The sequence below is a fragment of the Winogradskyella sp. A2 genome (assembly GCF_046762865.1).
In the GTDB taxonomy this organism is placed as follows: domain Bacteria; phylum Bacteroidota; class Bacteroidia; order Flavobacteriales; family Flavobacteriaceae; genus Winogradskyella.
Genome location: NZ_JBKQXM010000003.1, coordinates 374,851 through 432,521, shown reverse-complemented (window position 1 = coordinate 432,521; position 57,671 = coordinate 374,851). Strand labels below are relative to the sequence as shown.

The window sequence follows — 57,671 nt, the reverse complement described above, 5'->3', positions numbered from 1 at the left end:
GGTATCACTGGAACAGGTGGTGCAGGTAAATCTTCTTTAGTTGATGAATTGGTTAGACGTTTTTTAATAGATTTTCCTGAGAAAACGGTAGGATTGATTTCTGTTGATCCTTCAAAACGTAAAACTGGAGGTGCCTTGTTGGGTGATAGAATACGAATGAATGCTATAAATTCCCCAAGAGTTTATATGCGTAGTCTGGCAACACGTCAATCTAACTTAGCATTATCAAAATATGTAAATGAAGCTGTTGAGGTTTTAAAAGCAGCTGAGTATGATTTAATCATTTTAGAAACCTCTGGTATAGGACAATCGGATACAGAAATTCTAGAACACAGTGACGTATCCTTATATGTGATGACACCTGAGTTTGGTGCGGCAACACAGCTTGAGAAAATCGATATGTTAGATTTCGCGGATTTAGTGGCGATAAATAAATTCGATAAAAGAGGAGCACTAGATGCTATAAGGGATGTAAAAAAGCAATACATGCGTAACCAGAATTTATGGCATGCAGACCCAGATACAATGCCTGTATTTGGTACAATTGCATCTCAATTTAATGATCCTGGTATGAATACACTGTACAAAGCGATCATGGATAAGATTGTTGAAAAGACTGATGCAGATTTGAATTCGACTTTTGAGATTTCAAAAGAGATGAGCGAGAAGATCTTTGTGATACCACCAGCACGTGTGAGATACTTGTCTGAAATAGCTGAGAATAATCGTGCTTACGATACTATAGCAAATAAACAAGTAGAGGTAGTACAGAAACTATATGGTATTTATAAAACCATAGAGTCTGTAACAGGAAATGAACCTAATTTGAATAAATCAGGAATTGATGTTGCTTCAGCCAATGATGACAATAAAGATTTCTTAAAATTATTATTGGGAGAATTCGATCGTGTTAAGATGGATTTAGATCCTTACAACTGGGAAATAATTACTAGTTGGGACGAAAAAGTTAACACTTATAAAGCACCAATCTATTCATTTAAGGTGAGAGATAAAGAGATAAAGATAGAGACACATACAAAGTCTTTATCTCATACTGATATTCCAAAAGTTGCATTACCAAAATATTCGGCTTGGGGTGATATTTTAAAATGGAGTTTACAAGAGAATGTACCTGGTGAGTTTCCTTATACTTCAGGTTTATATCCATTTAAAAGAACAGGCGAGGATCCAACGCGGATGTTCGCAGGTGAAGGAGGGCCAGAACGTACCAATAGACGTTTCCATTATGTGAGTCTTGGTATGCCAGCTAAAAGACTGTCTACTGCATTTGATAGTGTTACACTATATGGAAATGATCCGGATTATAGACCAGATATTTATGGTAAAATCGGTAATGCAGGTGTAAGTATTTGCTGTTTAGACGATGCTAAAAAATTATACTCTGGGTTTAATTTGGCAGATGCAATGACCTCTGTTAGTATGACTATTAATGGTCCTGCACCAATGCTATTAGGTTTCTTTATGAATGCTGCCATAGACCAGCAATGTGAGCTGTATATAAAAGAAAACGGCTTAGAAAAAGAAGTTGAAAAGAAAATTGAAACTATATATAAGGGTAAAGTAAGACCAAAGTATAATGGTGATTTACCAGAAGGGAATGATGGCCTTGGATTGATGCTTTTAGGTGTTACTGGTGACCAAGTTTTACCTAAAGATACCTATGAAGATATAAAAGTGAAGACAATAGCTCAAGTTAGAGGTACTGTACAAGCAGATATTTTAAAGGAAGATCAGGCGCAAAATACATGTATATTTTCAACTGAATTTGCCCTTAGATTAATGGGTGATGTGCAAGAGTACTTTATAGAAAATAATATCAGAAATTTCTATTCGGTTTCAATATCAGGATATCATATTGCTGAAGCAGGCGCCAACCCAATTACGCAATTAGCTTTAACGTTATCCAATGGGTTTACTTACGTGGAATATTACTTAAGTAGAGGCATGGATATCAATAAATTTGGTCCTAATTTATCGTTCTTTTTCTCAAACGGTATTGACCCGGAATATGCAGTTATAGGTAGAGTTGCAAGACGTATTTGGGCAAAAGCATTGAAGCATAAATATGGCGCTAATTCTAGAGCGCAAATGTTGAAGTATCATATACAAACCTCCGGTAGAAGTTTGCATGCTCAAGAGATTGATTTTAATGATATAAGAACCACGCTTCAAGCATTATATGCTATTTACGACAATTGTAATTCACTGCATACAAATGCTTATGACGAAGCCATTACCACACCAACGGAAGAGTCAGTAAGACGTGCAATGGCTATTCAGCTAATAATCAATAAAGAACTTGGTTTAGCTAAGAATGAAAACCCAATTCAAGGTTCTTTTATTATTGAAGAATTAACTGATTTAGTTGAGGAGGCCGTCTTGACTGAATTTGACAGAATCACAGAACGTGGAGGTGTATTAGGGGCTATGGAAACTATGTACCAACGATCAAAAATTCAAGAGGAGAGTTTGTACTATGAAACCTTGAAGCATAATGGTGAATTTCCAATAATTGGTGTAAATACATTTTTAAGTAGTAAAGGCTCACCAACGGTTCAGCCCGCTGAGGTTATAAGGGCAACAGAAGCCGAAAAGGAATTCCAAATTCAAACTTTGAAGAATCTTCATGGCGTTAATGAAACTGAAGAACTTTTAAAGGATTTACAGCATAAAGCTATTAATAACAAAAATATTTTTGAAGCTTTAATGGATGTTTGTAAAGTATGTTCACTAGGACAAATTACATCTGCTTTATTTGAGGTAGGAGGTCAGTATAGACGTAACATGTAAGCAGGATTCCAATTTTTGAAAAGCTTACGCATTCAAAATTGTGAATATCGCTTATCCCAAACTAGATTTGGGATCTTATTATATTAAATTTACTTAATGTCTTTCAAGAAATTACATCCTTTATTAAAAGAATCCTTGTCAAATTTAGGTTTCGAAACTTCTAATGCATTTCAGAAAGAAGCCCTTCCAATACTAAAAGGAGGAGCAGACGCCTATATTATTGCTCCAAAGGGTAGTGGTAAGACTACTGCCCTTATTATTGCTATTATTCATAAGTTAAAAGCTACAGCTTTTGAAGACTCACCAAGAGCAATTGTGGTTGTTAAAGACAAACAAGATGCCTTGGCTTTAAAGGATGAATTCGAAAGATTTACAACACATACAGATTTACGAGTTTATGCCCTTTATGATGAGTACGATATTGAAAAACAAAAGGAAGAAGTTTACTATGGACAGGATATCGTTATTGCTACCGCATCCAGATTAAGTAAATTATATTTTTTAAATGGGATACATCTAGGCGAAATTCAATTATTTGCTATTGAAGATACCGATTATTTAGGACAAAACAATGCCTACAATCATATATTACGATTATCCGAAAGTCTCAAAAAATGTCAGTATGTGATTATTGCGGACGAGTTTAATTCTAAAATTAAGAATTATCAGAATGCGTTTATGAGAAATGCACAATTGATTAAAAAATTATAATCAAAGCGTCATCATCCAATTGCGCTGTAGTCTCCTAAACTTCTTAAGTTCACCACGTAAAATTGGTAAATAATCTTTACCATTGCTTTTTGAGTGTTCAAGTCTTCTACAGTTACTATATAATTTTGAGGTAAGACGATCTAAACTTTCAAAATGTTTATGCTTTTTATCAGAATGACGTTCGAGTTCAGCATTTATAATTTCTGGTGCTAGACTGGTAGATTGCTGTACAATATCACCAGAAAAATAAATATCAGAATCTTCGGTACCATCAGAATTTAAATAAGATAGATCATGGTTAAGATATGTGGATATGCTCCTGGATAACATAATGATATCCATAGCCTTTCTGTAAACAGGAAGTTCTGATAAGTGAGATGGTAGGTTGTAATTCATTTTTATAGCAATTGTTACGAAATTACGGACTAATCGCGTTAGAATAATTTAAAATTTAAATTAAAAATGTATATTTACTTTAAATTATATGTTAATATTTCCTAAAAATTTAAATTATTATGGATTCTGTTAATTCAATGATATTAAAGTGTCTCCAAAAAAATGCAAGAATGTCTAATTCTGAAATTGGAAGAAGAGTCGGTATGTCCTCTCCTGCTGTTGGTGAACGCATTAAAAAGATGGAAGATGCAGAAATTATTGAAGGCTATACAACCTTTGTGTCGCCATTTAAAACGGGCTATCAATTAAAAGCATTGATAACACTAAGAGCATTTATGGGAATGTTGAAGCCATTTTTAGAAAAGGTCAAAACTTATGATGAGGTTGTAAATTGTTACAGAATAACTGGTAATGAAAATATTGTGATGGAAGTTGTTTTAAAAAACCAACAACATCTAGAGTCTTTTATAGACCAATTAATTTCTTATGGTGAAACCAAAACTCAAATTGTTTTATCGCAAGTCGTAAAGCATAGTGAAATAAAACCACTATTGCCAAAAAGTTAGTTTTTTATACCAGGTTGTTTTAATTTCCAATCAGTTTTCGCTTTTTCTGTATCAACTATTTCCTTAACCTCGGCAAGAAGTTTCTTCGCGTCATATATAATTCCATCCTTGATGGTATATTTTACACCGCCTACACGGACAACTTTATTATCTTTTGTGAGTTTAATAGCTCCAGTACCATAGAGCGATTTTAAGTTAACTAAAGGGTTTTCTTCAATAATAACAAAATCAGCAAGTTTACCTATTTGTACACTACCAATTTTGTCATCCCAGCCCAATGCTTCAGCACCATTTAGTGTAGCTGATCTGATAACTTCTAAGGGATGGAATCCGGCTTCGCGTAATAATTCTAGTTCTCTGATATATGCAAATCCATAAAGCTGATAAATAAAACCAGAATCGGATCCAGTTGTAACTCTACCACCTCTATTTTTATATTCGTTTACAAAGGTCATCCAAAGTTGATAGTTGTTTTTCCATTCTATTTCTTGTTCTGTTCCCCAATAGTGCCAATAACTTCCATGACTTACCTTACTTGGTTCGTAGAATTTCCAAAGCGACGGTAAGGTATAATCTTCATGCCATTCGGCGCGTCTTGCCCTATGTAAATCTCTACTTGCCTCATAAATATTGAACGTAGGGTCTAAGGTAAAATCTAAATCAATGAGTTCATTCATCACATTATTCCAATGTTCCGAATAAGGTTTTGCAGCTTGCTTCCATAATTTTCCAGCTTCTTCAAATCGATGTTGCTCATTCTGATAGTTGTAATCTAAAGGATAGTTTTGTGTGGTTCGATCATCAAAAAGAGCTTCAGGTAAGCCGTACCAATGTTCCATAGACGTTAAGCCTGCTCTAGCCGAATGAAGCACGTTCCATCGTGCAACACTTAACTGCGCGTGATGACATGCTGATCTAAGACCTAATTTCTTATTCTCATCTAGTGCTGCGGCCATTATTTCTGGTTCTGCACCAAAAAACTTAATACCATCTGCACCGTTTTTAGCATTTGCTCTAACCCATTGTCTAGCTTCATCAGGTGTGGTAATAGGCACATCATTTAATGGATTAAAATCTTTGGTTGTTTGACCAAATCCTGTATAAGCAAAAATGCGTGGAGCTACTATTTCATTCTTTTCACTTTTCCGCTTTAAGTCTAAGGTCCAATCTATACTTCTCCCGCTGGGTTCTCTTATGGTAGTGATACCATGTGCCATCCAAAGTTTAAAAACATAATCCCAATCTGCACCTTGGGAAACACCTCCAATATGTCCGTGCATGTCAATGAATCCTGGCAAGAGATACATACCATTAGCATCTAATTCTTTTCCGCTCGGTTTTAGTTTTGGACGACTACTTTCTTTGATTTCAATACCAGGATAACCGACTACTTTTATATTGGTGATCTTGTTGCCTTCAACAACAATATCGACTGGTCCTCTAGGAGGCGCACCATCACCATTAATCAATGTTACGCCTCGAATAATGAGTTGATTAAATGGGCCTTCTGAATTGTTTTGTGAAAAAACTGATGAACAGTAAAAGAGAATTAAAAAAACAGTTTTGAATAAACGGATTTTCATTTTTGGTAATATAAGGTTGGTTAGTCCTTTAAAAATACGCAATTAAATTTACTCAATAACCAAGTGAGGAACATCTTCGAGATTCCAGTCAATTACTAGTCCACCAGCTAAGGATTGTGCTATGTCTTTTCCATATAAGTATTCGCTAAGATAGAGTGCAGCCTCAAATGATTTCGCACCGCCAGCTGATGTAATATACTTTCCATCATGCACAAAAAGAACGTCCTTTCTTATGTCTAAATGAGGAAACATTGCTCTCATTTTATTAATATCACTCGGAAATGTGGTAGAGACTTTATTTTCTAGAAGACCAGCTTTAGCCAATACAAAGGCACCATCGCAATGTGACGTGATGAATTGAGCTTCTTTATCAACTTGCTTAACAAAATCTATCATCGCTTTATCTTCTAAATCTGAGTCAATATGATGTTCTGCACTTGGCACAACTAGAATGTCAATTTTAGGCAATGAATCCTTGGTGTAATTAAAATCTGGCAATAAACGTATGCCTTCAAACGTGGTAATTACATTGTCGGTATTAGCTAAAGTAAAGACATTCATTGCTTTAATATTATCTCTAAAGACAGTATGCTGAAAAATATCATATGGTGCAGTAAGTTCCGTATTATAAACACCATCCATTATCAAAAATGCTACATTATAACGGTCAGGTTCTAGTATTGGATAACTCTTACTAGCTTCAGACGGTTTTGTTTTAGTCTTCTTTGTATCTGAGTTTTCAGTACAACTAAATACAAGTAATATTGAAAAGCAAAAAAGTAATATTTTTTTCATTTCACTAAGTTAATATTAAAGATTGAAACGTTAGCTATTGATTAGTTTTTACCCTATTTATAAGCCAAAAGGATAATAATATTGCCACTAATCCATAAGAGCCAGTTACAAGCCAATTCACCTGATAACCATATTTATCCACGATGCTTAGACCTATTTTAGAACTGAAAATATGGGATAAAGAAAACGCCATGGCATAAAGTGCTAGATAACTTCCTTCAACACCTTTCTTCGCTCTATTAAGTGCAAACTTGTTTGTAAAAGGAAACCCTAACATTTCACCGAATGTTATTATTATCATGTTTATGATTAATATGCCTATCCAAAAATTCTGGTAAAGAATGAAAAAACTGAAACACATAAGAAAGCATGCCATAAGTATATGCTTGGTAACATGTATAAATTTTTTCTCTAAGAAATTAAGTAAAGGCATTTCTAGAACTATTATTATACCAACATTTATTATCCACATTAGGCCAATTTTAAATTCATTGAGATTGAATATTTCCTCATAATAAAGTGGCATAGTCACAATGAGTTGAAAAAAGGCCATACCCATAAAAAAGCAAATTGCAATAAATATCCAATAGGTAAAATCTTTGTAAACAATATTCTTATTTAGTTTTGGTTCATCACTTTTCTCTTCAGTGATCTCTTTATGAGGAGGCGTAACCAAATACTTGAATATTATAATGGCAACAATACAGGTAATGCCGTCAATCCAAAACAGTAACCCATAGCCTTGTGTTACAATAATTAAACCTGCCACAGTAGGTCCTATGGCCATACCTGCATTTATGGCTAACCTTATCAGTCCAATTGCTCTAGTTTGATTTTCTGGAGTGCTATATGCTTTAATTGAGACATAAATGGCTGGTCTAAAACAGTCGGCAATACTCATAATAATAAGAATCGCAATACATAATCCCCAAAATGATGTGATGTACTGCAAGCAAATGAAGCTTAGTCCAGTTATAAGTAAACTAAATATCATTACTTTATAAAATCCAAATATATCTGTAAGTTTTCCTCCTAACCAACCACCAATTACAGAGCCTATACCAAAAAATGCTAAAATCCAGCCAGCATCATCCTTACTAAAGTCTAAGTTTTTGGTGAGGTATAACGATAGAAATGGAATTACCATTGTACCAGCTCTATTTACTAAAGAAATTAAGGAGATATACCAGATTTCTTTAGAAAGTCCTTTGAAGGAATCGATATAATTTATGTAGAGTTTTTTCATTTTGGTTGATATTAAAAAAATAAAAAGTCCGACGGTATCGTCGGACTTTTAAATATTGTTTGATAGTATGTGTATATAGCTACAATAGATAATGCATCCGAATGTCTTCCGAAGAAATGACTGTGGTTTGCTTTGTATATCTAATTGCTTGTCGCATTTTATTTTTTAATGTTTGAATCAAAACTACAATAAAAATTGATAAGTTGTATTTTTGGTAAAGAAATATAATCCTTCAATGAAATATATACTTCTTCCAATGCTTATATTTTTGGTCTTTGGTTGTTCCCAAAAGAAACATAGTCTTAAGGGTCAAACTGAGTGGCAAAGACAGACGAATTCCAACTTTAAGGATGCATCTAAATCTCCTTTAAAGGCAAAGGATTTAAAGAATTTTACCGGTTTAGATTTTTTTGATTTTGACTCCACATTTGTGGTCAAAGCTATTTTAGAAAGAACACCTAATTCAGAGTGGTTTAATATGAAAACAACTGATGATAGATTATCAAAAGAACGTATATATGGAATTTTAAAGTTTCAAATAAAAGGTAATCCTTACCAATTAAATGTTTATCAGGGTGAAGAAAATATGCAAACTGAAGGTTATGAAGATTATTTATTCCTTCCATTTCTAGATGATACAAATGGAAATATTTCCTATGGTGGTGGACGCTATATAGATCTTAGGATCCCAAATAATGATAGTATAATTATAGATTTTAATAAGGCATATAATCCACTTTGCGTTTACAATGAAAAATATTCTTGTCCAATCGTACCAAGGGTAAATTATTTAGACATTGAAATTAAAGCAGGGATGAAAAAATTTAAAAAGCTTTAGTTTATTTGACAAGGAAAATTCCTAGGAAGACTGCTAAAAATCCTATGACAAAACTACCTATGGTATATAAAGCAAAACTTGTAAAATCACCCGATTTTAAAAATACATGATTCTCATACGCAAAGGTTGAAAAAGTTGTAAACCCACCACAAAAACCTGTAGCTAATAGTAATGTCTGACTTTGGGTCAGGCTATCATTTTTACTAGCAAGTCCAAGGATGATTCCAATAAGTAAACTACCTAAAATATTGGCCAAAAAAGTGCCATAAGGTATGCCATCGCCAGTGCTATTGAGCCATTTGCCAATTAAATATCTTAATACGCTACCGATACCACCACCAAAAAAAACGAGTAAAATTTGTTTCATTTATTCTTTTAGTGGGATATAGATTTCGGTTCTCCAATCTGCAGGATTAGGAAAATTACCTGGATCATTTGTGTAAATCTCAAATGGTTTTAAATCGGATTGTACCAATCCATTTTCTGATATATGATTCATAGTGGCTTCCCATGCCTTAGAAAGATTTGTATAATTACCTAACAAAATAGTTTTTAGAACTTTAGTCTTCGGTATATAACCGATCGAAACATCTGATCCTTCAGGTATAGTATAGCGTTCATTCACAGGTATACCGTTACTCATAATAACATTGTCTTCGCCCATATCATTATATACTGTCAATGGCATTCCAAAAGGGACTATACCTTTACTACCCATAAATTGCATAACTGCACCAAAATTTTCACCCATTTTGGCACTCATATTCGTTGAATTAGCATTTGTGGTCTTATATAAATAAAATCCTCCACCATATTCTGTAATACCATTAATATTTATATCATATCGCGCCATGTCCTCAGTAACTAAGCTGTCAAGTTTAAAAAGTCCACGTTCAAAATCAGGACCTGTTTCCGATTCAATAGAACCCATTAAAGTTGTAAATAGCTTAGAGACAAAATCTTGATTACCATCCATAGCCCATGTCACCTTGGTGCCTTCATCGGTTGGTTCAAAAGTCCAGTTTACATTAGATTTTGCTTCATAGGGTGCAGTAAACTCAATTAATTGAGTAATAGACTTATTTTCTTCAATAGTATTGGTTGTCATTTGACCTTCACCTAGAATTTCACCTTTCCAAGAAAAATTTGCATTTTCTCCGCTTGTTTTATCACCATATGTTATTGTGGCGTCAGGCTCTTGTTCAATCCATGGTGAGAATGATGGCCATTCCTTAAAATCATTTACTTTTTGATAGAGTAATGAAGCAGGTGCATTGATAGTTCTACTTCTATTAAAACTGAATTCATTGGGTTGAACCGCTACATATATCGAAAATCCGATAATGAAAATTAACAGTAACAATAAAATGTACTTAAACGCTTTCATTGATTGATAAAGTTTAGTTGTTATTCAAAGATAGTAATTTTATGATATGTCATATAAGTATTACCTTTGTGGAAATACTAAAATCAACTAACATATGAAATTTAAATCAATATTAAAATTTTGTCTAATAGCACTAATGATAGTGGCTTGTAAGGACGATTCAAAAGAGGGTGCATTTAAGGAAGTAGACACAAAATTTGATTATAATGTAGAGCAATTTGCTGATGTTAAGATTCTACGTTATAAAATCCCAGGATGGGATAATCTTACCTTAAAAGAACAAAAATTAGTGTATTATTTAACTGAAGCTGGTCTTGCCGGTAGAGATATTATGTGGGATCAAAACTACAGACATAATTTAAAGATTAGACGTGCTCTTGAAAATGTATTTAAGGAATATTCTGGTGATAAGACTACAGATGACTGGAAGAATTTTGAAATATATCTTAAACGTGTTTGGTTTAGCAATGGTATTCATCATCATTACTCAAATGATAAGCTGAAACCAGATTTTACAAAAGACTATTTAAACGAATTGTTTTTAGCTACAAACACCAAGCTAGATGGTGAAGCATTTGATGTTATTTTTAATGATAAAGATTCTAAAAAAGTAAATCAGGCCAAAGGAGTAGATAATGTTGCGCTTTCAGCAGTTAATTTTTATGGTCCAGATGTTACAAGCGATGATGTTGTTAATTTTTACAAGGCTAAAAATTCACCAGACCCAAATAGACCATTGTCTTATGGATTAAATTCTCAGTTGATAAAAGAGGATGGTGTTTTAAAAGAACGAGTCTATAAATCTGAAGGATTATACGGCCAGGCAATTGATGAAATTATAGAATGGTTAAGTAAGGCTAGAGAAGTTGCAGAAAATGAAGCTCAAGGTAAAGCGTTAGACTTACTCATTAAATATTATATGACAGGAGATCTACAAACTTGGGACGATTATAATGTAGCTTGGACAGCTGCAACTGACGGGAATGTAGATTACATTAATAGCTTCATAGAGGTATACAACGACCCTATAGGATATAGAGGCTCATATGAAACAATTGTACAGATCAATGACTTTGACATGTCTAAAAAAATGGCCGTTCTATCGGAAAACGCCCAATGGTTTGAAGATAATTCTCCATTAATGGATGAGCATAAAAAGAAGAATGTAGTTGGTGTAACCTATAAAGTAGTTACAGTAGCTGGAGAGGCAGGTGATGCATCACCGAGTACACCTATTGGAGTTAATCTACCAAATGCCAATTGGATAAGAAAAGAAGTAGGTAGTAAATCTGTTTCGTTAGGAAACATAATTGAGGCCTACAATAATGCCGGTAGCTCAGGTCGTTTAAAAGAATTTGTTCATGATGAGGAAGAATTAGCACTTGAAGAAGAGTATGGACAACTAGCAGATAAACTTCACACAGCGTTGCATGAAGTTATAGGTCATGCATCAGGTCAAATTAATCCAGGTGTAGGAGAGACCAAAGAAACGTTGAAGAACTATGCTTCTACTTTAGAAGAAGGAAGAGCAGATCTTGTTGGTCTTTATTATTTATATGATTCTAAATTACAAGAATTAGGTTTAGTTGAAGATTGGAAAGCAGTAGGTATGGCAGCCTTTGATGGTTATATTAGAAACGGCTTAATTACACAATTAATTAGATTGAATCTTGGCGATGATGTAGAAGAAGCTCATATGAGAAACAGACAATGGGTTTCTGCTTGGGCATATGAGAAAGGTAAAGTAGACAATGTTATTGAAAAGGTAAGTAGAGATGGTAAAACGTATTATAATATAAATGATTATGATAAATTACATGAGTTATTTGGTCAGTTGTTGAGAGAAACACAACGTATTAAATCTGAAGGTGATTATGATGCAGTTGAAGCATTAGTTGAGGGATATGGTGTAAAAGTTGACCAAGAGGTGCATGCGGAAGTGTTAGAACGCAACAAGCAATTTACGTCTGCTCCGTACAGTGGATTCGTTAATCCAGTTCTAGTACCTGAAATGAATGATTCTGGTGAAATTACAGCAATTAAGGTAACACAACCTAAGGGATTCCCAGAACAAATGTTAGTATACAGTAAAATTTACAATCACTTACCTGATGTAAATTAATCTTAAAAAGATATATAAAGAAAAAAGCAGTTGCGATTCACAACTGCTTTTTTTATTTAGTGTTTAATAAACCGTTTGGTTAATTTTATTCCGTCTACATCAAATAATACAAAATAAACACCTTCTTGAAGTTTCTCAACAAATACATTGTCTCCAGGATTAGCTCTTTCTAGAACCATTTTTCCTGTTAGATCGACAATTTGAACACGAGAAATAATCAATTCAGTATCAAAATATAATCTGTCTGAAGCCGGATTTGGATATAGCCTAATATCATTTGGTGAATACTCTTCATCATCAATGCTTAAACTATCCGTTACAGTAACATTAACTGTTACTGAATCTGTATTTCCTGAAGCATCTGTTACTGTTAAAACAACAGGAAATACACCTTCCATTGTAAACGTATCAACGTCAATACTGAGAGTTGCAGTACCACAATTATCACCAGAACCATCGTCAACATCAGCTGCTACAATTGTAATTGATCCCATTCCTAGTAAATCAACAGTTATATCCATACCACTAGCTATTGGATCCAAATTGTCTTCAATAGTTACAGTTGCGGTGGCACTATCATTTAAACCACCAGAATCCGTGACTGTTAAGGTTACTGTGTTTGGTCCAATGTTAGAACAGTCAAAGCTCGAAATGTCTAAAGTGCTCATATCAATAGAACAATTGTCGTTTGAACCGTTATCGATATCTGCAGGTACAATTGTTGCATTACCACTTGCGTCCAAGGCCACAGTAATGTCCTGTGTAATTGCCACTGGATCTGCTATGTCTTCGATAGTAACTGTAATTGTTGCAGTATCTGTATTACCACTTTGATCTGTAACTGTAAGAGTTACTGAATTTGCACCAATGTCACTGCAATCAAATGAAGAAACATCTAGACTACTTGATGTTATAGAACAGTTATCACTAGAGCCATTTTCAACATCAGCAGGCACTATTGAAGCATTTCCACTTCCATCTAACTGAAGAGTTATATTCTGTGCTACAGCAACTGGATCAATACTATCTTCAACTGTAACGGTTGCAGGTGTATTTGTAACATTTCCATTATTATCAGTTACAGTTAATGTTACTGTATTATCGCCTAGGTCTGTACAGTCAAAAGATGTAATATCCAAAACACTAGTTGCGATACCACAATTATCTGATAATACATTTTCAATATCTGCTTCAACAATGGTAACGCTACCACTTGCATCTAATTGAACCGTTATGTTTTGAGTGGTTACACTTGGAAAAATATTATCTTCTACCGTAACAGTGGCTGTGGTATTGTTACTATTACCACTAGGATCAGTAACAGTCAATGTAACTGTATTTACACCAACATCATCACAATCAAAACTTGTAATATCTAAACTTCTTGTATCAATACTACAGTTGTCGTTAGAGCCATTGTCTACATCTGTAGGACTAATTGTGGCATTTCCACTAGCATCTAACTGAACTGTAATGTTCTGACCAATCGCTGTTGGGTTGGCAACATCTTCAACTGTCACTGTTGCTGTTGCAGTATCAGAATTGCCACTCTGATCTGTAACGGTCAATGTTACTGTATTATCTCCAAGATTACTACAGTCAAAAGATGATACATCTAAACTTCTGGTCGAAATAGTACAATTATCACTTGATAAATTGTCAATTTGTGTTGCTAAAATAGTAGCACTGCCAGTAGCGTCTAATTGCACTGTGATATTTTGTGTAATAGCAGTAGGATCAATAGAATCTTCAACAGTTATTGTTGCTGTTGCAGTATTACTATTACCGCTTTGATCTGTCACGGTTAAAGTCACTGTATTAGCACCTAAATCTGTACAATCAAAATCCGTAATATCTAAACTCTTTGTAACTATTGTACAATTATCAGTTGACAAATCAACATCATCAGGTACAATTGAAACTGCTCCAGTACCGTCTAACTGAACAGTAATGTTCTGCGTTTGAGCATCTGGTATTGTATTATCTTCTATTGTAACAGTAGCGCTAACTGTATTGGTATTGCCATCAGGATCCGTAACCGTAAAGTTCACGGTATTAGCTCCAAGATTCGTACAATCAAAATCCATAACATCCACACTATTAGATACAATACTACAATTGTCCGTAGAGCCATTTTCAAGATCATTAGCTGTTATGCTTGCCATACCATTTGCGTCGAGCGAAATGGTAAGATCTTGAGCTACTGCAATAGGATCTATATTGTCTACAACTGTAATTGTAACATTTTGAGTGCTTACCTTCATTTCAGCATCCGTTGCTGTTACCATAACAGTATTGGTACCTAAATCGGCACAGGTGTAATCGAACTGAGGTTGATCTAAAACTACCGAGACTAATTCACAATCATCAAACGTACCATTATCTACATCAGCGATAGTAATACTGCCTTGTCCACTAGCATCCAATTCTACTGTAATATCTGGAAATACAACAATGGTCGGATCTTGGTTGTCAAATACATCAACATCGTCTAAAATTTTATACATTGAATAATTACCATCGGTGTTTTTCATACTAATCCAAACATCATGGATATCACAGGTTACCATATCTGTTGGAATTTCAACCAAATACTCATCAGGATTTCCTGTTGGTGTAAATGCCAATGGTGTACCTGTCCCAAAACCTAACTCTGCATCATATAGGAACTCAATCTCATCTAATGCTGCTACAGGTGGTGTTGCAAAATCAGCGGCATCTATTATAAAGAATCGTTTTCTTTCGTACAAACTCCAGGTACCATCCAAATTTTGCGCTCTGATACCCAGTTCGTGAAATCCTCCATCTAAAGAACCAAGAGGTATTACCAAAGGATCAGTAGATTCACTTGGGCTACCTGGTATTGCTATTGCCGTTCCATTGCCAAATCCAGGATCAGTGTCGAACCAGTATTCTAATTGCTGTAAATTAGAAATGGGATTACTACCAGCAATATCACTAACATAGAATGTCTTATTATCAAACAAACTCCAGTCGCCATTAAGATTTTGAGCTCTGATGCTAATAGTTTCAAATCCTTCATCTAATCCCGTTAAAGGGATGACATAAGATTGTGTTAGTTCACTAGGATTGCCTGTAAAAGATAATGGATTACCATTTCCAAATCCTGGATCAATACCAAACCAATATTCCATGGCAGCCAAGTTAGATGGTGGTACAGCACCTGTATTTTCAAAAATGTAGAAGCTATTTTTTGTGAATAAACTCCAAGTACCATCTAAATTTATGGCACGCATTCCTAAAGTATGAAATCCAGCATCTAAACTCCCTAATGGTATAACAAAACTTTCTGTAGTCTCATTAATCGGACTACCAGTAATTGATAAGGTAGTACCTAAACCAAATCCAGGGTCCGTGTCAAACCAATATTCTATCTCATCTAGGTTAGAAATTGGTGCGCCACCTGTTGTAAAATCGAAAATATAGAAATCAGAAGCATCAAATAAACTCCAATTACCTCCATTATCAAGAGCTCTAATGGAAAGTTTGTGAAAACCTTCATTCAATCCAGTAACTGGTATGACAAGGTTTTGTGTGAGTTCACCAGTATTTGCATTTGCGCTAATTGCCGTTCCGTTACCAAAGCCTGGATCAGTGCCAAAATAATATTCATAACTTGTTATCGTTTGTCCTTGCAACTGATAGATACCTATCAAAATTAGCAAGGGTAATATTTTTTTGATTACACTGAAAAAATAATTGGTAACTGATAGCGAGCGCATTTTTTTTTGCGCTCTCATATTAATTAGCTTTAGCCGTAACGGTCACATTAATATTACCATTTTTAGGTACAGCACCATCATAAGAAATAACATCTAATGTTGGTAAGCCTCTTGGTACACCTAATTTGCTATAGTTGAAGCCATTATTAAACAACCCCATTTCAGAACCACCGCCACCACCAGTTAGCGCAGGAGAACCTGCTTGTAAAGTGAGGTCATCTTCTGGTCTTATTGCTGAATCATATGATGAGGACGTTCCAGCGAAACTTTGTGACACTGTATTATCTACATTAGTAAATAAAGGATCGGTATTGTTTAATGATCCTGTCTCAGTGAATGATCCTGAAGCATTTGCAACATAATCTAAATTTCCAAAACCATAATTATACGTAAGATTATTCGATAAATTAAATGGTCCATTATTTAAATTAACAAATCTATTTGAGCCACTATTTAGTATAAACATATTGTTGAATAAAATTAAAGTACCATTTGCAACATCGTTGTTATTAATTGTAATTGACGATGTTCCTCTAAATACATTATTTGCAACAACCAAAGTAAGAGTCTGTTCAGTAGATAATGTAGAAAGTATGATATTATTTGATACTAATACATTACTAGCATTATCGTCAACAAATAATCCAGCCCTAAGAATACAGCCGCGTATTTCTGAGTCATCTGTTGGTACATTAAATGTTCCAAGATTAAACGTGCTACTAACTTCACACTCATAGAGCCTGAACCCAGTATATGGTGGAGGTGATGGAGCTCCTGTTAAGGACCAAGTGATACTAGAAATAAATAAACCTTTAAATTCTACATTACTACTTCTAACACTTACAGCACCTATAGTTGATATTTTACCAGGTTCACTGTGGGATCTTCCCACTATGGTTAAAGGTTTGGTAATATTTAAATTACCATAAGAAGTTCCAGAAGGTTGCACATAGATAATATCGTTATCTGCCGCATTATCATGTGCGTCTTGTATGGTGGTGTAGGTTGTTGTTGAGTTGGCATTGTTGTCAATTGTAATAATTGTTTGGGCTTCAATGTTGGTTAAAAATAAACCAAGTGAACAGAAAAGGAACACTTTTCTGAAAAATGTAAGTGTTTTCATAATTTATAAAGAATTGATTAATAGCTATTTATAATTTACAAAAAAATGATGATGAATAAAAGTGTCTTGATTATCAGAATAATATGATATTATTGGGTAATACTATCGTATCGTCAGTAAATTCAGGTCTTTTCTAGTTTGAAATTTATTTTAAAAAAATTAAAAAAATTCACAGAATTTTTGATTTTATTAGCTTAGTTATATCATTAGGTAAATAAATTGACGAATTTATAAAACCTCATAATTTGTGCGAAAAATAATACAATTAAAGATCTAAAAATCAATATGTTATATTAATTTTCTGACAGAAATTTTTGAAGATAGCAACAATAAAAATTGACGAATTTACATAAAGATGAACTTCACAGCTGCAATAAGGCCAATAAAACCAATAAAGGCTATTAAGATCCAAACCGTGCCTTTGTAATATTTTTTATGAAGCGGTAAATCCTTGCGGTACTGAAATGCAATAACAATTACAAAAGCAATAAAAAATAATATTCCAAAAATCAATTGACCAGTACTAAACATCTGCTTATTTTTATGCAAAAATAACAATTACTCAATTTATAAACTAGCTACCATGCAAGATAAAATCAATGCAGTTAAAGCATTCCATACGGCCTTTAAAATAGGGCATAGAGAAACACCAAAAGCCAATTTGGGAATAGAAAAGAATATGCTGCGCTATAAATTAATGCGAGAAGAGAATGAAGAGTATTTAGAAGCTGCCAATGATAATGATTTGGTTGAGGTGGCAGATGCACTTGGTGATTTGCTATATATTTTATGTGGTACCATAATTGAGCATGGCCTACAATATAAAATCGAAGAGGTTTTTGATGAAATACAACGCAGTAATATGAGTAAACTTGGCGAAAACGGCGAGCCTATTTACCGTGAAGATGGCAAAGTACTAAAGGGCCCAAATTATTTTAAGCCTCATATTAAAGAAATATTAGATAAATAATAGTCTTAGTAGACTTTTATGCGCCAACCAAAAGGATCTTCAGCTTGGTTGGTTTGTATGTCTGTAATACGCTTCTTTAGACGTTCACCATAGGTGTTATCTAGTTCTGGCAACTCATAGTTTACGCCTTTAAATCCAAATCCAGAAATTGGTGAAACCACAGCTGCAGTACCAGCACCAAAAAGTTCTTTTAAACTTCCGTTTTCAGAGGCTTCAATAAGTTCAGTTACTTTTATTTTACGTACTTCAACATCTATACCCTCGTCTTCGGCAATTTTTAAGATACTTTTTCTTGTAATACCATCCAATATTCTATCACTTGTTGGTACAGTAAGCAAGGTGTCATTTATGCGGACAAAAATATTCATTGCACCAGCTTCTTCAATATATTCGTGAGTATTATCGTCTGTCCAGATAACTTGTTGGAATCCTTTTTCTTTTGCTAACTGTGTTGGGTAAAACTGCCCAGCATAATTTCCGCCGGCTTTCGCAAAACCTACACCACCATTTGCAGAACGCGAATATTTTTCTTCGATAAGAACTTTAACTTTACCTGAAAAATAAGGTCCTGACGGGGCAAATGCAATTACAAATTTATAGGCATCTGCTGGAGAAGCATGAAATCCTTCACCTGTAGCAAACATAAACGGACGTATGTAAAGTGCGCTTCCTTCTGAAGTAGGTATCCAATCCTTTTCTAATTTAAGTAGCTCCTTTAAACCGTTCATAAAATATTCCCCAGGAATCTCTGGCATAGCTAATCGCTTGGCTGAAATATTCATACGCTTGCAATTATCAATAGGTCGAAATAGAAAAACACTACCATCAGCATCCTTATAGGCTTTCATGCCTTCAAAAATAGATTGTCCATAATGAAAAATCTTTGAAGACGGTTGTAATGTAATTCCTTGGTAAGGCACAATTTTAGGTGTTTGCCATTTACCATCTTCATAATCACAAACAAACATGTGGTCTGAAAAAATTTTACCAAATGCTAGATTACTAAAATCTACACTATCAATTTTTGATGTTTTAGACCTTTCAATATGTATTTTTTCTGAATATGTAATAGCCATAAAAACGTTGGATTTATTGAGCAAAAATAAGCAATCATTACCGTTAAAAAAAGGTAATATTTCTTTAAATTTCGTAAATTTGCAACTCGACAACAAATCAATTAAAATATTAATAAAATGAAAAAATTAATCTGGATTTTCGCACTTAGTTTAGCAATTGTTTCTTGTAAGAATGAAGCAAAAACATTAGAAAGCGAAGTAGAGGTTGTAAAAGATGAATTAGCCTATGCTACGTTTGGGATGGAAATAAATGATGATGATGCCTTATCTACTGACCGCATGATGGAGCACTACAAGGGGCTAAAGGCTGGTGATACAGTTAATGCAAAAATGAAGGGAAAAATTGTTGAGGTATGCTCTAAAAAAGGATGTTGGATGACTTTAGATGCAGGAGGAGATAATACCATTATGGTAAAATTTAAAGACTATAGCTTCTTTATGCCATTAAACGCAGAAGGTGAAGTCGTTATTAATGGTAAAGCTTATGTTGCTGAAACTTCAGTAGATGAATTAAGACATTATGCAGAAGATGCTGGTAAGTCTAAAGAAGAGATTGAAGCAATAACAGAGTCTAAATTAGAATACCATTTTGAAGCGGATGGCGTCCTTTTACAACAATAGATTCTTAATAGTTTTTCTATCGGTTGTATTCATTTTTTCGAGTTGTAAAGATGAGGAGAATGTTGCAGAACAACCAAAAAAAGAAAAGATAGAATATGAAATATACAGGCCTTCTGAAATGGCCAATTTTATGAATGCCATGTATGCCTATAATGTGCAATTAAAGCAACAGATTATAAAAGGCGAAACGCCAGTTATAATGCCTTTAGATTTAATGAAGTTGCACTCTGCGGAAATGAGCAATGGTCATGCAAGAACACCAGTTTGGAATAGTTTTGTCAACGTATTTATTGAAGCACAACAATCTGTAGCAGACACCTTGTCTAATGTAGAGTTAAGAGCGCGTTATAACGATGCTATTAATAACTGCTTGGCATGTCATAAAACAGAATGTACAGGACCGATACCTAAGATCAAAAAACTATTGATTCAATAGGTTTGAAGCGCAAAATAATAACAACAGCAGACGGTTCTAAAACCATACAAATTGAAGAATGGAACGAACAATATCATTCCATTCACGGAGCGATTAACGAAGCAAACCATGTTTTTCTTAAACATGGTTTGCTTTTTTATTCTCATTACAACCAAAAACCTGAACCTATTACAATATTAGAAATAGGTTTTGGTACAGGTTTAAACGCATTTTTGACTTTAGTTGACGCTGAAAAACAGAGCCTTAATATTGACTATGTTGGTGTTGAAGCTTATCCTGTTTCAATGGATGAGATTATTCAATTGAATTATGTTGATTTAATATCAAAAAACCATGCTTCATTATACAGCAAGATGCATGAGATAGATTGGGAAGTCACCACAAACATTACTTCAAATTTCAAATTAGAGAAACAACAAAAGTTCTTTAGGGAAATAAAAGCAAAAAATGAATTTGATATCATTTATTTTGATGCTTTTGGTGCTCGTGTTCAACCAGATCTGTGGACAAAAGATATATTTAAAATAATGTATCGAGCAATGAAAAACAATGGAGTTTTGGTTACATATTCAGCCAAGGGTAGCGTAAGACGAGCTATGCAAGCTGTAGGTTTTGAGGTTGAAAGACTACCTGGCCCTCCCGGAAAACGCGAAATGTTACGAGCCATAAAACGTTAAATCCTATTTAAAGTCTATTCTTACGATTGGTGCCTTTAGTATCTTTACAAAAAAAGCAAGATGACGGTTTTAATAACAGGTGCGACAGGATTAGTAGGACAGGAGATTGTTAAACAATGTCATACAACAGGTATTAATATTCATTACTTAACGACATCAAAATCTAAGCTAGCAAACGAAGCAAATTATAAAGGCTTTTATTGGAATCCAAACAATAACGAAATTGACCACAAGTGTTTCAAAGATGTTTCAACTATTATTAACTTAGTAGGTGCATCAATATCAAAAAGATGGACTGATATCTACAAAAAAGAAATATTAGAGAGTCGCACAAAGACCGCTAAATTACTTCAAGATACGATAACAGCTCATAATTACAAGATTGATCATGTTATTTCGGCTAGCGCAATTGGTGTTTATCCATCGAGTTTTACTAATTATTATGATGAAGAATACGATCAAAACTCAGATTCGTTTTTAGGGAAGGTCGTAGAACAATGGGAAGACGCAGTAGAAGGCTTTAAAGATTTAGGGTGTAAGGTGGCGAAAATTAGAATTGGATTAGTTTTGGCTAAAGACGGAGGCGCATTACCCGAAATTGTAAGACCAATAAAGCTTGGAGTAGGTGCAGCCTTTGGAAATGGTAAACAATGGCAAAGTTGGATTCATGTAGAGGATTTGGCTGGTATTTTTACACATGTTTTGAGACATAAATTGGAAGGTGTTTATAATGGTGTTGCCCCAAATGCAGTTACTAATACTGAACTTACTAAAGCCGTGGCAAAAGTGTTACACAGACCGTTAATATTTCCAAATATTCCAAAAGCACTAATGAAATTAATTCTTGGTGAGATGCATATTTTGCTTTTTGAGAGTCAGCGTGTGAGTTCCCAAAAAATAGAATCAAAGGGGTTTCATTTTGAGTACGCAAATCTAAATCCTGCCCTTGAAGATTTACTGAATTAATTACTTAGCACTTTTAATAACATCGGTTTTTTTCTTTTTGAGACAGGCAAGGTGGTCTTGTCATTAAGAATTACATACCCACCGTCTTTATTTATATAGCTTTGAAGATGTTGTAGGTTGATTAAATGAGAATGGTGTATTCTTAAGAAGCCTGAATCTTGAAGTATTTCCTCAAAATCCTTTAATGTTTTAGCGACAACTTCTTTTTTATCTCCTTCTAAAAATATTTTTGAATAGTTGCCATCAGATTGAATTCTTAAAATAGAACTACACTCGTACATAAATACGCCCTTGGTTGTTTGTAATGCTATTTTTTGACGTAGCGGGTCAATACTTCTATTATTAATTAAGCTGTTAATTTGTTGTTGCATTTTCTCTAAATCGATTTTTTTTGCTTTTTCAACAGCTTCAACTAATAGTGAACTGTCGATGGGTTTTAGGAGATAATCTAATGCACTAATTCTAATGGCTTTAATGGCATATTTACTGTATGCCGTAGTAAATATCACTTTAAAGTTTTTAGTATTAAGTTTTTCAAGTAAGTCAAAACCAGTACCATCTTTTAATTGAATATCTAAGAATACGATTTCAGGTTGTATTTCAGTAATGAGATCAAATCCTGATTTTACAGTTGAGGCGCTACCACAAATTTCAACATCAGGACAGTTATTCTTTAATTCCTGTTGCAAAGCCACAATTGCCTGCTTTTCGTCTTCAATGATTACTGCTTTCATATTACCAAACTTTTAAAATGGGTAGTTTAATGCAGACTTTAGTGCCTATATTATTTTCTCCATCTTTTATTTCAAAATTATTTTCGTCGTCATAATTGTTTTCAATATCAATGCGCTCTTTAGTTATTTTAAGAGCTTTAGATGTAGTGTCATTATTGGTCTTGTTCTTTTTTAATGAATGTGTGTATCCAATTCCATCATCTACAACACTGCAGATTAATTTATCTCCTCCAAGTTTAAAAGAAATTATTAGTAATCCTTTTTCTTCCTTTGGTGCTAATCCATGAATAATGGCATTTTCAACTAAGGGTTGCAAAATAAGACTTGGTATACCTATTTCTGACTTATCAATTAAAGGATCAACGTTTATGGTATAATCAAAAACATCTACATATCTAAGTTGAATGAGTTTTATGTATAAGGTTATTATTTCTAGTTCTTTTTCAATACTTATGAGTCGTTCATCATTTTCTAAAATCAGCCTCAATAGTTTTGATAGTTTGGTAATATAATTATTGGCTTCTTTGAGGTTGCCAACAGAATAATATCCTTTAATCGTATTTAGTGCATTAAATATAAAATGCGGATTCATCTGCATTCGCAATGCTTTTTGCTCTAAATCGAGCATTTGTTTTTCAATTTGTATTTGCTGTTGTTTAGCTTTTAACATCTTGCGTTCCTTGTTAAAACCTTTTTTAAGAGACGCAATACGTTTTCCAATTATAAAATAGAGTAAAGTAAGAAGTGCAATTATGACTATAAGTATAAATGGTAAGGTCTTATAAAATGGTGGATTTATTTTTAGATGTATTTGTTTTGATATGCTCCAAATACCACTTTTACCTTTTGCCCTAATTTCAATGGTTTGGGATCCACTACTTAAGTTTTTTATTTCTAAATTTCTATTATTGGTGGTGTTCCAAGGACCATCATTAATTCTATATTGATAGTTGAGTTTGGAATAATCTGAAAATGATATACCAGTAAACCCAATGCTTAGATCATTTTCTGAACTTTTAAGATTAAAAAGATCAGTAGGCTTAGTATTATTTATTAAAACATTTTGAATTACAATACTAGGTACTGCGTTGTTTGCTTTAATAGTTGACCAATCAAAGGATAATAATCCCTTATCGGTGGCGAGGTATATTAATGAATCATTTATGGCAATGTCATTAATCTTTTCTTCATCGATTCTAAGCAGTCGGTTTAAACTCGTTACTTTTATCTGATCGTTTTGAAATTCTATACCGTCAAGACCTTTATTTGTGCCTACGAGTAAACTTTCACCAAAGGGTTTGATGACATAACAAGTATTGCTAGATAACTCTTGTTTCTTTGAAATATGATGCTTTATACGTCCTCCTTTTAAAACAGACACACCCTTAGAATTCGTAGCTACTACATATTCTTTGGTTATATTATTAAAATGGATATCATGTATAGAAGAGTTTAGCTCTTCAGCCTCTTGGTTAATGCGATAAATTGAATCGTTCTTGTAAATAAATAATCCTGTGGTTGTCCCGAAGAAGAGGCCACGATCATCAAAGGATTCTAAAACATTAGTTCGTCTTTTAAAGATATTGTAGTCTTTATACTTATGTTTATTTTTTTCTTCGTTATTTGTTAACGATGGTATTTTACCCACATCACTTGGCAAACACTTGTATACCATTGAAGAAGCAATAAAATAATGAGATCCGTTATAATGAAAGTCGTTTGCCCCAAATCCATAAGTTTTAATTTCATTTTTATCTAAAATGAAAGATTTGTTATTGCCGGTAACAACAATATTATTGGGAATAGAACTAATATTTTTGATATACTCGTCTTCTATAGTATTGTTAAATGGTTTTACTAATTTATCAGATTCATTAGTTAGATTAAACAGACCCTTTTCTGAACCTATCCACAAATTGTTTGTGTCATCAAATTTTAGGGAGGTTATTTTAATACGTTCATTAAAAGTATCGTATTGCTTTAAATTAAAATTAGGGATAAATTTTATTCCATTATTCAATGTAGTAATCCAATAATTTCCTTGCCTATCTTTTAAACTATTTGAGATAATATCTCCTTGAAAATATTTTTCGATATTAGATTCTGTCTTAATCAGCAAGCCATTTCGCGTGCCTATCCAAAGTCTATTATCAATTTGTTCTAAGTCAATTATATCTTCGTTTATTTCAGGATTGTAAAGCTCAACGATACCAGTGGTTTTAACTTCTAACAAACCAATTTTATTGGCAAATAACTTCTTACCTTTAAAATCTACTGTTCTATAGGCAAAATATGGGTTCATTTGGTCACTGAAAGAATGTAAGAGCTTCATGTTATGATCTAAAACAGAATCTAGAGTAAGGTAAATAGGGTAATTGCCATCAATCCAATACCCAAATAAAGTAGCAGGTGTTTTAAAGGATTCAATATGATTGGTCTCTAAATTTATTTTTCTAACCTGTCCGTCTCGATATAGAATAAACAGGAAATGATAGATTTCAAAGGCATCAACAACAAGTTTGTCATGTGACGCTTCGTTTAAGAGTGTATTGTTTTTTGTATTGTAGAATTTACCATCCTTTAAAAAAGATAGTGAGCCGTTTAAAGTTAAGAACCAGATTCGGTTTTCAGAATCTTGGTAAACATTAAATACTTCGTTATCCGAAAGTCCGTCATCTGTACTAAAATGCTTGAAGGTATAGCCGTCATATCTTAATACTCCAACATCGGTTCCAAACCAGAGGAATCCATCATTATCTTCAAAGACCGAATAAACGTTAGATGTTGGTAATCCTTCTTCTATGCCATAATTTATTGTATAAGGATCTTGCCCAAAAATTGCAATGCAATGAAATATGAAGAGAAGGTATAGTCTTTTCAAAGATTTATATTATATCAATAAATATAGCCTTTTCCCAGCCCTTATCAAATTTCATCTTACGCACATATTGGCAGTTTTGATACACTTTTCTTTTGTATTTGCCCAATTAATAAATGAGGAGTACCAGTTATGTTAAACGATAATTTTTAATCGAATAAATAAAACTATCCACTTATCATAAAAACAAGCATTGAGTATAGATAATATGGAGTTTTACAAAACTCTAAATTTATTTATTATGAAAAAAAATCTACTTTTCTTCGCTGTGTTTTTCAGTGTGGTATTTGGTTTTGCTCAGGTCACTTTAGTAAGGGATATAATGAGTGGAGCCCCAAATGGTATAAATATTAATACCGAATTGTTTAAATATAATAACAAGATTCTATTCAAGAGTTTTGCAGGAGAACTATCTTATTCTGATGGAACCAATTCTGGAACATTCTGGATAAATATAGGTATCGGTAGGGCAGAACCAGAAGGATTTACACTAAATTCTGTTACTAATGAGGTTTATTTTAGTGCCAGAGGACCTGGTGTTAATGATACAACTGTTACGGAATTGTGGAAAACTGATGGAACTGCCGTTGGCACAATGTTGGTTCATGATTTTTCGCCATTTACGGGATGGAGTAGCAGACCAACAGATATTTGCGATAACAGCGGTATTATTTTTTGTAACGCCTATGTCAACAGTACAGGTAATGAACTTTGTATTTCTGATCCAATAAATACATCAAATAATACTATTTCGATTGATCCGACTGCAAGTGGTAGTAATCCTGAACACTTATTTGCTTTTAATGGTAATGTATATTTTTCGGCGAGTGGTCCTGCAGGTTATCGCGAACTGTATGTTTCGGATGGCACATATTCTGGAACAGGATTATTGAAAAATTTAAATCCAGTTGGTTTTGGCGATCCTGAAGAATTTGTAGAGTTTAATAATAAGCTTTACTTCACGGCCAAAAATGGTTCAAGTGGAAGAGAGCTATGGGTAACTGATGGTACATCAGCTGGCACATACATGGTCGCTGATATTAATCCAGGAGGTCATAGTAATCCTAGTAATTTCCATGCGGTAGGTAATCGGCTTTATTTTAGTGCCACGAACGATAGTACAGGAACTGAATTATATTATATGTTAACCAATGAAAGTGTCATATTATATAGAGATATCAATCCTGGTACTGCGAGCAGTAACCCTTCAGGATTTACATCATATAACGGATACACCTATTTCAATGCTGATGATGGAACTAATGGTCAAGAATTATGGCGAACTAATGGAAGTATTTTTGGTATTGGACTTTTTAAAGACCTTAATCCAAATGGTTCAAGTAGTCCTGTATCTTTTAAAAAATATAATGGCAATCTATATTTTTCCGCAGATGACGGTACAAATGGTGAAGAATTGTGGATTACTGATGGAACTTCAGTGGGTACTGTTATGATTGCCGATATTAATCCTGGGGCTGGTAGTAGTGCACCTAGATTTCTGGTGGATGTTGATGGAGAGCTATTATTCCATGCAGATGATGGTTCAGTGGGTAGAGAATTATGGAAGTATGTTGATCCAGCTCTTTCAACAGATGATGTTGAATTAAGCTCAGAAATAAAACTACTACCCAACCCATCGCAAGATTATTTTTCAATCTCAACGCAATTAAATATTGAAGATGTACTTGTATATGATATTAATGGAAAATTGGTAAAACAGTTTTATGGATTGCAAGATCAATACAAAATTGAGGATTTAAGTACTGGTTTATATTTGGTCAATGTGTATTCTGAAGATAAAAAGGAAACACTTAAACTTATGAAACTATAATTTTTGTATCGCCTTTTTGAAAAATATAAACTAGAACTTTTTTTAACCGTTTTCTATACCATAACCTTTTTAATCATATGGTTATTGTTTAGATAGTTTTAAAGTTAGGGCGAGCCTCTCAGATTTATCTGAGGGGCTTTTTTTTAACCAGAAATAGGGGACTGTTATAGGGTAAATAATAGCAATTAATTATATATAGTGTTGTAAATAGTTATTTATTCCGTTTTAAATTCAGGACTTACAATTTTTTCAAAGCAATCAGCGTTTGGTTTTTCATTCGGGTTATTGAAAAATTTGTTAGCTAATTCCATCGCACATTGATTACTCCAATTGGTAGTTGGGCCGTGTTTCCAACCTTTAAAAATCAAGTGATAACTATTAACTAGATTATTAGTCATTGATTCAGCCCATTTAATAGGCGTCAACTCATCATATTCTCCACTTATTAAAAGAACAGGTATATCGCTTTTTACAGCCTTATTCTCAATTTCAGACTCCTTATTAACGCTCCATATTTCGCAAATTTCGTTATCATATACTGCTGGTGATAACCCTTTCAATTCGGGATATTTGTTTGTCTCTTCTTTGATTAATTCTAAAGAATTGAATGGGTTTTCTTCTGCGCACCATACAGATAAACGCATTCCAATGCCTACACCTTTTCCAGGTTCTTGGAAAAGATAGGATAGTTGTTCTTTAACAGATGTCAAGTCGTTATTTAATAGTCTGTCAATCTCAAAAGGAATATTAGGTACATCACCAGTGTACGCAGAACTAAAAACTGAAATCAAATCTTCACCTTTCAAATAAAACGTTTCGATTTTTCCATTTTTTGGATTCTTGATTTCTACTTGTAGTGGATTTATAGTTTTTTCTTCCAAATACTTAAAGAAACGGTTTTTAATATTGGGAAAGGACGAGTTGCACTTTTCATCATTTTCACAATCCGAAAGCAACTTTGTAATAGTTTCTAAAAGATTTTTCACGCTTTCTTCATCATAGTTTACTTCTAATGGTAGTGGTGAATCCATCACAACACTTCTGATTTTATCGGGATAATCTCGTATTAAAACCTGCCCGATTTTAGTGCTGTAAGACATTGTAAGCAAGTTGTATTTTTCAATTTCCAATACATTTACTAAGTCATTAATATCGGCTGCAATTTGGTTTGTTGTGTAATAGTTTAGGTCAATTCCTTTTTTGCGCAATTGTTCATTGCACGCTTTGGCTGCTTTTTGAAAAAGACTATCAGTTTTGGTAGGATCAAAATTTGGAAAATTAGATTGATAAACCGCTTTTGCCCATTCGGGACAATCTAAACTTGGTTTTGCGTATTGAGTACCCCTTTGCTCGAATAAAATAAAATCTCTATCATCAAGATACTTGTAGTATTCCATATATTTTGATGCACGCATAGAAGTATAACCAGGACCACCAACAGTATATAAAATGGGGTCGGGTTTTGGGTTTTTGCTTCGACTTTTGAAAATGTATATTGGTAACTTTATCCTATTGCCGTTAGGGTTATTTCTGTTTTCGAGAACTTCTAAATATCCAAAAGTATAGTCTTTTCCTTCAGGAATTTTGTGAGTAGTTTTTTTAGAAACTGAAAAAGTCGGAACAAATTCTGTTGCTGTCTTTTGTGTCGATTTGCAACTTATTAAAACAGAAATAAGCGCCATTAAATATAAGTGAGATTTCATAGGCTTTAATTACTTTTAATTGCTGTCCACACTGCTAAAAAATTCTTGTTTATAGAATGCGTTGTACCGTGCAAAACACCATCTTTGTAATAGAAAGTAGTATTATAAATACCTGAGTTATCGCCTGAAACTAAAGCACCATAAATAACATCTAATTGTGTATTAATTTGAGCATTTCTGATTTTTACACCTTCACGATAGAATTCACCTTTGAATGTTTTACCTTCAATTTTAGTGATGTTCATCATAGCGAAATTTGAATCTGTTTTATCCTGCGGACTCATATCGAGTTTCCATTTACCAACTAAAACATTTAAGTCAATATCTGTAGCTTGGGCTCTCACACTAATAGGAATTGATAGTAATAAACTAAAAAATAATACATAAATAATTTTCATTTTTATAGGTTTTTTGATTTGATACAAACCTATAATTTTGATATTTAAAAATAGTTTCAAATGGCAAATTGAAACCTATTTAATCCATTAAAATTGGGTCATTATGAGAATTGACACCTTACTTTTTAATCTTCAATTCGCTTGGTAAAATACCAAGTTGCTTTTTCACGGCACGATTAAATGAAGACTTTGAATTAAAACCTGCGTCCATAGCGATACTGAGCAAAGTATATTTTGAATTATTCGAATTTTGCAAAAGTGATTGCACTTCTTTTACTCTGTATTCATTTACAAAGTCATTAAATCGTTTGTTATAAACCTCACTGAGACTTTTTGAAATAAGGTACGGTCTAATATTTAACTGTTCTGCAATACTATTGAGTGAAAGTTCTTGGTCTTTAAATAGCTTATCGTTTTCCATTGCGTTTTCAAGCTTTCTAGAAATGTCCTTAAGTCGTTCTAATTCTTCAGGATTAATGATGGTTTTGATAGTAAGCTCTGGGTCGTTTCGTCTAGAAAAACCTTCTAGTCCTATCCAATATGTTATAATGGCAATCCCTATAAAGAAAGGATAGTAATAAAATCGTGTAAAGTAAAAATAAGAACCATCGTTTGCGGATTTATAAATCACCAGGTCAATTAAAAGAACAAATAAAACCAATGAAAAATAGACCAAAAATGATTTTATAATACGTTTAATCCAAACCAATTTAGTAGTGTTAATTTCAAATTTTTCATTTATTGAATTCAATAGTTTTTGAGATTTGTAGGAATACACAATAATTAAAATACTTGATACTATATAAATGGTTGAATTGTTCATCCAAACTACATAACCATAATATCCTAACCATGACAAACTTTCTTTTGTACCATCCCAATATAAATTCTGAAGTCTCACAAAAACGCTACAGAATATTTGAATTATTACAGGAAGAAAATGTATCCAATCTTTCCTTGGAAACTTATAATTAGATTGCGTTTGTGCTTTTGTGTAAAAGTAGATAAGCGCACCATAGACCCAACTTATGTCTATCATAATATAATACCAACTATCATAGTATCCTAAACCAAATAACCTCATTATTTGAATAGAAAGACGGTAAGAGAGTAAAAGTAGAATTATTGCTAATATTCTATTAGCCAACCTATTATATTTAGTCGATTTAAGTAGGATAAATCCATAAATTAATCCTTGAATTGAGCCAATAGCCAGTAGAAGTATGATTACAATAGTTCCTATGTCCATAATCCTTGATATGCTGAGTATGTAGTCATTTTGAAGTTGCCTTTACGAATGTTTGGTCTAATTGCTTACGACAGTTTTGTGTGTGATTTCGTTGCGTGTTTAAGCAACTAATTTAGCAAATACAAATCGAATAGAAAATCTGCTTTTTTCGATACGCAACCTTACGTAATTTTTGGCTAGTTAAGATAAACGTTGGTAACCAACTTTTCTACCGTAGGATGATGATTACCACCAGCTGGTTCAATCGTGATGTTTAAAGACTCTGCATGGTCAATGTAATTCATCGCCAACAAGTTTTTATCTTTAGAAATAATACCCATATTAATCATTTCGCCTTCTACGTCTGCCCACATTTGGTAATCATGGTCTGCATCTAAATCCGGTAATTTTTCTGCATTGATCACCACAGATTTTGTGGTATGGTTAATATAGCTTACCACTTTTCCTTCTGGCATTAAGGTATTGCCTTTAAGAATGTACTGTTCAGTATCTGGGTGTGAGAGTGTAGCAAATAAAGCAGTATTGCTGTTAAGCTCCTTATTTAACTTATCTATAGTATTGTTTAATTCACTGTTGTTAATTTCTACGGTATTGAGCTGTTGTTTTACATCACTGAGCTGAGAAAACATCCAAATACTACCAACTAATAGCAAACCGGCAACACTAGCGGCAATTCCTAAATAATATTTGTCCTTGCCACCAGAATATAATTTAATTACTTTGGCTTTTGGTCTATTAGGTTTTGATACTTGCTTTAAGATATTTGATTTAACCTCGGCAGGAGGGTCAATGGCATTTTCTAGCCCCATGGATTCAAAATCCTGATCGAGTATATCATATTTTGCTTTTAGTTCAGCATCAGATGCAAGCAATTTCTCAATTTCATTACATTGATCCGCATTGAGTTCACCTAGCAGGTATTGCTCTAATAATCCGTTATCTAACAGCGTCTTCTTATCCATCATCACAGCGCATTAAGTATTAGTAATATTACACTCAGTGTCTTTACATACGATTCTCTTAGTTGTTTAAGAGCTTGTCTTACATAAGATTTAAAGGTACCTAGTGGTACATCCATAACCTTATGTGCTTCTCTGTGAGTTAATCCATTAAAATAAACAAGTTCTAAAGCATTTTTATGATGTGGCTCTAGAGTTGTAATTGCTCCTTTTAACTTCAAAAACTCAGGGTCTATATTACTAACGTCTTCTTCTTTATTAGCATATACACCAAAATCATCGGTTTGGATGAGCATATCTTTTTTTCGCAGCACATTTAACACTTTGTTTTTCGCTATTCTATATACCCACGTATAAAATCTTCCCTTATCAATATCATATTGATGAGCTTTGTCCCAAACGGTAATAAATGTTTCTTGTAATAAATCTTGTGCTTTGCCTTCATCCTTAATCATCTTTAGGATAACACTGTAAATGGCTCCTGAATATTTGTCGTACAGCAATGACAATGCACGCTCATCTTTATTCTGAAGTTGTTTTATAAGCGCAATGTCGTTCTGCATGTGTGTTAAAGATTTCCCAAAAAAATAAGGTCACTCATCTGGGGCAAACAAGCTTGTGTAAATATAAACGAAAGCACTTCAAAAATAAAAAAAGTGTATAATTAGTTTAACCAATAATTTAAAATTATGAAAAAGTTAGTTTTTATTTTAACAACGTTTGTAGCCTTAACATTTAACCAAACTGCTACAGCACAAAACACAATTGTAGATGTAGCAGTAAGCAATGAGAATTTCTCAACCTTAGTAGCAGCATTAAAAGCAGCTGATTTAGTAGGTGCTTTACAAGGAGATGGACCATTTACAGTATTTGCTCCAACAAACGAAGCATTTGCAAAGATTGATCAAAACGCTTTAGCTGACCTATTGAAGCCAGAAAACAAGAAAGCATTAACAAATATTCTAACATACCATGTGATCCCAGCAAATTTAATGGCGGCTGATGTAGTAGCAGCATTAAAAAAGGGTAATGGTAAAGTAGAAGTAAAAGCATTAAATGGTACTGTTTTAACAGTAATGCAAAAAGATGGAAAAATATGGTTGAAAGACCAAGCGGGCAATTACAGTGAAATCACAGCGACTGATGTAAAAGGAAGTAATGGAGTGATTCATGTAATTGATACTGTAGTAATGCCTAAATAGTTAGTTTTAGTGTATTAATAGTTGATGCATTACTACAACGCTATTAGTTAACATGTGGTTGATGATAGTTAATTAATGGCAGAGGCAATTTTAGTGATAAAATTGCTATGAAAAGAGAAAAGCACTTACCAATTGGTAAGTGCTTTTTGTTTTATAGTAATATAACAATTATTAAGCCTTGCTAGCTACTAATGTTACTTTAAGCTCAATATCATCGTTGATAAATTTGTCGCCTAAATTGTCAAAGAATGACTTAGATCCGTATTGCACATTCCACTTAGAACGGTCAATTGTAAATGTTTCACTAGTTAACTTCATAGTGTCACCTTCTATAGACGTTGTTACAGGAATACTAATATTATTAGTTTTTTCTTTCATAGTTAAATTACCAGATAACATAGTTTTACCTTCAACCGTAGAAATACCTGTTACTTCAAATTTAGCTGTTGGAAATTTTTCTACGTCAAAAAAGTCATCACTAGTAAGGTGCCCTCTTAGTTTAGCATTGCCTTCTTCTTCAGCCGGTATGTCAGTAACAACAATACTTCCCATGTCAATTGTAAAGTCGCCACTTTCAACAGTTCCGTTGTTTACACTTACTGAACCTTCAGAAATGGCTATAGTTCCGTTATGAGAACCTGTTGGTTTAAATCCTTTCCACTCAATCATAGAGTTTTCAGTACTAGCATTAAAAGTTATGGCAGAAACTTCCGCTACTGCAGCTTCTTCAGCAGCTTTTGTTTCAGCTTCTTTTGCTTTGTTGTCACCACAATTTGTAAATGTAATTAGAGCAACAACTGCGAAAATTTTTAAAAATGATGTTTTCATGTTAATGTTTTGTTTTTTTATTTGAAGTCGCAAAGTTAGTCATTACGTTTCGCCTAGTATTATAAAAAAATGTTAATGACATTTTGACATTATTATAAGAATGGCAGTACTTTTGCCACACATAAATCGAAGATTTAAAAATTAGACTCAAAATGAGTAAAAAAGATAAAAATAAAAAAGCGGAAGAACCACAAATAGAAGATACGGCAACTGCAACGGCAGAGGCAGAAGTAGAAACTCAAAAAAAAGAATCAAAATCACCTGAAGAGCAACTACAAGATCAATTGGTTGCAGAGAAGGATAAGTTTATGCGATTGTTCGCAGAATTTGAGAACTACAAAAAGCGTACTAACAAGGAACGTATTGAGTTGTTTAAAACAGCAGGTCAGGATGTAATGATAGCCATGTTGCCTGTTTTAGATGATTTTGAACGTGCACTTATGCACATTGAAGATGATAAGGAGGCTGAAGAATTAAGAAAAGGAGTTTTACTTATTTACAATAAGTTAGTAACCACATTAGAGCAGAAAGGCTTATCTAAAATTGAGGTAAACCAAGGAGATACATTTAATGCAGATGACCATGAAGCAGTAACTCAGATTCCTGCACCAACTGATGACTTAAAAGGTAAAATTATTGATGTCATTGAACGTGGATATAAGTTAGGTGATAAAGTAATTCGCTTCCCAAAAGTAGTTATTGGACAGTAAATTCAACATGTTTTCGCATTAGCGGAGTTAAAATACAACCCGATTATTTAGGGTAATTAATATGAAAGAAGATTATTACGACATTTTAGGCATAAGCAAAGGTGCTACGGACTCGGAAATAAAAAAAGCTTATCGAAAAATGGCTTTAAAGTATCATCCAGATAAAAATCCAGATGACAAAGAAGCTGAGGAAAAGTTTAAAAAGGCAGCAGAAGCTTATGAGGTATTAAGTAATGCTGATAAGAAAGCACGTTACGACCAATTTGGTCATCAAGCCTTTGAAGGTGCTGGTGGTTTTGGAGGAGGCGGTATGAATATGGATGACATATTCAGCCAATTTGGTGATATATTTGGTGGCGCTTTTGGTGGTGGATTTAGTGGCTTTGGCGGTGGAGGTAGACAACGTGTTGTAAAAGGAAGTAATTTACGTATACGAGTGAAACTTTCATTAGAAGAGGTGGCTAATGGTGTTGAAAAGAAAATTAAAGTAAAACGCAAAAAGCAAGCGTCAGGTACAACATATAAAACATGTGGAACATGTAATGGTTCTGGTCAAGTCACAAGAGTTACAAATACCATTTTAGGTAGAATGCAGACTGCAAGTGCTTGCCAAACATGTGGTGGAGCTGGGCAAGTAATTGATAAAAAACCAGCTGATGCTGATTCTCAAGGTTTGAAATTAGCTGAGGAAACGGTATCTGTAAAAATTCCTGCTGGTGTTGTTGATGGAATGCAACTTAAAGTTACAGGTAAGGGTAATGATGCCCCTGGAAATGGGATTGCCGGTGATCTATTGGTACTAATTCAAGAAGAAGATCATCCAACATTAAAACGTGAGGGTGATAACTTGCATTATGATATGTATGTCAGTCTTCCAAATGCAGTATTGGGTACATCGAAAGAAATAGATACTGTAACCGGAAAGGTTAGAATTAAGATTGATGCAGGTGTACAATCTGGTAAAATTCTAAGACTAAGAGGTAAAGGTATACCGAGTATAAATGGTTATGGCAAAGGTGATTTATTGGTTCATGTAAATGTTTGGACACCAAAGACTTTGAGTAAAAAACAGAAAGAATTTTTTGAAGAAATGAAAGATGATGAACATTTTGAACCTAAACCAGAAAGCTCCGACAAATCTTTTTTTGAAAAGGTAAAAGATATGTTCTCCTAAAACAGCCTTGTTTAAGAAAAAATATTATCTTTGAATTATCGCTAATGCTAATTAGCGGTAATTTTTCTTTTTCATAGCAATTTTTTCCCATCCTTATTTAATTATAAGGGTGGGTTTTGTTTTTAAAGAGGATTCCTCTCTTATTAATTAGTAATTGAAATCATTTTGTATTTAATAAATGACACAAAACTCTATAACATTTAATATATTTACCTTCTAACCTAAATAAAAACTCCGGACTATATGAATGACCTATTAGTAGCTGATTCCGTTTCAAAAAATTTCGGAAAATTTAAAGCACTAAACGAAGTGTCTATTGCTGTACCAAAAGGCAGTATTTTTGGATTATTGGGTCCCAATGGAGCTGGGAAAACAACCCTTATTAGAATCATCAATCAAATAACAATGCCAGATGAGGGTCATGTATATTTAGATGGCCAACCATTAAAGCCAGAACATATTAGAGATATTGGATACCTTCCCGAAGAAAGAGGTTTGTACAAGTCTATGAAAGTTGGTGAGCAAGCACTCTATCTTGCACAGCTAAAAGGTATGGCAAAATCCGAGGCTAAAAACAGACTTAAATATTGGTTTGAAAAATTAGAAATTGGTGATTGGTGGAACAAAAAGATTCAAGAGTTAAGTAAGGGACAAGCTCAAAAGATCCAATTTATAGTCACGGTTTTACACCGCCCCAAATTATTGATTTTTGATGAACCATTTTCTGGATTTGATCCTATTAATGCCAACTTAATTAAAGACGAAATTTTGAAATTAAGAGACGATGGTGCAACTGTAATTTTTTCTACTCACAGAATGGAATCAGTTGAGGAGTTATGTGATCATATAGCTCTATTGCACAAGTCTAACAAAATATTAGATGGTAAGCTTAACGATATTAAACGCAACTTCAAAACAAATACTTTTGAAGTCGGTTTACAATCATCAAATAGTGAGGCTGTACTTTCTGAAATTAAAAACACCTTCGATGTTTTACCAGCAACCTTCAAAAATTTACATGATGACATAAAATTGAATATCAAAATCGATGAAGATACTTCATCGAATGATCTGTTGTCATTTTTAACGTCTAAAGCGGAGGTTCACCATTTCGTTGAGGTAATTCCAACTGCTAATGATATATTTATTCAAACTGTTCAAAATAATTAGGAATGAATCATTTACCCCTTATTATAAAGCGTGAATATTTAACTAAGGTTAAGAATAAATCATTCATAATCATGACCTTTTTAAGTCCATTGATTATGATTGCATTAATTGCTTTGGTTTCTTATTTGTCTCAAATTAATAATGATAAAAAACGAACCATTTCAATATTAGATGAGACTGGATATTTAACTGATATTTTTGAAAGTACAGAAAACACATCCTATTTAAAGCTTAATGGATTAAGCTTAGAAGATGCCAAGGAATTAGTCAAGGAAAAAGAGGACTATGGTTTGTTACATATTGGGGAAGTAGCGTCGTTAGATGATATTGGGAAGAATATAAAGTTTTATTCTGAGGAGTCCCCTTCATTAACTATAATATCAGCAATAGAACGAAAAGTAGAGAAGCGATTGCAAGAAATGAAACTACAAAAAGATGGGGTTTCTCTTGAGCAAATTGACGCATCAAAAACAAATATTGATATAGCTCAGGAGAGTTTTGATGGTGAGAAAAGTTCTAAAATTGATAATGTTGTTAAACTTGCTTTTGGAGGTATTGCAGGATACTTATTGTTTATGTTCATCATTATCTATGGTAACATGATTATGCGCAGTGTTATTGAAGAAAAAACAAGCAGAATAATAGAGGTTATTATTTCTTCTGTAAAACCTATACAATTAATGATGGGTAAAATTATTGGTACATCTTTGGCCGGTGTTACTCAATTTGCGATTTGGGTTGTTTTAGGTGGTTTAATGCTAACTATAGTTTCGGCAATATTTGGTATAGATATGGCGCAGGTCAATACACCACAAAAAGATATTGTTAATCAAGCTATAGCAACACAAGGAGCAGATGAAGCACAGGTTATGGCTGAGAATATTATAACTGCAATAAGTAATTTACCTATTGGTAATTTAGTCATAGCCTTTATATTCTTTTTTATAGGAGGGTATCTCTTATATAGTTCGTTGTACGCCGCAATTGGCGCAGCGGTAGATAATGAAACAGATACCCAACAATTTATGTTGCCAATTTTAATGCCCTTGATATTAGCAGTCTATGTTGGTGTTTTTACAGTTATCGAAGATCCTCATGGCACAGTCTCAACAGTGTTCTCTTTTATACCGCTAACTTCTCCTGTAGTAATGTTGATGCGCATACCATTTGGAGTACCACTTTGGCAACAAGGCCTATCACTATTACTTTTGATAGGTACATTTATTTTTGCCGTATGGTTTGCGGCCAAAATTTATAGAGTTGGTATTTTAATGTATGGTAAAAAGGCAACCTATAAAGAATTATTTAAATGGTTGAAATACTAATATGAAAAAGTTCAAAGAAATTTTGAATTATGAATTTTCATTCACTGATGATATTTCAATCAGTGTAAAAGGACTATTGTTTGTAATTCTTGTTATAGTTCTTACCTCAGTAGTATTAAAACTCATTAAAAGAATTCTCACGAGGAATTTGCCTAAAGACGATAGGGCGAAATTTGATACTGTATTCTCTTATGGAAAGTGGATAGTATATCTTATTTTTCTTTTAATAACACTGAATGCAATTGGATTTAATGTTACTGGGGTCTTTGCGGCTTCAGCAGCATTATTAATTGGTGTAGGTCTAGCCTTGCAGACACTATTTCAGGATATAATATCTGGTATTTTTATTCTCTTAGATCAATCAGTTCATGTAGGAGATATTATAGAATTAGATGGTAAGGTGGGACGCGTAGAAGAAATTAAATTAAGAACAACAAGAGCAGTTACAATTGATAATAAGGTACTAGTTATACCAAATCACTTATATCTCACCAACTCTTTATTTAATTGGACGCAAAATGGAACCCTTACAAGAGAAAATGTTGAAGTAGGAGTGGCATATGGTAGCGACGTACAATTGGTTAAAAAACTTCTTTTGCAAGCTGCAAATTCTCATCCAGAGGTAATTAAAGTACCAGAGCCTTTAGTAGTTTTTACCGACTTTGGTGACAGTTCTTTAAATTTTAAATTAATATTTACGTTAAATGATAGTTTTAAGGCAACCTTTCAAAAAAGTGATATTAGATTTGAAATTGATCGTTTATTTAGGGAAAATAATATTACAATACCTTTTCCTCAAAGAGACATACACATTAAAAACAAATAAAGACTGAATGATATTTAAGCTTCCAAAATGTATAACCCTGCAAATTATTGTTACTTTTTGTTGTATACATTTTGCACAAGCCCAACTAACTGATTTAGCTAAATTAGAGTATTCATTTATACCAAGTAGTAGATCTGAAGATCAATATACTAGGCTTAGGGCATCTTTGAATTTCCCCATTAAAATTAAGGATAAGGACTATTTGCTTGTTGGCGGAGAGTATAATAGAATAATCTTAAATTTAGAAGATGATTACCCCTTTGATACTGGGTCATTAGAAACTTTACATATTATTGACTTTAGTGTTGGTTATACATTTAAGTGGGAAAATGATTGGAGATTGGGTGTAAATATTAACCCAAGAATTGCATCTACACTTACAAACTCAATTACTACTGATGACTTGTTTTTGAATGGAGGTATCTTTGCGATTAGGGATAGAACGGATGCCACGGATATAGAAAAACCTTATAGATTAATTTTAGGATTAACTTATAATACAACAGCAGGTTTGCCATTTCCACTTCCTTTTGTAAGTTATTATAGAAGAGTTAATGAAAAATGGTCTTTTAATGCTGGAGTACCTAAATCAAACCTGAAGTATTTCTTTGATGAAAAAAGTATGTTACAGGTTTTTGCGACGCTAGACGGCTACTTTGCTAACATACAAGAACCGATTGCCGTTAATGGGCAACAAGTAAATAATATATCACTATCTGTTGCTGTAGCAGGGCTTGGTTATGAATATTGTTTTACCAAACATTTAGTTGCCTATACATATTTAGGTTATACTTTTAGGTTGAACAATGTTTTGCGAAATGGTGATAGAGATGAAATATTTGGATTAAACGAACTTAATGCGTTTTATCTTAGAACCGGAATTAAATTTAAAATATAGATATGCCAAAAATTTTAATAATAGAAGATGAATCGGCAATTAGAAGGGTATTAGTAAAAATACTATCTGAAGAAAATGACACTTATATAGTTGACGAGGCCGAAGACGGTTTAGCAGGAATCGATAAGATTAAAAAAGATGATTTTGATTTGGTATTATGCGATATCAAAATGCCAAAAATGGATGGTGTAGAGGTCTTAGAAGCCATAAAAAAATTAAAGCCCGAAACACCAGTTGTAATGATCTCTGGGCATGGAGATTTAGATACTGCGGTTAATACAATGCGTTTGGGTGCCTTTGACTATATTTCTAAACCACCAGATTTAAATAGACTTTTAAATACCGTAAGGATTGCTTTAGACAGAAAGGAGCTTGTAGTTGAAAATAAAAGACTTAAAAAGAAAGTCAGCAAAAACTATGAGATGATTGGTGACAGTGAGGCAATTGAAAATATCAAGGAAATGATTGATAAGGTCGCACCTACAGATGCGAGAGTTTTGATAACAGGTCCTAATGGAACTGGCAAGGAACTCGTTGCTCATTGGTTACATCAAAAAAGTGATCGTTCTAGAGGGCCTATGATTGAAGTTAATTGTGCTGCGATTCCTTCAGAATTGATAGAAAGCGAATTGTTTGGACATGTTAAAGGAGCATTTACTTCAGCTAATAAGGATAGAGCAGGGAAATTTGAAGCAGCCAATGGAGGAACCATCTTTCTCGATGAAATTGGTGATATGAGTCTTTCTGCACAAGCTAAAGTACTCCGTGCATTGCAAGAAAGTAGGATTCAGCGCGTTGGTAGTGACAGGGATATTAAAGTTGATGTTAGAGTAATTGCAGCCACAAATAAAAATCTTAAGAAGGAGATTGAAGACGGTAAATTTAGAGAGGATTTATATCACAGATTAGCAGTGATTTTAGTTAAAGTCCCGGCATTAAATGACAGGCGAGAAGACATACCGTTGTTAGTAGATTATTTCTCAGACAAAATTTCTAAAGAGCAAGGAAATGCCAAGAAATCTTTTTCAGCTAAGGCTCTAAAATTATTACAAAACTACGATTGGACAGGAAACATCAGAGAACTTAGAAACGTAGTAGAGCGACTAATAATTTTAGGAGGTAAAGAAGTTAGTGAAAGCGATGTAAAAGCATTTGCATCTAAATAATAGAGTTATGAATAAAGTTAATATTGAAGATTTTAGAATTTCATCTCAAATTGATATAGAAAATTTACCTACTTCTATTGATTTAGGTGCTGGTAAAAAAACAATTGAAAAAGGACTGAGACAAATCAGTGAAGATTTGGCAGATATTCAGAATACCATGTATGCTCATGGGAAATATGCTGTATTAATGTGTATTCAGGGAATGGATACTGCTGGAAAGGATAGTTTAATTCGTCAAGTTTTCAAAGAATTCAATATCAGAGGAATTGTTGCACATAGTTTTAAAAAACCTACTGAATTAGAGTTAAAGCACGACTATCTCTGGAGACATTATATTGCATTGCCAGCCAGAGGGAAATTTGGAATTTTTAATAGAACGCATTATGAAAATGTACTTGTAACGCGTGTGCATCCTAAATACTTGATGTATGAAAATATGCCAGGAATAGACTCAGTAGATGATGTAAATGATGCTTTTTGGGACAGGCGTTTTAATGAAATAAATAATTTTGAAAAACATATTGCAGATAATGGGACTATAATTTTTAAGTTCTTTTTGAACATATCTAAAGATGAACAAAAGAACCGTTTACTTCGCCGTTTGAATAAACCCAACAAAAACTGGAAATTTTCATCAGATGATCTAAAGGAAAGAAAACTTTGGGATAAGTATCAGACTTGCTATGAAGACGTATTGAATAGAAGTTCTAAACAACATGCACCTTGGTTTAATATACCTGCAGACGATAAACCAACAGCACGCTATCTAGTAGCTAAGATATTATATGATACCCTAAAAAATTATACTGATATAAAAGAACCAGAATTACCTGCCAAAGAAAAGGCAAATATTGGTCTGTATAAACAAGAATTAGAAAACGAATAAAAATGAAAGTCTTAAAAATTGCGCTTCTTTTTGTTATTGCAACTACATATTGCATTGCACAGAATGATGAAGATGTATTAAAAACCATTTATAAAACGTCTTTAACGAATGGTAAGAGTTATGACTGGTTAGATTATCTATCCAATACTATTGGAGGACGATTGTCTGGTTCTACAAGTGCAGAACTAGCTGTACAGTATACTAAATCTGAACTTGAAAAATTAGGATTGGATAAAGTATGGCTACAGCCCGTAATGGTACCAAAGTGGGTGAGAGGCCAAAAAGAAATGGCATATTTTGAATCATCGGATGGGTTTTATAAAGTAAATGTTTGTGCGTTGGGTGGTTCAATAGCAACACCAGATGGTGGGACAAAGGCACAAGTTATTGAGGTAAGTACATACAAGGATATAGCTGGTTTGGGAGAAGAAAAGATAAAAGGCAAAATCGTTTTTATTAATAGAGCTCTACAACCAGAGTTAATTAATACATTTCAGGCTTATGGAGGTTGTTCTTCAGAACGTTATAGAGGAGCAGCCGAGGCCGCAAAGTATGGTGCTGTGGGTACAATTGTGCGTTCATTAAGTTCTAGACAAGATGATTACCCTCATACAGGCAGTATGAGTTATGGTGATTTACCAGTAGATCAAAGAATACCTTCTGCGGCCATAAGTACCAACGATGCAGTTAAGTTAAGTGAGGCACTTAAAAAGGATCCTAATCTCGAGTTTTTCTTAGAGCAAAGCTGCCAACAATTTGAAGATGTTTTGTCCTATAATGTTATCGGTGAAATTACGGGTTCAGAATATCCAAATGAAATAATTTTGGTTGGAGGCCATTTAGATTCCTGGGATTTAGGAGATGGAGCTCACGATGATGGTGCTGGTGTTGTACAATCAATGGATGTGCTAAGATTAATGAAAGAAAGTGGAATTACACCAAAAAGAAGTATTAGGGTTGTATTGTTTATGAATGAAGAAAATGGGTTAAGAGGAGCAAGAAAGTATGCGGAAGTTTCAAAGGAAAAAGGAGAGAATCATATTTTCGCCCTTGAAAGTGATGCTGGTGGTTTTACGCCTCGTGGATTTTCTTTTACTACAAATGAAGCAAATTATAGTCAAGTCCTCGACTGGAAACCATTGTTTAAACCATATCTTATCCATTATTTTGAATTGGGTGGTAGTGGTGCAGATGTCGGTCCATTACGATCTGAATCAAATGTGTTAGTTGGTTTGAGGCCAGATTCTCAACGCTATTTTGATCATCACCACGCATCCAACGATACGTTTGAGCATGTTAATAAACGAGAATTAGAATTGGGAGCAGCAACAATGACTTCCTTAGTTTATTTGTATGATAAGTATGGTGTGAATCCAGTTCCTAAGTCATCAAATTTTAAAGATTAGAAATGAAAAAAAAATTCGTTTTAATCATATTAGTTTTTTGCAATGTTGCACTGTGTCAAACAGAGGAGCAATTACCGTATTATGAAATTCCTGAATACTCAGAGGAATTTACAGCAGGTACAATATCAGCAAGAATGGTTGATGCCTTGGGCTTCAGGTTTTATTGGGCAACTAATAATCTCACGGAACAAGATTTGAAATTTAAGGCTACTGAAAAAGGACGTACTGCGGAAGAAACGATTAAACATATTTACGATTTATCTAAAATTATTGTCAATTCCACCTTAAAAAAACCTAATAATAGAATGAATGAAGAATTGAGCTATTCTGAAATGCGATCTAAGACATTAGTAAATCTTAAAACAGCAGCAGACATTTTGAGGGAAAGTGAAGATATATCTCAATTCAACATAATTTTCGGTGATCAGAAAATTCCATTTTGGAATCAGGTTAATGGTCCGATTTCTGATGCTATATGGCATTGTGGGCAAATAGCTATTTATAGACGTACTACAGGTAACCCAATTAATTCGAAAGTGAATCATTTTACTGGTAAGGTAAAATCGTAAGATTTATTCTCTTCGTGTATAGTATTTTCCTTGTTTAAGTTTTTTCGATTTTTGACCTTTAAAGTAAAATGGAATAGAAACTCCATTGGCTTTATAAACAACCAAATGAAGGTGTGGTATGGTTGTGAAACCTGTCATTCCTGAGATGGCAATAGGTTCACCAACATTTACCTTATCTCCAACTTCAACAAGAGCTCCATTTAATTTTAAATGAACATAATGAGCCATTGTTCCATCATTGTGTAGAATATAGACTTTGTTGCCCTTATCAATACATTTACGTGTTCTACAGTGTTCGTCGGAATCTTCTTTTACAAAAAAGACAATACCGCCTCTAGAAGCTGTAATAGTATCACCAACTTTAGTCCCAAAATCTATCGCATATTTAGAGGGAATTTTATTGTGTGAAAATTTACCACCAAAAGACTGAATGATTTTGTAACGCTTATTTTTAGGGTAAGGTAATGTATAGCGATAATCACTATTTACTATTGATTTTGGATCTCCAAAACTTCCTTTAAAATTTATATAGTGACTACTTTTAATTTTGGCAGTATCCTTTACCATTGATTTTGGTATTATAAAAGCACCATGAAGTGTATCCTGATAATTTAATATAGCATGTTGTCTTACTTTAATATATGCCTTTGTAGAATCTAAAGCTGACAGCTTCATTTCAATTGGTACATAGAAAGGGTTAATAAAATCTATATAAACAGAATCATTTTCAACGCGCTTTTGACTTTCTAAGGTTTGTCCAAATCCAATTTGAAATGAGATTAATAGCAGTATTGTAATTAAAAAATGTTTCATAACAATAAGAGGATGCAATAACTAAAATGTTACATTTAAGTATTAAAAATAAAGAAAAATCATGACAGGATTTTTAAAGGCCATTCATCCGATATTACCAGTTAAAAATGTGAATGAAGCTTTAGGATATTATTGCGACAAATTAGGGTTTATGATTGCGTTTAAAGATCCTACTGACCCAAACGGCTATGCTGGTGTTAAACGAGACAATATTGAAATACATTTGCAATGGCACGATGAGAAAGAATGGGTTGCAGGCCTTGACCGACCAATGTTGAGAATCTATGTTGATAATATTGAAGCGTTGTTTGAAGAGTACAGTACAAAAAATGTGTTTCACAAAAACACGAGTCTAAAGGAAATGCCGTGGGGAACAAAGGAGTTCGCCTTTTATGATTTGTATGGTAATGGTCTTACTTTTTATAGAGATTTATAGGTTTCGATAAAACCAAATAGTAAAAGCGTGTGTTGAGTAATTTAATTTTATGATTCATTTTCATCCGAATCCTTTTCTTTCTTCAATTTTATATATTGGGTCACCAACCTCACACCAAGCCTTGCAAAAAGGATTATGGCTATAACCATTACAATGTCAAATCCATTCATAAATAAATATTTGGTTTTAATATATAGGTGTGAATAATTAGCCTAAAGTTACAAATAACTTAGCCACCATTTATTCTTATTCTTTAATTTATAGCTCATATACCTGTAACAAATTGGATATAAGATAAGTATGATTAATGCCCAAATTATATATACAGTAAAGAGAGAATAGCCATATCCTCGGAGAGCACCAGTGCTCATAATCTCATTATTTAGTATCATTAATGTCCAATCTTTTCCAGTTATAATTAATCCAATAATTGCACCTATATGAATTACAAGAATATGAATAATGTAGAAGAAGAAAGGAACTCTTCCAAACACTATTAAATAATTTGCAATTTTATTTTTAATGTTTTCAATACCATATAGAAATAAAAATGTAGGTCCCAAAGTCATTAATAAATAAACTAATGAAGGTGGGTATTTTGTTGTATTAAAGAAGGAAATTATAGTTTTTTCAGTAGTTTCTTGATAAGACCAAGGTATTAAGTCCGCATAAAAATTCAATCCTCTAAAAATAAAAAACAATACAATTGAAGAAATCCCGGCTATAATTAACCATTTATTCCTTAAAGTAATAGATGCTTCTTTTTTATATAATTGGCCAAAACAATATCCTAATGACATTACACCAATCCAAGGTAATACTGGATAAGAAAACCAAATTAATCTTCCTTCGGCATAGCTAAACCCATTCATCTGGTGTAGAAAATACCACAAAACAGCACCTAAGTTATTACCTTCCTTAACTATTCCGTCTAAAGAATTATGTCCAAAGACAATTAGTAAAGCAATAATAAAGATTACCTTTTTTGGTAAATGTATTAGCAATCCTAATACTATCATACAGACACCAATAGCCCAAATAACTTGAAGGTTGGTAAAACCAAAAGAAATATCAAACCACCATAAAAAATTATTAATAAAAATCTCGACAAAAATGAGCCATATGCCTCTTGTAATAAGAAACTTTGATAAATGCGCTTTAGATTTATTTTGACCGTAAAGAAAAGCAGATGTGCCAGCTAAGAATACAAATACTGGTGCACAAAAATGGGTGACAAAGCGGGTGCCAAAGAGAATAATATTGGTCGACTCCATATTTTCTGGATAATTACCAGTAAAGGCATTGATGTGGAAGTAGTCTCTAACATGGTCTAATGCCATTAGTACCATTACGAGGCCTCTCAAAAGGTCAATAGAGTTTATTCTTTTAGATTTGATTGATGTATGAGTCATTTTCTAGATATATGACTTGGGTAGACTTTAAAGGTATTAAAAAAGCGTCACTTTGATGTAACGCTTTTTCTATTTAGCAGTTTTAATTGATAGCTAAGTTAACATTGAATTTAATTTCTGATCAGTATTTTACTTTAACACTAAAACTAACAGAATATCCAATCAAAAAATAAAATTGTTTTATTAATCACATTGTACTGCTAAATATTTGTAAAAAATATATGGCTCAAATATTTAGTCAGTTTTAGACATATCCATATTTTTACTGTAGATATAAGACCATGAACCATCTACTGCAGCATTAAATTTTGCGCGCATTTCAGCCGTTTTTTCTTCTCCATATTCTTTAGAATAAACTGCCCAAACACCGTCTTGGTCCTTATCTAGATCAGCATACTTTTCAAATGGCCATGCTACTAGATAATCAGCGTCTTTTTCGCTACCACCTTGTACCTCATACCAATAGGCACGTTCGTCACCTTCAGCTTTTTTTACAGCACCAGATACGGCTTTAACTACTGACATAAAATCTGCATAATTACTTACTCTAAAATAAGTAACCCAAACTTTGGTTGCAGGATCTTGAGAATCGTTACTGATATCAGGCATACTCATTGTTATCATGTAATTCACATCTTTCATATGTGGCATAATGGATTCCATCATTATATCTCTACACTTTCCACTTGCTTCATCCGGACCTTCGTCCATTTCTGCCCAGTTTGCCATCGTATCTGTGACAGCATAAACAGATGATGAACCTTGAACACGGTTCCAAAAATTCCATGTGTCCTCACCGCTGTTTTCAGCGTAACACTTTTTGTACTTTTTAACACCATCAATAAATTGAGCATCATGGCCCATTTTTACCTTAATGTGTGTTACATTGTTAATCATAGCTGAGTTGTCATCTTGTCCCATAAGAAAGAATGGAACAACAAGTAAAAGAATACTTAGTTTTTTCATAATGTGAATGATTTAGTTGATTAATTAATAGCCACCAAAACATAATCATTCCAGTTCTAGAGAAAATAAAAGCAAAAGATTAGGTACAAGTAGCTAGGGTGCAAATTGTATGATAATTCTTACTAAGAAATTGATTGCTAAGGGAATATAATACTACAATATAATGATATTTTGGATAGGAGTATTGAAAATTCCGATGAAATGAAAAAAAATCTTACAAATGGTAACCATTTATAGTGAAATTTCTACTTGATTTTGTAAAATGTCGTCAAAATTCTCTCTCTTTCTTATCAAATGAGATTTCCCTTTATGAATAAGTACTTCTGCAGGTCTGTATCGTGAGTTATAATTACTAGCCATAGTAAAGCAATAGGCACCAGCATTTTTGAAACAAAGAATATCTCCTTCTTTTATTTCATTTATACGTCTGTTGTTTGCAAACGTATCCGTTTCGCAGATATAACCAACAACAGAGTAAAAGCGTTCCCTACCTTTAGGATTCGATAGGTTAATGATTTCATGCTGTGACCCATAGAGCATTGGTCTTATGAGATGATTAAATCCAGAGTCGATTTGTGCAAAAACAGTAGAGGTTGTTTGCTTTACTACATTAACTTTAGCTAAAAATACACCAGACTCACTGACTAAAAATTTACCTGGCTCAAATGCTAATGTTAGTTCTTTACCATAGGACTTACAAAAGTCATTAAATCGCTTTGATAATTTTTTACCCAATTCTTCAATGTTGGTTTCAATATCTCCTTCTTTATAGGGTACTTTAAATCCTGAACCAAAATCAATAAATTCTAAATCCTCAAAATGTTTCGCAGTTTCAAATAGGATTTCACTGGCATATAAGAACACATCAATATCTAAAATATCGCTACCTGTATGCATGTGTATACCGTTGATATTCATATTGGTATTTTCAACAATACGAAGTAATAAAGGTATTTGATGAATTGATATGCCAAATTTACTATCGATATGACCAACAGATATATTGGTGTTGCCACCAGCCATAACATGAGGATTTATTCGGATACAAACAGGAATATTTGGATGCTTAGTCCCAAATTGTTCAAGTATAGAAAGATTATCAATATTAATTTGAACACCTAATTTTGCAACAGATTCAATTTCTTCTAATGAAACGCCATTAGGGGTATAAATTATTTTTTCTGGTTCAAAACCGGCTTTTATTCCTAACTGAACTTCTTGAATTGAAACCGTGTCTATGCCAGATCCTAAAGATTTAAACAACTTTAAAATTGAAATATTCGACAATGCCTTTACCGCATAATTAATCCTTAGTTTATTTACGGAACTAAAAGCATTAGTTAACCGATTATACTGATTACTGATTATTGCAGAATCATATACATAAATCGGACTACCGAAATCAGATGCTATTTTAAGAAGTTGTTTAGACATTCGAAATATTTTTATTCAAAGATATTTTTTTGAACTATTATCTAAAGAAAACTAAGTATAAATATCATATTTTAAACATATTGTTAATTATATAACAATCAATTTATTTTAATTCTCAGTAAAATAATCTTTTGAGTTCCTTTATTAAACATTGTAGAAATTAATTTGAGAAACGTTTTAGGTTGCTTATTTTTGTGGCTTCAAATAAATTTCTGATTACAAATGAATTTACACGAATATCAAGGTAAAGAACTACTTAATAGTTTTGGGGTACGAATCCAAAGAGGTATAGTTGCACATAACGCCAATGAAGCTGTTGATGCAGCTAAACAGCTTACTGCAGAAACAGGGACATCTTGGCATGTTATTAAAGCTCAGGTTCATGCAGGTGGACGTGGTAAAGGTGGAGGTGTGAAACTTGCTAAAAACTTACAAGAGGTAGAAGAAATTGCTGGTAATATTATTGGTATGAATCTTGTCACACCACAGACTTCAGCTGAAGGTAAAAAAGTACACCAAGTACTTGTTGCTGAAGATGTTTATTACCCAGGAGACAATGAACCAGAAGAATATTACATGTCGGTACTTTTAAATCGTGGAGCTGGTAGAAATATGATTATGTATTCTACAGAAGGTGGTATGGATATAGAACAAGTTGCAGAGGAAACTCCACATTTAATTTTTACTGAAGAAATTGATCCAGCTGTTGGAATATTGCCATTTCAAGCACGTCGTGTTGCCTTCAATTTAGGATTATCAGGAACAGCATTTAAGGAAATGACAAAATTTGTGACATCCCTATACACCGCATATGTAAAGTCAGATGCTTCATTATTTGAAATAAATCCGGTTTTAAAAACTAGTGATGATAAAATTTTAGCGGTGGATTCTAAAGTTACTTTAGATGAGAATGCTTTATATAGACATAGAGATTTGGCTGAATTAAGAGATCTTCGCGAAGAAAACCCGATTGAGGTTGAAGCAGGATCTTTAGGATTAAATTATGTTGACTTAGATGGTAACGTTGGGTGTATGGTAAATGGAGCAGGTCTCGCAATGGCGACTATGGATTTGATCAAGCATTCAGGAGGTGAGCCGGCAAACTTCCTAGATGTTGGAGGAACTGCTGACGCGGCACGAGTTGAAGCTGCTTTCAAAATTATTTTGAAAGATCCTAATGTAAAAGCTATATTGATCAACATATTTGGTGGTATTGTGCGTTGTGATAGGGTAGCACAGGGTGTGATTGATGCTTACAGGAATTTAGGTAATATCAATGTACCTATTATAGTTAGACTACAAGGAACAAATGCGGATATTGCTAAAGAATTGATTGACAATTCAGGTTTAGATGTACTAAGTGCTACAGAGTTTCAGGAAGCAGCAGATAAAGTACAAGAAGTATTATCGTAATTAAAGTTAAAACAATTTATAAAGCACCTTTTTAAAAGGTGCTTTTTTTGTCCTAATGTTAATGTTCTGCTAATCAAAGTTAAACAGTGTTAACATGCGTAACATTTCATAATTTATACAGTCTATTAAGTATCAATCTTATAAAAACGATAAATTATGAAAGCATTAAAAATGTTTGTGCTAGCCGTAGCAATTACGTTTAGCTCTGTACTTACAGCAAGTACAAACCCGGCCAATGACGCTGAACCAAAAACAGTTACTGAAACTGTTGGAGATTTATTAAAGAACCCTGACTTACAGCTAAATGCTGAAGTTGATGCCATTGTAGATTTAGTAATTAATGAAAACAATGAGATGGTAGTATTAAATGTTGAAACCAGTGACGAGACTGTTGCTAACTTCATTAAGTATCGCTTAAATTACAAGAAGCTATCAAAGGAAGCTATAGGATATAACAGATCATTTAAAGTGCCTGTTAAACTTATACAGACTGATTATTAAAATTGGTCAGATTATTTTTTAAAGCGTCTTTTTTAAGACGCTTTTTTTATAAATGTAAGCCACATTCCGTCTTAGGATTATTATTCCAACGACCACTTCTATCTTCTCCAGGTAAAGTACAGTGTTTGCAACCAATAGAATGATACCCTTTTGCAACTAAGGGATGAAAAGGTAGTTGATGTTCCTCAATATATGCGTCACGCTTTTCTTTTGATATATCTAACAGTGGATAGAATTTTAAAATATTACCACGTTGTTCAAAAATGTTTAAAGATGATCTGTGGTCGCTCTGCCATTCCATTAAACCAGACATCCAAATATTATAATGAGCCTTTATTCGATCCAATGGTTTTACTTTATTAATTGAACAACAGAAATCTGGATTTTTATTCCATGTTTCATCGGTTGTCGTAAATGCGTGCTCTTCTTTTATTGCAGAAACGGAAGTAACATTTAAATGGTATTTTTCCTCAAGTGTCTTTTTATATTTAAGAGTTTCTTTGAAATGGTAACCAGTATCTATGAAGAATACTTGTTGTTCAGTATTGATATCGGAAACTAATTTTAACAAGAAAGCTGATGTTGCAGCAAATGAACTTGTAAGCATTACATCTGTAGTTTGAAAATCTTGGTATAATCTCTCAATACGTTGTTTGGCAGAAAGTGGTTGGTATATTATATTAAGATCCTCAATCTCCTTATGGGTGATTATTTGCTTTGGTGCTATATTACTAGAAGTTTCAAACATCTATTTATCAAATAAAAGTAATGCAATGTATGGGCTATATTCTTAATTGAAAAATCAATCAGCAATTTTTATGAACTTGATAATTAGAGGTTACTTTTTTTGCTTTTTTGGCATTGGACCTCTCAAATGAATGATTAATCCATTAAGAAAATTTCTTAGAATTTGATCACCGCACTCCATATATTTTGGGTGGTCCTCACGCCTAAAGAATGCATTTAATTCGCTTTTTGATATTCTAAAATCCACTAAGGCAAGAATTTTTACAATATCGTCATCCCTTAATTTATGTGCTACTCTGAGTTTTTTAAAAATATCGTTATTAGTCATTTTTCTAAAATTATTAATTTGCGTTATTATGAAGCCATTGGTAAGCCTCTCCAAAATGTTTAGACCAAAACTGCTCGTTATGTTGGCCATCTTTTACAATATTATTTGAAATGTGATGTTCAAGAACACCTTTGGTTTTGAGAAGTTCAATCATTTTTATTTGATTTGGCACCATTGATTCATCTTCTGCTGTACCAACCAGAAAATAAAACTTACTTGTTTTTGGGATATTAGTATTTTCTACAAGCTTATATATTTCTGGGTTAATCCAAAAAGCTGGCGAGAACAAACCGGCCATACCAAATGTATCAGAATGTTTTATGACACCATAGAGTGAAATCAATCCTCCTAAGGAAGAACCGAATAAAGTAGTGTTACTTGGTTGTGGTAGTGTTCTATATATACTGTCAATTTTTGGTTTTAAGGTATGTTTTATAAATGAAAGATAGTTTTCACCTTTTCCACCTCCATACTCGGCGTGACTATAGGGTGTTAACTCATCGATTCTTTTTTCATTTCCGTGTTCAATTCCTATTATAATACTTTCGTTATTGTTTAAAGAGTCTAAATATTCATCAACTTTCCATTCACCAACATATGATGTTTCATTATCAAAGAGATTCTGAGCATCATGCATATAAATCACTGGATAGTGTTTTTTAAAATTCTCATATTTTTTAGGTAGATATACCCAGATTTGCTTCGTTGTATCTAATTGCGGTGCTTCAATTACGAATTTTGTAACTTGTTTAGAAGCAGTACTTTGTGCGGTTATTCTTGTCAAAAAAAGTATGCCAATAATTAATAAAAAACGCTTGAATCTCATGCTATGATTGCTATTTCAAATGATAAACGATTAAAAAACACGACTAAATACACATAATTTTTCGACAAGATACACTATATCTACGACAACAAATTAAAGCACCTTATTAACTTTACATTATAAATAAATCCCTCTAAAATGATTAACCGTGCAGAAAAATTGAGCCTACTTTCTGAGATGATAGCTTTTGCTCAAACAGATGATAATATTAAGACCATTGAATATAATTTTTTATTCAGTATTGCGAAGCAATTAGATATTTCAAAAGAAGATTTTGAGTATTTGTTTCAGCATCCTGTGACTTATGTGCACTTAAAATCACATAGTGAACGTATCGTTCAATTTCATCGATTAGTTTTGTTGATGAACTTAGATCATAAAGTGTCCGATAAACAATTGGTAAAGATTCATAATTTTGGTCTGAGAATGGGATTGAGTCACGAATCGATTAATAGAGTTCTAGACTTAATGGATAGTTTTCCTAATAAGATTGTACCACCAGACTTCTTAATAGATATATTTAAAGTACAATATAACTAAATTGTTATTTCACTTTTAATTTTTCTAACTTTACTTGGTATGCGGTAATTTCATCCCTAAAACGTGCGGCTTCCATAAAATCAAGTCCTTTTGCAGCTTGTTCCATAAGTTTACGTTTTTCCCTAATTTTCTTTTCTAATTGACTCTTGGTTAGATATTCACTTTCTGGTTCTGCGGCTAATTTTGCCTCTAATTCTGTTTTGTATGTACTAACTGAATTTTTAGCCAATGCACTATCTAAACTCTTATTAAGTGCCTTAGGTATTATGTTATTTCTAGTGTTGTAAGCAATTTGTTTTTCGCGTCGGTAATTGGTTTCGTCTATCGTTTTTTGCATGCTTTTGGTAATTTTATCTGCATACATTATAGCCATTCCATTTAAATTTCTTGCCGCTCTACCAACAGTTTGAGTTAATGATCTATGAGAACGTAAAAACCCTTCTTTATCAGTATCTAAAATAGCAACCAAAGAAACTTCAGGTAAATCGAGACCTTCCCTAAGAAGATTTACCCCAACTAAAACATCAAATATTCCTTTACGTAAATCCTGCATTATTTCTACACGCTCTAAAGTATCAACATCACTATGTATATATCTACATCTAATTGAAATTCTACTTAAGTATTTTACCAATTCCTCTGCCATCCTTTTGGTAAGTGTCGTTACCAATGTGCGCTCATCTTTTTCTACTCGATTTTGAATTTCTTCAATTAAGTCATCTATTTGGTTTAAACTAGGACGAACCTCAATAATAGGATCTAATAATCCAGTTGGTCTAATAACCTGTTCTACATAAACACCTCCAGTTTTTTGCATTTCATAATCAGCAGGTGTTGCACTAACATAAATGACTTGATTCTGTAATAGTTCAAATTCTTCAAATTTCAGTGGTCTATTATCCATTGCAGCAGGTAGTCTAAATCCATATTCTACCAAATTTACTTTACGGCTTCTGTCACCACCATACATGGCATGAACCTGTGAAATTGTAACATGGCTTTCATCTACAATCATTAAATAATCATCAGGGAAATAATCTAACAGACAGAACGGTCTTGTGCCTGGAGCTCTCCCGTCTAAGTAGCGTGAATAGTTCTCAATACCTGAACAATAGCCTAATTCTCTAATCATTTCAAGATCAAATTCCGTACGTTCCTTAAGTCGTTTTGCTTCAAGGTGTTTACCTATATCCTTAAAATAGTCGTGTTGTTTTACAAGGTCATCTTGGATATCAACTATTGCATTTTGAAGTACATCTGGTGACGTCACAAACATATTTGCAGGATAGATATTTAATCTATCATAGCGTTCAATGACTTCATTTGTTAATACATCAAATGCTTCAATTTCTTCTATTTCATCACCAAAAAAGTGAATTCTAAACGCATTGTTAGAATAGCCTGGGAATACGTCTACAGTATCACCTTTAATTCTGAAGTTTCCATTTTTAAAATCTGCCTCAGTTCGAGAATATAAGCTTTGAACTAACTGGTGAAGCAGTTTTGTGCGCGAAATTACTTGATCGCGTTCTAAAGTGATAACATTTTTTTGAAACTCTACAGGATTTCCAATACCATATAAGCAAGATACCGACGCCACAACTAAAACATCTCTACGGCCAGAAAGTAGGGAAGAGGTTGTACTCAATCTCATTTTTTCAATTTCTTCATTAATTGAAAGATCCTTTTCAATATAAACTCCAGATACAGGTATATAGGCTTCTGGTTGATAATAATCGTAATAGGAAACAAAATACTCAACCGCATTATTAGGAAAAAACTGTTTAAACTCCGAATATAATTGAGCTGCTAAGGTTTTGTTATGAGCTAGTACTAAGGTTGGTCTCTGTACTTCCTCAATAACATTGGCAACTGTAAATGTTTTACCAGAACCTGTTACACCAAGAAGCGTTTGATATTTTTCATTTTGATTAATACCATTGGCCAATTGATCAATAGCTTCTGGTTGATCTCCGGTAGGTTTAAATTCTGATTCAATTTTAAAACGCATGAGACAAAGTTACGATAAAGAAGGCTCTAAATCAATTAACGCCTAAGGGCAAAATGACCTTTAATTTGGAAAGATTCGCCATTCTGAATTACCTCAGCAATATACCAATAATCGTCAGCTGGCATCAGACTCCCATTAAATGTACCGTCCCAACCAACAGAAGTATGGTTTAGCTCTGTTATTAGTTTACCATAACGATCAAAAATCTGCACTTTTGTACCTGGTAGTGTTTCTACACCAGCGATATGCCAGGTATCAAAATCACCATCTCCATTTGGTGTTAGGTGTTTTGGAGTATCAACAACTAATACTTCTCTAGTAGTTCTGTCACAACCATTCCTGTCTATTACAGTCACTGTATTATAACCAATAGGTACATTATTAAATACATTTGAAAACTGAGGAGTACCGTTATTTAAAATGTACATATAATCACCAATACCATTTATTGTGATTGTTATATTATTTGGGTCTGAGAAATCAATAGTCTCAACAAATTCAATTGAGGCCGATTCTGACTCAGTAACATTAAAAGTACTCGTGTTTTGACAGCCTGTACCATTTGTTACTGTGACAGAGTATACGCCAACTTCTGTAATTTCAATGTTCGAAGAGGTTGCATTTGTAGACCAGAGATATGTGTCTTCAGGATTATTAGTCTCAGCTGAAACAATAAGCGGTGAATTATTTAAACACAACACTTGGTCTTCTATATAAACAAATGGGATTTCGTTGATGATAACTTGAAAATTTGTAATGTCAAAACATCCCGCAATATTGTTTTCCACTCTAGCAAAGATGATATCACCATTGGTTGCAATAAAGTCTGTATCTATGTTATTTAGATTTTCTGAAGCATCAGACTCAGTAGTATAATAACTTACTGAAAATAGATTTGGGTCCTGACCGTTAAGTATTGTAATGCTCTGTGATGCTAGGTCTACTGTTAAAAGACTATCTGTATCATCATCACATTCTATAATATCATTTGGTTGAAACGCAATAGGATTAGGCGTTACATTAAGTGAAAATGGGTGTACGGTATAACATTTTGTTGTACTAAATGACACCCTTGCGAAAAGTATCTCAGTAGTATTTGAATATATATAATTATTGTTTAAAGGATTTTCGTTTAAATCAGCATCTGTTTCATTAGAATGATAAGAGAAATTAACATTAAAATTAAAATCAACTAATAGATCATTTATATCCTCTAAATTAACTGCATTTGATTCATTTTCACAGATATTGAAAATCTCAATATCATTAACTGGAGGTGGTAAATTTATATTAAGATCAAAAGGGACAATTATATTACAACCTGTGGATAAATTTCTGACCTTCACATAAATTGTTTCATCTTCATTGGTATTGGTGTATTGCTCTGGTGTTAGAATGGCGTTAAGCTCATTTTCTGCATCAATTTCAGTTAAATAATAAGTGAAGCCTACATTATATTGCCTGCCATCAAGAATATCTAGCTCAATATCCGTTAAATTCCATTCTAGATTAGTATCAAAATAATTAGCACATTGTGTTAATGATTGATTGAAATTTACATCTGGTAAATCTAAAATATTAATATTGAATGTCTCAATATTGTAACATCCAGAATCATAGTTTTCAATTCTAACATAAAGTTTTTCTGGATTGCTTGTACTAGTGTAGGATAGGTTAGTAGCATTAGTACCGAGATTAGCGTTTAATTCAGTAGTATGAAAACTGATGTTTAAATTATTAGGACTTCCATCAGAGATTTCGATTATTTTTTCATTTAAATTAATTAAATAAGGTCCATTGCCATTTGTTCCACAAATCGCAATGTCAGTTGGTAAATTATAAATGGGTGCTTGTTTTACCTCAATTAGCATTGTTGTAATAGCAGTACAGGTATTTTGGCTTTCATTTTCAATTCTAACATAGATAATCTGAGGATTAGAAGTGTTTTGATAAGGAATGGTCTTATCTATGGCATTTATGTTGTTTAGTGCATCCGTTTCATTTTCAAAATAAAATACTTGCATGCCTATTTGACCATTTATAATTTCAGCATCCCTTTCTTCAAAAATAAAGTCGGCATCTTCATTTATATCCATTTGACACCTTATGAAATCTGGTAATGCTTCAACTTGTGGGTTATCAAAAACTCTAACTTCAAAATCTACAATGGCAAAGCAATTTAAATTAGGCCTTTCTAATCTGACAAAAATTTCTTGAGTTTCAGAATTATAATTTGTTGGATTTGTAATTTCATTTCTATCTCCA

Annotated in this window: 54 protein-coding genes (2 of these 54 only partly in view); 26 read left to right on the top strand and 28 right to left on the bottom strand. The window is 33.2% G+C overall.

Annotated elements, in window-relative coordinates:
* Positions 1-2,811 carry the 3' portion of a methylmalonyl-CoA mutase family protein gene (locus tag ACFWV9_RS07890; protein ID WP_411894705.1) on the top strand. It extends 597 nt beyond the left edge of the window, so 2,811 of the gene's 3,408 nt are visible here — the last part of the coding sequence; its start codon lies off the left edge, out of view; its stop codon occupies positions 2,809-2,811.
* 96 nt (positions 2,812-2,907) lie between these two features.
* A complete protein-coding gene (locus ACFWV9_RS07885; protein WP_411894704.1) occupies positions 2,908-3,522 on the top strand; it encodes a DEAD/DEAH box helicase in 615 nt (204 codons plus the stop codon).
* On the opposite strand, the gene ACFWV9_RS07880 is transcribed toward ACFWV9_RS07885, so the two are convergent.
* Positions 3,523-3,918: a hypothetical protein gene (locus ACFWV9_RS07880; RefSeq protein WP_411894703.1), complete on the bottom strand. Its 396-nt coding sequence runs from the start codon at positions 3,916-3,918 to the stop codon at positions 3,523-3,525.
* Positions 3,919-4,037: 119 nt separating this feature from the next.
* On the opposite strand from ACFWV9_RS07880, the gene ACFWV9_RS07875 reads away from it, so the two are divergent.
* Positions 4,038-4,484, top strand: a complete 447-nt coding sequence (locus ACFWV9_RS07875) for an Lrp/AsnC family transcriptional regulator (RefSeq protein WP_411894702.1) — start codon at positions 4,038-4,040, stop codon at positions 4,482-4,484.
* On the opposite strand, the gene ACFWV9_RS07870 is transcribed toward ACFWV9_RS07875, so the two are convergent.
* The 3 genes from ACFWV9_RS07870 to ACFWV9_RS07860 are packed head-to-tail and all read right to left on the bottom strand — an operon-like array spanning position 4,481 to position 8,108.
* Positions 4,481-6,067: an amidohydrolase family protein gene (locus ACFWV9_RS07870; protein ID WP_411894701.1), complete on the bottom strand. Its 1,587-nt coding sequence runs from the start codon at positions 6,065-6,067 to the stop codon at positions 4,481-4,483. The two genes, ACFWV9_RS07875 and ACFWV9_RS07870, sit on opposite strands and share 4 nt — an antisense overlap.
* 48 nt (positions 6,068-6,115) lie before the next feature.
* Entirely contained in the window at positions 6,116-6,862 is a 747-nt protein-coding gene (locus tag ACFWV9_RS07865; protein WP_411894700.1) for a DJ-1/PfpI family protein, read from the bottom strand.
* Positions 6,863-6,896: 34 nt separating this feature from the next.
* Entirely contained in the window at positions 6,897-8,108 is a 1,212-nt protein-coding gene (locus ACFWV9_RS07860; protein WP_411894699.1) for an MDR family MFS transporter, read from the bottom strand.
* Between the two features lie 235 nt (positions 8,109-8,343).
* Here ACFWV9_RS07860 and ACFWV9_RS07855 point away from each other — a divergent pair, with 235 nt between their 5' ends.
* Positions 8,344-8,946 (top strand): DUF1684 domain-containing protein, encoded by a 603-nt coding sequence (locus ACFWV9_RS07855; protein ID WP_411894698.1) that lies wholly within the window; start codon positions 8,344-8,346, stop codon positions 8,944-8,946.
* A 1-nt stretch (position 8,947) separates the two neighbouring features.
* On the opposite strand, the gene crcB is transcribed toward ACFWV9_RS07855, so the two are convergent.
* Both crcB and ACFWV9_RS07845 read right to left on the bottom strand, forming a co-directional pair.
* A complete protein-coding gene (gene crcB / locus ACFWV9_RS07850; RefSeq protein WP_411894697.1) occupies positions 8,948-9,313 on the bottom strand; it encodes a fluoride efflux transporter CrcB in 366 nt (121 codons plus the stop codon).
* Positions 9,314-10,333: an SRPBCC family protein gene (locus ACFWV9_RS07845; protein ID WP_411894696.1), complete on the bottom strand. Its 1,020-nt coding sequence runs from the start codon at positions 10,331-10,333 to the stop codon at positions 9,314-9,316.
* Positions 10,334-10,469: 136 nt separating this feature from the next.
* Here ACFWV9_RS07845 and ACFWV9_RS07840 point away from each other — a divergent pair, with 136 nt between their 5' ends.
* Positions 10,470-12,455 (top strand): dipeptidyl-peptidase 3 family protein, encoded by a 1,986-nt coding sequence (locus ACFWV9_RS07840; RefSeq protein WP_411894787.1) that lies wholly within the window; start codon positions 10,470-10,472, stop codon positions 12,453-12,455.
* Between the two features lie 56 nt (positions 12,456-12,511).
* Here ACFWV9_RS07840 and ACFWV9_RS07835 read toward each other — a convergent pair whose 3' ends face one another.
* From ACFWV9_RS07835 to ACFWV9_RS07825, 3 genes are all read right to left on the bottom strand, one after another.
* The gene (locus tag ACFWV9_RS07835; protein WP_411894695.1) at positions 12,512-16,216 is read right to left on the bottom strand and encodes a T9SS type A sorting domain-containing protein; all 3,705 of its coding nucleotides are present in this window, start codon (positions 16,214-16,216) and stop codon (positions 12,512-12,514) included.
* A 1-nt stretch (position 16,217) separates the two neighbouring features.
* Complete coding sequence (locus ACFWV9_RS07830) at positions 16,218-17,321, bottom strand: hypothetical protein (RefSeq protein WP_411894694.1); 1,104 nt, start codon at positions 17,319-17,321, stop codon at positions 16,218-16,220.
* Positions 17,322-17,666: 345 nt separating this feature from the next.
* On the bottom strand, positions 17,667-17,852 hold the full coding sequence (locus ACFWV9_RS07825; RefSeq protein ID WP_411894693.1) for a hypothetical protein: 186 nt from the start codon (positions 17,850-17,852) through the stop codon (positions 17,667-17,669).
* A gap of 52 nt (positions 17,853-17,904) precedes the next feature.
* On the opposite strand from ACFWV9_RS07825, the gene ACFWV9_RS07820 reads away from it, so the two are divergent.
* Positions 17,905-18,291 carry a hypothetical protein gene (locus ACFWV9_RS07820; RefSeq protein WP_411894692.1) on the top strand — a complete coding sequence of 129 codons (387 nt, stop codon included), beginning with the start codon at positions 17,905-17,907 and terminating at the stop codon, positions 18,289-18,291.
* Between the two features lie 5 nt (positions 18,292-18,296).
* On the opposite strand, the gene ACFWV9_RS07815 is transcribed toward ACFWV9_RS07820, so the two are convergent.
* The gene (locus ACFWV9_RS07815) at positions 18,297-19,367 is read right to left on the bottom strand and encodes a branched-chain amino acid aminotransferase (RefSeq protein ID WP_411894691.1); all 1,071 of its coding nucleotides are present in this window, start codon (positions 19,365-19,367) and stop codon (positions 18,297-18,299) included.
* Positions 19,368-19,484: 117 nt separating this feature from the next.
* Here ACFWV9_RS07815 and ACFWV9_RS07810 point away from each other — a divergent pair, with 117 nt between their 5' ends.
* From ACFWV9_RS07810 to ACFWV9_RS07795, 4 genes are read left to right on the top strand one after another with little or no spacing between them, the layout of a single operon-like run.
* Positions 19,485-19,988 (top strand): DUF4920 domain-containing protein, encoded by a 504-nt coding sequence (locus tag ACFWV9_RS07810; protein ID WP_411894690.1) that lies wholly within the window; start codon positions 19,485-19,487, stop codon positions 19,986-19,988.
* A complete protein-coding gene (locus ACFWV9_RS07805) occupies positions 19,966-20,424 on the top strand; it encodes a hypothetical protein (RefSeq protein ID WP_411894689.1) in 459 nt (152 codons plus the stop codon). The genes ACFWV9_RS07810 and ACFWV9_RS07805 overlap by 23 nt, the downstream gene beginning before the upstream one ends.
* 2 nt (positions 20,425-20,426) lie before the next feature.
* Complete coding sequence (gene mnmD / locus ACFWV9_RS07800) at positions 20,427-21,101, top strand: tRNA (5-methylaminomethyl-2-thiouridine)(34)-methyltransferase MnmD (protein WP_411894688.1); 675 nt, start codon at positions 20,427-20,429, stop codon at positions 21,099-21,101.
* A gap of 60 nt (positions 21,102-21,161) precedes the next feature.
* Positions 21,162-22,067 carry a TIGR01777 family oxidoreductase gene (locus tag ACFWV9_RS07795; protein ID WP_411894687.1) on the top strand — a complete coding sequence of 302 codons (906 nt, stop codon included), beginning with the start codon at positions 21,162-21,164 and terminating at the stop codon, positions 22,065-22,067.
* On the opposite strand, the gene ACFWV9_RS07790 is transcribed toward ACFWV9_RS07795, so the two are convergent.
* Positions 22,064-22,801, bottom strand: a complete 738-nt coding sequence (locus ACFWV9_RS07790; RefSeq protein WP_411894686.1) for a LytR/AlgR family response regulator transcription factor — start codon at positions 22,799-22,801, stop codon at positions 22,064-22,066. The genes ACFWV9_RS07795 and ACFWV9_RS07790 overlap by 4 nt on opposite strands.
* 1 nt (position 22,802) lies before the next feature.
* A complete protein-coding gene (locus ACFWV9_RS07785; RefSeq protein ID WP_411894685.1) occupies positions 22,803-25,682 on the bottom strand; it encodes a histidine kinase in 2,880 nt (959 codons plus the stop codon).
* A 238-nt stretch (positions 25,683-25,920) separates the two neighbouring features.
* Here ACFWV9_RS07785 and ACFWV9_RS07780 point away from each other — a divergent pair, with 238 nt between their 5' ends.
* Positions 25,921-27,510 carry an ELWxxDGT repeat protein gene (locus tag ACFWV9_RS07780; RefSeq protein ID WP_411894684.1) on the top strand — a complete coding sequence of 530 codons (1,590 nt, stop codon included), beginning with the start codon at positions 25,921-25,923 and terminating at the stop codon, positions 27,508-27,510.
* A 215-nt stretch (positions 27,511-27,725) separates the two neighbouring features.
* Here ACFWV9_RS07780 and ACFWV9_RS07775 read toward each other — a convergent pair whose 3' ends face one another.
* The 5 genes from ACFWV9_RS07775 to ACFWV9_RS07755 form a co-directional block, all read right to left on the bottom strand.
* Positions 27,726-29,213 (bottom strand): alpha/beta hydrolase, encoded by a 1,488-nt coding sequence (locus ACFWV9_RS07775; protein ID WP_411894683.1) that lies wholly within the window; start codon positions 29,211-29,213, stop codon positions 27,726-27,728.
* 5 nt (positions 29,214-29,218) lie between these two features.
* Positions 29,219-29,611 (bottom strand): hypothetical protein, encoded by a 393-nt coding sequence (locus ACFWV9_RS07770; RefSeq protein WP_411894682.1) that lies wholly within the window; start codon positions 29,609-29,611, stop codon positions 29,219-29,221.
* A gap of 118 nt (positions 29,612-29,729) precedes the next feature.
* The gene (locus tag ACFWV9_RS07765) at positions 29,730-30,860 is read right to left on the bottom strand and encodes a helix-turn-helix transcriptional regulator (protein WP_411894681.1); all 1,131 of its coding nucleotides are present in this window, start codon (positions 30,858-30,860) and stop codon (positions 29,730-29,732) included.
* A 176-nt stretch (positions 30,861-31,036) separates the two neighbouring features.
* Positions 31,037-31,825: an anti-sigma factor domain-containing protein gene (locus ACFWV9_RS07760; protein WP_411894680.1), complete on the bottom strand. Its 789-nt coding sequence runs from the start codon at positions 31,823-31,825 to the stop codon at positions 31,037-31,039.
* Positions 31,825-32,382 carry an RNA polymerase sigma factor gene (locus tag ACFWV9_RS07755; protein WP_411894679.1) on the bottom strand — a complete coding sequence of 186 codons (558 nt, stop codon included), beginning with the start codon at positions 32,380-32,382 and terminating at the stop codon, positions 31,825-31,827. The genes ACFWV9_RS07760 and ACFWV9_RS07755 overlap by 1 nt, the downstream gene beginning before the upstream one ends.
* A gap of 126 nt (positions 32,383-32,508) precedes the next feature.
* Between ACFWV9_RS07755 and ACFWV9_RS07750 the strand changes: the two genes are divergently transcribed.
* On the top strand, positions 32,509-33,021 hold the full coding sequence (locus tag ACFWV9_RS07750; RefSeq protein ID WP_411894678.1) for a fasciclin domain-containing protein: 513 nt from the start codon (positions 32,509-32,511) through the stop codon (positions 33,019-33,021).
* Positions 33,022-33,192: 171 nt separating this feature from the next.
* Here ACFWV9_RS07750 and ACFWV9_RS07745 read toward each other — a convergent pair whose 3' ends face one another.
* Positions 33,193-33,849, bottom strand: coding sequence for a YceI family protein (locus ACFWV9_RS07745; protein ID WP_411894677.1), 657 nt, complete (start codon positions 33,847-33,849; stop codon positions 33,193-33,195).
* Positions 33,850-34,001: 152 nt separating this feature from the next.
* On the opposite strand from ACFWV9_RS07745, the gene ACFWV9_RS07740 reads away from it, so the two are divergent.
* The 10 genes from ACFWV9_RS07740 (at position 34,002) to ACFWV9_RS07695 (ending at position 43,979) form a co-directional block, all read left to right on the top strand.
* On the top strand, positions 34,002-34,559 hold the full coding sequence (locus ACFWV9_RS07740; RefSeq protein WP_411894676.1) for a nucleotide exchange factor GrpE: 558 nt from the start codon (positions 34,002-34,004) through the stop codon (positions 34,557-34,559).
* 61 nt (positions 34,560-34,620) lie between these two features.
* Positions 34,621-35,733 carry a molecular chaperone DnaJ gene (dnaJ, locus tag ACFWV9_RS07735; RefSeq protein ID WP_411894675.1) on the top strand — a complete coding sequence of 371 codons (1,113 nt, stop codon included), beginning with the start codon at positions 34,621-34,623 and terminating at the stop codon, positions 35,731-35,733.
* A gap of 243 nt (positions 35,734-35,976) precedes the next feature.
* Positions 35,977-36,903 carry an ABC transporter ATP-binding protein gene (locus tag ACFWV9_RS07730; RefSeq protein ID WP_411894674.1) on the top strand — a complete coding sequence of 309 codons (927 nt, stop codon included), beginning with the start codon at positions 35,977-35,979 and terminating at the stop codon, positions 36,901-36,903.
* A 2-nt stretch (positions 36,904-36,905) separates the two neighbouring features.
* The gene (locus ACFWV9_RS07725) at positions 36,906-38,228 is read left to right on the top strand and encodes an ABC transporter permease (RefSeq protein WP_411894673.1); all 1,323 of its coding nucleotides are present in this window, start codon (positions 36,906-36,908) and stop codon (positions 38,226-38,228) included.
* 1 nt (position 38,229) lies between these two features.
* Positions 38,230-39,054 carry a mechanosensitive ion channel family protein gene (locus ACFWV9_RS07720; protein WP_411894672.1) on the top strand — a complete coding sequence of 275 codons (825 nt, stop codon included), beginning with the start codon at positions 38,230-38,232 and terminating at the stop codon, positions 39,052-39,054.
* A gap of 7 nt (positions 39,055-39,061) precedes the next feature.
* Positions 39,062-39,952 (top strand): DUF6268 family outer membrane beta-barrel protein, encoded by an 891-nt coding sequence (locus tag ACFWV9_RS07715; protein WP_411894671.1) that lies wholly within the window; start codon positions 39,062-39,064, stop codon positions 39,950-39,952.
* Positions 39,953-39,954: 2 nt separating this feature from the next.
* Positions 39,955-41,118: a sigma-54-dependent transcriptional regulator gene (locus ACFWV9_RS07710; RefSeq protein ID WP_411894670.1), complete on the top strand. Its 1,164-nt coding sequence runs from the start codon at positions 39,955-39,957 to the stop codon at positions 41,116-41,118.
* A gap of 7 nt (positions 41,119-41,125) precedes the next feature.
* A complete protein-coding gene (locus tag ACFWV9_RS07705) occupies positions 41,126-42,004 on the top strand; it encodes a PPK2 family polyphosphate kinase (protein WP_411894669.1) in 879 nt (292 codons plus the stop codon).
* Positions 42,005-42,006: 2 nt separating this feature from the next.
* The gene (locus tag ACFWV9_RS07700) at positions 42,007-43,410 is read left to right on the top strand and encodes a M20/M25/M40 family metallo-hydrolase (protein ID WP_411894668.1); all 1,404 of its coding nucleotides are present in this window, start codon (positions 42,007-42,009) and stop codon (positions 43,408-43,410) included.
* Positions 43,411-43,412: 2 nt separating this feature from the next.
* Positions 43,413-43,979: a hypothetical protein gene (locus ACFWV9_RS07695; RefSeq protein WP_411894667.1), complete on the top strand. Its 567-nt coding sequence runs from the start codon at positions 43,413-43,415 to the stop codon at positions 43,977-43,979.
* Between the two features lie 3 nt (positions 43,980-43,982).
* Here the strand turns inward: ACFWV9_RS07695 and ACFWV9_RS07690 are convergent, their stop codons facing one another.
* On the bottom strand, positions 43,983-44,792 hold the full coding sequence (locus tag ACFWV9_RS07690) for a M23 family metallopeptidase (protein WP_411894666.1): 810 nt from the start codon (positions 44,790-44,792) through the stop codon (positions 43,983-43,985).
* Between the two features lie 61 nt (positions 44,793-44,853).
* Here ACFWV9_RS07690 and ACFWV9_RS07685 point away from each other — a divergent pair, with 61 nt between their 5' ends.
* Positions 44,854-45,228 carry a bleomycin resistance protein gene (locus ACFWV9_RS07685; protein ID WP_411894665.1) on the top strand — a complete coding sequence of 125 codons (375 nt, stop codon included), beginning with the start codon at positions 44,854-44,856 and terminating at the stop codon, positions 45,226-45,228.
* A 47-nt stretch (positions 45,229-45,275) separates the two neighbouring features.
* Here ACFWV9_RS07685 and ACFWV9_RS07680 read toward each other — a convergent pair whose 3' ends face one another.
* The 4 genes from ACFWV9_RS07680 to lysA all read right to left on the bottom strand — a co-directional run bounded on the left by ACFWV9_RS07680 (position 45,276) and on the right by lysA (position 49,040).
* Positions 45,276-45,398 carry a hypothetical protein gene (locus ACFWV9_RS07680; protein ID WP_411894664.1) on the bottom strand — a complete coding sequence of 41 codons (123 nt, stop codon included), beginning with the start codon at positions 45,396-45,398 and terminating at the stop codon, positions 45,276-45,278.
* A 48-nt stretch (positions 45,399-45,446) separates the two neighbouring features.
* Positions 45,447-46,640 (bottom strand): DUF1624 domain-containing protein, encoded by a 1,194-nt coding sequence (locus ACFWV9_RS07675; protein ID WP_411894663.1) that lies wholly within the window; start codon positions 46,638-46,640, stop codon positions 45,447-45,449.
* A gap of 234 nt (positions 46,641-46,874) precedes the next feature.
* Positions 46,875-47,606, bottom strand: coding sequence for a hypothetical protein (locus ACFWV9_RS07670; protein ID WP_411894662.1), 732 nt, complete (start codon positions 47,604-47,606; stop codon positions 46,875-46,877).
* Between the two features lie 231 nt (positions 47,607-47,837).
* Positions 47,838-49,040, bottom strand: coding sequence for a diaminopimelate decarboxylase (gene lysA / locus ACFWV9_RS07665; protein ID WP_411894661.1), 1,203 nt, complete (start codon positions 49,038-49,040; stop codon positions 47,838-47,840).
* A gap of 222 nt (positions 49,041-49,262) precedes the next feature.
* Between lysA and sucC the strand changes: the two genes are divergently transcribed.
* Complete coding sequence (sucC, locus tag ACFWV9_RS07660; protein ID WP_411894660.1) at positions 49,263-50,453, top strand: ADP-forming succinate--CoA ligase subunit beta; 1,191 nt, start codon at positions 49,263-49,265, stop codon at positions 50,451-50,453.
* Positions 50,454-50,609: 156 nt separating this feature from the next.
* Entirely contained in the window at positions 50,610-50,954 is a 345-nt protein-coding gene (locus ACFWV9_RS07655) for a hypothetical protein (RefSeq protein WP_411894659.1), read from the top strand.
* A 46-nt stretch (positions 50,955-51,000) separates the two neighbouring features.
* Here the strand turns inward: ACFWV9_RS07655 and ACFWV9_RS07650 are convergent, their stop codons facing one another.
* The 3 genes from ACFWV9_RS07650 to ACFWV9_RS07640 form a co-directional block, all read right to left on the bottom strand.
* Positions 51,001-51,702, bottom strand: a complete 702-nt coding sequence (locus ACFWV9_RS07650; protein ID WP_411894658.1) for a phosphoadenylyl-sulfate reductase — start codon at positions 51,700-51,702, stop codon at positions 51,001-51,003.
* Between the two features lie 90 nt (positions 51,703-51,792).
* Positions 51,793-52,029, bottom strand: a complete 237-nt coding sequence (locus ACFWV9_RS07645) for a DUF1456 family protein (RefSeq protein ID WP_114299582.1) — start codon at positions 52,027-52,029, stop codon at positions 51,793-51,795.
* A gap of 13 nt (positions 52,030-52,042) precedes the next feature.
* Positions 52,043-52,855 (bottom strand): alpha/beta hydrolase, encoded by an 813-nt coding sequence (locus ACFWV9_RS07640; RefSeq protein ID WP_411894657.1) that lies wholly within the window; start codon positions 52,853-52,855, stop codon positions 52,043-52,045.
* A gap of 138 nt (positions 52,856-52,993) precedes the next feature.
* On the opposite strand from ACFWV9_RS07640, the gene ACFWV9_RS07635 reads away from it, so the two are divergent.
* Positions 52,994-53,395 (top strand): TerB family tellurite resistance protein, encoded by a 402-nt coding sequence (locus ACFWV9_RS07635; protein WP_411894656.1) that lies wholly within the window; start codon positions 52,994-52,996, stop codon positions 53,393-53,395.
* 4 nt (positions 53,396-53,399) lie between these two features.
* On the opposite strand, the gene uvrB is transcribed toward ACFWV9_RS07635, so the two are convergent.
* Together uvrB and ACFWV9_RS07625 are read right to left on the bottom strand one after the other, a co-directional pair.
* Positions 53,400-55,406 (bottom strand): excinuclease ABC subunit UvrB, encoded by a 2,007-nt coding sequence (gene uvrB / locus ACFWV9_RS07630; protein ID WP_411894655.1) that lies wholly within the window; start codon positions 55,404-55,406, stop codon positions 53,400-53,402.
* 35 nt (positions 55,407-55,441) lie between these two features.
* On the bottom strand, positions 55,442-57,671 hold the 3' portion of the coding sequence (locus ACFWV9_RS07625; RefSeq protein ID WP_411894654.1) for a choice-of-anchor L domain-containing protein. 2,624 nt of this gene lie beyond the right edge of the window; 2,230 of the gene's 4,854 nt are visible here — the last part of the coding sequence; its start codon lies beyond the right edge, outside the window; it ends in the stop codon at positions 55,442-55,444.

Coding starts and splice junctions, on each gene's coding strand:
- ACFWV9_RS07885 (WP_411894704.1), top strand. CDS start 2,908: ATGTCTTTCAAGAAATTACATCCTTTATTAAAAGAATCCTTGTCAAAT.
- ACFWV9_RS07880 (WP_411894703.1), bottom strand. CDS start 3,918: ATGAATTACAACCTACCATCTCACTTATCAGAACTTCCTGTTTACAGA.
- ACFWV9_RS07875 (WP_411894702.1), top strand. CDS start 4,038: ATGGATTCTGTTAATTCAATGATATTAAAGTGTCTCCAAAAAAATGCA.
- ACFWV9_RS07870 (WP_411894701.1), bottom strand. CDS start 6,067: ATGAAAATCCGTTTATTCAAAACTGTTTTTTTAATTCTCTTTTACTGT.
- ACFWV9_RS07865 (WP_411894700.1), bottom strand. CDS start 6,862: ATGAAAAAAATATTACTTTTTTGCTTTTCAATATTACTTGTATTTAGT.
- ACFWV9_RS07860 (WP_411894699.1), bottom strand. CDS start 8,108: ATGAAAAAACTCTACATAAATTATATCGATTCCTTCAAAGGACTTTCT.
- ACFWV9_RS07855 (WP_411894698.1), top strand. CDS start 8,344: ATGAAATATATACTTCTTCCAATGCTTATATTTTTGGTCTTTGGTTGT.
- crcB (WP_411894697.1), bottom strand. CDS start 9,313: ATGAAACAAATTTTACTCGTTTTTTTTGGTGGTGGTATCGGTAGCGTA.
- ACFWV9_RS07845 (WP_411894696.1), bottom strand. CDS start 10,333: ATGAAAGCGTTTAAGTACATTTTATTGTTACTGTTAATTTTCATTATC.
- ACFWV9_RS07840 (WP_411894787.1), top strand. CDS start 10,470: ATGATAGTGGCTTGTAAGGACGATTCAAAAGAGGGTGCATTTAAGGAA.
- ACFWV9_RS07835 (WP_411894695.1), bottom strand. CDS start 16,216: ATGAGAGCGCAAAAAAAAATGCGCTCGCTATCAGTTACCAATTATTTT.
- ACFWV9_RS07830 (WP_411894694.1), bottom strand. CDS start 17,321: ATGAAAACACTTACATTTTTCAGAAAAGTGTTCCTTTTCTGTTCACTT.
- ACFWV9_RS07825 (WP_411894693.1), bottom strand. CDS start 17,852: ATGTTTAGTACTGGTCAATTGATTTTTGGAATATTATTTTTTATTGCT.
- ACFWV9_RS07820 (WP_411894692.1), top strand. CDS start 17,905: ATGCAAGATAAAATCAATGCAGTTAAAGCATTCCATACGGCCTTTAAA.
- ACFWV9_RS07815 (WP_411894691.1), bottom strand. CDS start 19,367: ATGGCTATTACATATTCAGAAAAAATACATATTGAAAGGTCTAAAACA.
- ACFWV9_RS07810 (WP_411894690.1), top strand. CDS start 19,485: ATGAAAAAATTAATCTGGATTTTCGCACTTAGTTTAGCAATTGTTTCT.
- ACFWV9_RS07805 (WP_411894689.1), top strand. CDS start 19,966: ATGGCGTCCTTTTACAACAATAGATTCTTAATAGTTTTTCTATCGGTT.
- ACFWV9_RS07795 (WP_411894687.1), top strand. CDS start 21,162: ATGACGGTTTTAATAACAGGTGCGACAGGATTAGTAGGACAGGAGATT.
- ACFWV9_RS07790 (WP_411894686.1), bottom strand. CDS start 22,801: ATGAAAGCAGTAATCATTGAAGACGAAAAGCAGGCAATTGTGGCTTTG.
- ACFWV9_RS07780 (WP_411894684.1), top strand. CDS start 25,921: ATGAAAAAAAATCTACTTTTCTTCGCTGTGTTTTTCAGTGTGGTATTT.
- ACFWV9_RS07775 (WP_411894683.1), bottom strand. CDS start 29,213: ATGAAATCTCACTTATATTTAATGGCGCTTATTTCTGTTTTAATAAGT.
- ACFWV9_RS07770 (WP_411894682.1), bottom strand. CDS start 29,611: ATGAAAATTATTTATGTATTATTTTTTAGTTTATTACTATCAATTCCT.
- ACFWV9_RS07765 (WP_411894681.1), bottom strand. CDS start 30,860: ATGGACATAGGAACTATTGTAATCATACTTCTACTGGCTATTGGCTCA.
- ACFWV9_RS07760 (WP_411894680.1), bottom strand. CDS start 31,825: ATGATGGATAAGAAGACGCTGTTAGATAACGGATTATTAGAGCAATAC.
- ACFWV9_RS07755 (WP_411894679.1), bottom strand. CDS start 32,382: ATGCAGAACGACATTGCGCTTATAAAACAACTTCAGAATAAAGATGAG.
- ACFWV9_RS07750 (WP_411894678.1), top strand. CDS start 32,509: ATGAAAAAGTTAGTTTTTATTTTAACAACGTTTGTAGCCTTAACATTT.
- ACFWV9_RS07745 (WP_411894677.1), bottom strand. CDS start 33,849: ATGAAAACATCATTTTTAAAAATTTTCGCAGTTGTTGCTCTAATTACA.
- ACFWV9_RS07740 (WP_411894676.1), top strand. CDS start 34,002: ATGAGTAAAAAAGATAAAAATAAAAAAGCGGAAGAACCACAAATAGAA.
- dnaJ (WP_411894675.1), top strand. CDS start 34,621: ATGAAAGAAGATTATTACGACATTTTAGGCATAAGCAAAGGTGCTACG.
- ACFWV9_RS07730 (WP_411894674.1), top strand. CDS start 35,977: ATGAATGACCTATTAGTAGCTGATTCCGTTTCAAAAAATTTCGGAAAA.
- ACFWV9_RS07725 (WP_411894673.1), top strand. CDS start 36,906: ATGAATCATTTACCCCTTATTATAAAGCGTGAATATTTAACTAAGGTT.
- ACFWV9_RS07720 (WP_411894672.1), top strand. CDS start 38,230: ATGAAAAAGTTCAAAGAAATTTTGAATTATGAATTTTCATTCACTGAT.
- ACFWV9_RS07715 (WP_411894671.1), top strand. CDS start 39,062: ATGATATTTAAGCTTCCAAAATGTATAACCCTGCAAATTATTGTTACT.
- ACFWV9_RS07710 (WP_411894670.1), top strand. CDS start 39,955: ATGCCAAAAATTTTAATAATAGAAGATGAATCGGCAATTAGAAGGGTA.
- ACFWV9_RS07705 (WP_411894669.1), top strand. CDS start 41,126: ATGAATAAAGTTAATATTGAAGATTTTAGAATTTCATCTCAAATTGAT.
- ACFWV9_RS07700 (WP_411894668.1), top strand. CDS start 42,007: ATGAAAGTCTTAAAAATTGCGCTTCTTTTTGTTATTGCAACTACATAT.
- ACFWV9_RS07695 (WP_411894667.1), top strand. CDS start 43,413: ATGAAAAAAAAATTCGTTTTAATCATATTAGTTTTTTGCAATGTTGCA.
- ACFWV9_RS07690 (WP_411894666.1), bottom strand. CDS start 44,792: ATGAAACATTTTTTAATTACAATACTGCTATTAATCTCATTTCAAATT.
- ACFWV9_RS07685 (WP_411894665.1), top strand. CDS start 44,854: ATGACAGGATTTTTAAAGGCCATTCATCCGATATTACCAGTTAAAAAT.
- ACFWV9_RS07680 (WP_411894664.1), bottom strand. CDS start 45,398: ATGAATGGATTTGACATTGTAATGGTTATAGCCATAATCCTTTTTGCA.
- ACFWV9_RS07675 (WP_411894663.1), bottom strand. CDS start 46,640: ATGACTCATACATCAATCAAATCTAAAAGAATAAACTCTATTGACCTT.
- ACFWV9_RS07670 (WP_411894662.1), bottom strand. CDS start 47,606: ATGAAAAAACTAAGTATTCTTTTACTTGTTGTTCCATTCTTTCTTATG.
- lysA (WP_411894661.1), bottom strand. CDS start 49,040: ATGTCTAAACAACTTCTTAAAATAGCATCTGATTTCGGTAGTCCGATT.
- sucC (WP_411894660.1), top strand. CDS start 49,263: ATGAATTTACACGAATATCAAGGTAAAGAACTACTTAATAGTTTTGGG.
- ACFWV9_RS07655 (WP_411894659.1), top strand. CDS start 50,610: ATGAAAGCATTAAAAATGTTTGTGCTAGCCGTAGCAATTACGTTTAGC.
- ACFWV9_RS07650 (WP_411894658.1), bottom strand. CDS start 51,702: ATGTTTGAAACTTCTAGTAATATAGCACCAAAGCAAATAATCACCCAT.
- ACFWV9_RS07645 (WP_114299582.1), bottom strand. CDS start 52,029: ATGACTAATAACGATATTTTTAAAAAACTCAGAGTAGCACATAAATTA.
- ACFWV9_RS07640 (WP_411894657.1), bottom strand. CDS start 52,855: ATGAGATTCAAGCGTTTTTTATTAATTATTGGCATACTTTTTTTGACA.
- ACFWV9_RS07635 (WP_411894656.1), top strand. CDS start 52,994: ATGATTAACCGTGCAGAAAAATTGAGCCTACTTTCTGAGATGATAGCT.
- uvrB (WP_411894655.1), bottom strand. CDS start 55,406: ATGCGTTTTAAAATTGAATCAGAATTTAAACCTACCGGAGATCAACCA.